Annotated in this window: 58 protein-coding genes and 2 pseudogenes (2 of these 60 cut by a window edge); 18 read left to right on the forward strand and 42 right to left on the reverse strand. The window is 35.8% G+C overall.

Going from position 1 to position 57,671, the window contains the following annotated elements; all coding sequences use genetic code 11:
* The 4 genes in view from gerPC to gerPF are tightly spaced (at most 42 nt apart) and all read left to right on the forward strand, a layout consistent with a single transcriptional unit that may run on beyond the window.
* Nucleotides 1-547: the 3' portion of a spore germination protein GerPC gene (gene gerPC, locus MRBLBA3_RS17380; protein ID WP_001070757.1), read on the forward strand. Its footprint begins 68 nt before the window's first position; 547 of the gene's 615 nt are visible here — the last part of the coding sequence; its start codon lies off the left edge, out of view; it ends in the stop codon at nucleotides 545-547.
* 6 nt (nucleotides 548-553) lie between these two features.
* On the forward strand, nucleotides 554-748 hold the full coding sequence (gerPD, locus tag MRBLBA3_RS17385; RefSeq protein ID WP_001052805.1) for a spore germination protein GerPD: 195 nt from the start codon (nucleotides 554-556) through the stop codon (nucleotides 746-748).
* Nucleotides 749-762: 14 nt separating this feature from the next.
* Entirely contained in the window at nucleotides 763-1,149 is a 387-nt protein-coding gene (locus MRBLBA3_RS17390; RefSeq protein WP_097811524.1) for a spore germination protein GerPE, read from the forward strand.
* Nucleotides 1,150-1,191: 42 nt separating this feature from the next.
* Complete coding sequence (gene gerPF, locus MRBLBA3_RS17395) at nucleotides 1,192-1,407, forward strand: spore germination protein GerPF (RefSeq protein WP_001141570.1); 216 nt, start codon at nucleotides 1,192-1,194, stop codon at nucleotides 1,405-1,407.
* Nucleotides 1,408-1,492: 85 nt separating this feature from the next.
* On the opposite strand, the gene MRBLBA3_RS17400 is transcribed toward gerPF, so the two are convergent.
* The 9 genes from MRBLBA3_RS17400 to MRBLBA3_RS17440 form a co-directional block, all read right to left on the reverse strand.
* Nucleotides 1,493-1,978 (reverse strand): hypothetical protein, encoded by a 486-nt coding sequence (locus tag MRBLBA3_RS17400; protein ID WP_097811525.1) that lies wholly within the window; start codon nucleotides 1,976-1,978, stop codon nucleotides 1,493-1,495.
* A 269-nt stretch (nucleotides 1,979-2,247) separates the two neighbouring features.
* A complete protein-coding gene (locus MRBLBA3_RS17405) occupies nucleotides 2,248-2,955 on the reverse strand; it encodes a DNA alkylation repair protein (RefSeq protein ID WP_000345252.1) in 708 nt (235 codons plus the stop codon).
* A gap of 150 nt (nucleotides 2,956-3,105) precedes the next feature.
* Nucleotides 3,106-3,384, reverse strand: a complete 279-nt coding sequence (locus tag MRBLBA3_RS17410; RefSeq protein WP_000224032.1) for an RNA polymerase alpha subunit C-terminal domain-containing protein — start codon at nucleotides 3,382-3,384, stop codon at nucleotides 3,106-3,108.
* Nucleotides 3,385-3,407: 23 nt separating this feature from the next.
* Complete coding sequence (addA, locus tag MRBLBA3_RS17415) at nucleotides 3,408-7,133, reverse strand: helicase-exonuclease AddAB subunit AddA (protein ID WP_363382561.1); 3,726 nt, start codon at nucleotides 7,131-7,133, stop codon at nucleotides 3,408-3,410.
* Nucleotides 7,130-10,645 carry a helicase-exonuclease AddAB subunit AddB gene (gene addB / locus MRBLBA3_RS17420; RefSeq protein WP_000058577.1) on the reverse strand — a complete coding sequence of 1,172 codons (3,516 nt, stop codon included), beginning with the start codon at nucleotides 10,643-10,645 and terminating at the stop codon, nucleotides 7,130-7,132. Before addB ends, addA begins: the two co-directional genes overlap by 4 nt.
* A 116-nt stretch (nucleotides 10,646-10,761) precedes the next feature.
* Nucleotides 10,762-11,325, reverse strand: a complete 564-nt coding sequence (gene lepB / locus MRBLBA3_RS17425) for a signal peptidase I (protein WP_000751912.1) — start codon at nucleotides 11,323-11,325, stop codon at nucleotides 10,762-10,764.
* 56 nt (nucleotides 11,326-11,381) lie between these two features.
* Nucleotides 11,382-11,975 carry a TVP38/TMEM64 family protein gene (locus MRBLBA3_RS17430; protein WP_000347512.1) on the reverse strand — a complete coding sequence of 198 codons (594 nt, stop codon included), beginning with the start codon at nucleotides 11,973-11,975 and terminating at the stop codon, nucleotides 11,382-11,384.
* Between the two features lie 338 nt (nucleotides 11,976-12,313).
* Nucleotides 12,314-12,910, reverse strand: coding sequence for a DUF4306 domain-containing protein (locus MRBLBA3_RS17435; RefSeq protein ID WP_044741136.1), 597 nt, complete (start codon nucleotides 12,908-12,910; stop codon nucleotides 12,314-12,316).
* A 246-nt stretch (nucleotides 12,911-13,156) separates the two neighbouring features.
* On the reverse strand, nucleotides 13,157-13,738 hold the full coding sequence (locus MRBLBA3_RS17440; protein ID WP_098318813.1) for a competence protein ComK: 582 nt from the start codon (nucleotides 13,736-13,738) through the stop codon (nucleotides 13,157-13,159).
* A 282-nt stretch (nucleotides 13,739-14,020) separates the two neighbouring features.
* Between MRBLBA3_RS17440 and MRBLBA3_RS17445 the strand changes: the two genes are divergently transcribed.
* Entirely contained in the window at nucleotides 14,021-14,206 is a 186-nt protein-coding gene (locus MRBLBA3_RS17445; RefSeq protein ID WP_000391585.1) for a hypothetical protein, read from the forward strand.
* A 26-nt stretch (nucleotides 14,207-14,232) separates the two neighbouring features.
* Here MRBLBA3_RS17445 and MRBLBA3_RS17450 read toward each other — a convergent pair whose 3' ends face one another.
* Together MRBLBA3_RS17450 and cspA are read right to left on the reverse strand one after the other, a co-directional pair.
* Nucleotides 14,233-14,508, reverse strand: coding sequence for a hypothetical protein (locus tag MRBLBA3_RS17450; protein WP_098561622.1), 276 nt, complete (start codon nucleotides 14,506-14,508; stop codon nucleotides 14,233-14,235).
* A 106-nt stretch (nucleotides 14,509-14,614) separates the two neighbouring features.
* Nucleotides 14,615-14,818: an RNA chaperone/antiterminator CspA gene (gene cspA, locus MRBLBA3_RS17455; RefSeq protein WP_000218989.1), complete on the reverse strand. Its 204-nt coding sequence runs from the start codon at nucleotides 14,816-14,818 to the stop codon at nucleotides 14,615-14,617.
* Nucleotides 14,819-15,098: 280 nt separating this feature from the next.
* On the opposite strand from cspA, the gene MRBLBA3_RS17460 reads away from it, so the two are divergent.
* Nucleotides 15,099-15,587 (forward strand): DUF6584 family protein, encoded by a 489-nt coding sequence (locus tag MRBLBA3_RS17460; protein WP_363382567.1) that lies wholly within the window; start codon nucleotides 15,099-15,101, stop codon nucleotides 15,585-15,587.
* A gap of 39 nt (nucleotides 15,588-15,626) precedes the next feature.
* Here MRBLBA3_RS17460 and aceA read toward each other — a convergent pair whose 3' ends face one another.
* The 9 genes and pseudogenes from aceA to MRBLBA3_RS17505 form a co-directional block, all read right to left on the reverse strand.
* Entirely contained in the window at nucleotides 15,627-16,904 is a 1,278-nt protein-coding gene (aceA, locus tag MRBLBA3_RS17465) for an isocitrate lyase (RefSeq protein ID WP_000787337.1), read from the reverse strand.
* Between the two features lie 25 nt (nucleotides 16,905-16,929).
* Complete coding sequence (gene aceB / locus MRBLBA3_RS17470; RefSeq protein ID WP_363382572.1) at nucleotides 16,930-18,519, reverse strand: malate synthase A; 1,590 nt, start codon at nucleotides 18,517-18,519, stop codon at nucleotides 16,930-16,932.
* A 187-nt stretch (nucleotides 18,520-18,706) separates the two neighbouring features.
* Complete coding sequence (locus MRBLBA3_RS17475) at nucleotides 18,707-19,378, reverse strand: S-layer homology domain-containing protein (protein ID WP_363382575.1); 672 nt, start codon at nucleotides 19,376-19,378, stop codon at nucleotides 18,707-18,709.
* 326 nt (nucleotides 19,379-19,704) lie between these two features.
* Nucleotides 19,705-20,355: an S-layer homology domain-containing protein gene (locus tag MRBLBA3_RS17480; RefSeq protein ID WP_363382578.1), complete on the reverse strand. Its 651-nt coding sequence runs from the start codon at nucleotides 20,353-20,355 to the stop codon at nucleotides 19,705-19,707.
* 574 nt (nucleotides 20,356-20,929) lie between these two features.
* A complete protein-coding gene (locus tag MRBLBA3_RS17485; RefSeq protein ID WP_363382581.1) occupies nucleotides 20,930-21,838 on the reverse strand; it encodes a DMT family transporter in 909 nt (302 codons plus the stop codon).
* A gap of 96 nt (nucleotides 21,839-21,934) precedes the next feature.
* Nucleotides 21,935-23,200, reverse strand: a complete 1,266-nt coding sequence (locus tag MRBLBA3_RS17490) for a M48 family metallopeptidase (RefSeq protein ID WP_001233304.1) — start codon at nucleotides 23,198-23,200, stop codon at nucleotides 21,935-21,937.
* Between the two features lie 242 nt (nucleotides 23,201-23,442).
* Complete coding sequence (locus MRBLBA3_RS17495; RefSeq protein WP_001006056.1) at nucleotides 23,443-23,742, reverse strand: hypothetical protein; 300 nt, start codon at nucleotides 23,740-23,742, stop codon at nucleotides 23,443-23,445.
* A pseudogene (locus MRBLBA3_RS17500) lies at nucleotides 23,739-23,938 on the reverse strand (hypothetical protein); the annotation flags it as partial. The pseudogene MRBLBA3_RS17500 and the gene MRBLBA3_RS17495, both read right to left, overlap by 4 nt.
* A 90-nt stretch (nucleotides 23,939-24,028) precedes the next feature.
* On the reverse strand, nucleotides 24,029-24,877 hold the full coding sequence (locus MRBLBA3_RS17505; protein ID WP_363382586.1) for a CPBP family intramembrane glutamic endopeptidase: 849 nt from the start codon (nucleotides 24,875-24,877) through the stop codon (nucleotides 24,029-24,031).
* A 143-nt stretch (nucleotides 24,878-25,020) separates the two neighbouring features.
* Here MRBLBA3_RS17505 and MRBLBA3_RS17510 point away from each other — a divergent pair, with 143 nt between their 5' ends.
* Together MRBLBA3_RS17510 and MRBLBA3_RS17515 are read left to right on the forward strand one after the other, a co-directional pair.
* Nucleotides 25,021-25,722 (forward strand): response regulator transcription factor, encoded by a 702-nt coding sequence (locus MRBLBA3_RS17510; RefSeq protein WP_000274573.1) that lies wholly within the window; start codon nucleotides 25,021-25,023, stop codon nucleotides 25,720-25,722.
* Between the two features lie 9 nt (nucleotides 25,723-25,731).
* Nucleotides 25,732-27,468, forward strand: a complete 1,737-nt coding sequence (locus MRBLBA3_RS17515; RefSeq protein WP_001010416.1) for a sensor histidine kinase — start codon at nucleotides 25,732-25,734, stop codon at nucleotides 27,466-27,468.
* A 132-nt stretch (nucleotides 27,469-27,600) separates the two neighbouring features.
* On the opposite strand, the gene MRBLBA3_RS17520 is transcribed toward MRBLBA3_RS17515, so the two are convergent.
* A complete protein-coding gene (locus tag MRBLBA3_RS17520; RefSeq protein ID WP_000446854.1) occupies nucleotides 27,601-28,503 on the reverse strand; it encodes an AraC family transcriptional regulator in 903 nt (300 codons plus the stop codon).
* Between the two features lie 136 nt (nucleotides 28,504-28,639).
* Here MRBLBA3_RS17520 and MRBLBA3_RS17525 point away from each other — a divergent pair, with 136 nt between their 5' ends.
* Nucleotides 28,640-29,125, forward strand: coding sequence for an RNA polymerase sigma factor (locus tag MRBLBA3_RS17525; protein WP_097811528.1), 486 nt, complete (start codon nucleotides 28,640-28,642; stop codon nucleotides 29,123-29,125).
* Nucleotides 29,126-29,130: 5 nt separating this feature from the next.
* Nucleotides 29,131-30,255: an anti-sigma factor gene (locus tag MRBLBA3_RS17530; protein WP_098322989.1), complete on the forward strand. Its 1,125-nt coding sequence runs from the start codon at nucleotides 29,131-29,133 to the stop codon at nucleotides 30,253-30,255.
* Nucleotides 30,256-30,297: 42 nt separating this feature from the next.
* Here MRBLBA3_RS17530 and MRBLBA3_RS17535 read toward each other — a convergent pair whose 3' ends face one another.
* Nucleotides 30,298-31,275 (reverse strand): HD domain-containing protein, encoded by a 978-nt coding sequence (locus tag MRBLBA3_RS17535; RefSeq protein WP_000587036.1) that lies wholly within the window; start codon nucleotides 31,273-31,275, stop codon nucleotides 30,298-30,300.
* A gap of 237 nt (nucleotides 31,276-31,512) precedes the next feature.
* A complete protein-coding gene (locus tag MRBLBA3_RS17540; RefSeq protein WP_363382591.1) occupies nucleotides 31,513-32,619 on the reverse strand; it encodes a metallophosphoesterase in 1,107 nt (368 codons plus the stop codon).
* A gap of 297 nt (nucleotides 32,620-32,916) precedes the next feature.
* Between MRBLBA3_RS17540 and MRBLBA3_RS17545 the strand changes: the two genes are divergently transcribed.
* The gene (locus tag MRBLBA3_RS17545) at nucleotides 32,917-33,462 is read left to right on the forward strand and encodes a TetR/AcrR family transcriptional regulator (RefSeq protein ID WP_363382594.1); all 546 of its coding nucleotides are present in this window, start codon (nucleotides 32,917-32,919) and stop codon (nucleotides 33,460-33,462) included.
* A 70-nt stretch (nucleotides 33,463-33,532) separates the two neighbouring features.
* Here the strand turns inward: MRBLBA3_RS17545 and MRBLBA3_RS17550 are convergent, their stop codons facing one another.
* The 10 genes from MRBLBA3_RS17550 to MRBLBA3_RS17595 form a co-directional block, all read right to left on the reverse strand.
* Nucleotides 33,533-34,606 carry a sulfate/molybdate ABC transporter ATP-binding protein gene (locus tag MRBLBA3_RS17550; protein ID WP_363382597.1) on the reverse strand — a complete coding sequence of 358 codons (1,074 nt, stop codon included), beginning with the start codon at nucleotides 34,604-34,606 and terminating at the stop codon, nucleotides 33,533-33,535.
* 12 nt (nucleotides 34,607-34,618) lie between these two features.
* Nucleotides 34,619-35,476, reverse strand: coding sequence for a sulfate ABC transporter permease subunit CysW (cysW, locus tag MRBLBA3_RS17555; RefSeq protein ID WP_000433837.1), 858 nt, complete (start codon nucleotides 35,474-35,476; stop codon nucleotides 34,619-34,621).
* Between the two features lie 11 nt (nucleotides 35,477-35,487).
* Nucleotides 35,488-36,315 (reverse strand): sulfate ABC transporter permease subunit CysT, encoded by an 828-nt coding sequence (gene cysT / locus MRBLBA3_RS17560; RefSeq protein WP_363382600.1) that lies wholly within the window; start codon nucleotides 36,313-36,315, stop codon nucleotides 35,488-35,490.
* 21 nt (nucleotides 36,316-36,336) lie between these two features.
* Nucleotides 36,337-37,392: a sulfate ABC transporter substrate-binding protein gene (locus tag MRBLBA3_RS17565; RefSeq protein WP_363382603.1), complete on the reverse strand. Its 1,056-nt coding sequence runs from the start codon at nucleotides 37,390-37,392 to the stop codon at nucleotides 36,337-36,339.
* Nucleotides 37,393-37,624: 232 nt separating this feature from the next.
* A complete protein-coding gene (locus tag MRBLBA3_RS17570) occupies nucleotides 37,625-38,650 on the reverse strand; it encodes an S-layer homology domain-containing protein (protein WP_363382606.1) in 1,026 nt (341 codons plus the stop codon).
* Between the two features lie 98 nt (nucleotides 38,651-38,748).
* Nucleotides 38,749-39,000: a hypothetical protein gene (locus MRBLBA3_RS17575; RefSeq protein ID WP_000435463.1), complete on the reverse strand. Its 252-nt coding sequence runs from the start codon at nucleotides 38,998-39,000 to the stop codon at nucleotides 38,749-38,751.
* A gap of 185 nt (nucleotides 39,001-39,185) precedes the next feature.
* Nucleotides 39,186-40,718, reverse strand: a complete 1,533-nt coding sequence (locus MRBLBA3_RS17580) for a fatty acid--CoA ligase family protein (protein ID WP_001055205.1) — start codon at nucleotides 40,716-40,718, stop codon at nucleotides 39,186-39,188.
* Nucleotides 40,719-40,879: 161 nt separating this feature from the next.
* Nucleotides 40,880-41,308 carry a hypothetical protein gene (locus MRBLBA3_RS17585; protein WP_001253472.1) on the reverse strand — a complete coding sequence of 143 codons (429 nt, stop codon included), beginning with the start codon at nucleotides 41,306-41,308 and terminating at the stop codon, nucleotides 40,880-40,882.
* A 173-nt stretch (nucleotides 41,309-41,481) separates the two neighbouring features.
* Nucleotides 41,482-42,471, reverse strand: a complete 990-nt coding sequence (locus MRBLBA3_RS17590) for a lipoate--protein ligase (protein ID WP_000897268.1) — start codon at nucleotides 42,469-42,471, stop codon at nucleotides 41,482-41,484.
* A gap of 9 nt (nucleotides 42,472-42,480) precedes the next feature.
* A complete protein-coding gene (locus tag MRBLBA3_RS17595; protein WP_000784660.1) occupies nucleotides 42,481-43,215 on the reverse strand; it encodes an MBL fold metallo-hydrolase in 735 nt (244 codons plus the stop codon).
* A 180-nt stretch (nucleotides 43,216-43,395) separates the two neighbouring features.
* On the opposite strand from MRBLBA3_RS17595, the gene yhfH reads away from it, so the two are divergent.
* Complete coding sequence (gene yhfH, locus MRBLBA3_RS17600; RefSeq protein WP_000567010.1) at nucleotides 43,396-43,524, forward strand: protein YhfH; 129 nt, start codon at nucleotides 43,396-43,398, stop codon at nucleotides 43,522-43,524.
* 39 nt (nucleotides 43,525-43,563) lie between these two features.
* On the opposite strand, the gene MRBLBA3_RS17605 is transcribed toward yhfH, so the two are convergent.
* Nucleotides 43,564-44,577 carry a LacI family DNA-binding transcriptional regulator gene (locus tag MRBLBA3_RS17605; RefSeq protein ID WP_363382611.1) on the reverse strand — a complete coding sequence of 338 codons (1,014 nt, stop codon included), beginning with the start codon at nucleotides 44,575-44,577 and terminating at the stop codon, nucleotides 43,564-43,566.
* A gap of 195 nt (nucleotides 44,578-44,772) precedes the next feature.
* On the opposite strand from MRBLBA3_RS17605, the gene MRBLBA3_RS17610 reads away from it, so the two are divergent.
* The 3 genes and pseudogenes from MRBLBA3_RS17610 to MRBLBA3_RS17620 all read left to right on the forward strand — a co-directional run.
* Entirely contained in the window at nucleotides 44,773-45,714 is a 942-nt protein-coding gene (locus MRBLBA3_RS17610; protein WP_363382614.1) for a helix-turn-helix transcriptional regulator, read from the forward strand.
* A 92-nt stretch (nucleotides 45,715-45,806) separates the two neighbouring features.
* Nucleotides 45,807-46,307, forward strand: coding sequence for a DinB family protein (locus MRBLBA3_RS17615; protein ID WP_000713027.1), 501 nt, complete (start codon nucleotides 45,807-45,809; stop codon nucleotides 46,305-46,307).
* Between the two features lie 63 nt (nucleotides 46,308-46,370).
* Nucleotides 46,371-46,556, forward strand: a pseudogene (locus MRBLBA3_RS17620) (PlcR-regulated protein PRP2); the annotation flags it as partial.
* Here the strand turns inward: MRBLBA3_RS17620 and MRBLBA3_RS17625 are convergent.
* Nucleotides 46,531-47,040 carry a GNAT family N-acetyltransferase gene (locus MRBLBA3_RS17625; RefSeq protein WP_000620036.1) on the reverse strand — a complete coding sequence of 170 codons (510 nt, stop codon included), beginning with the start codon at nucleotides 47,038-47,040 and terminating at the stop codon, nucleotides 46,531-46,533. The pseudogene MRBLBA3_RS17620 and the gene MRBLBA3_RS17625 overlap by 26 nt on opposite strands.
* A 135-nt stretch (nucleotides 47,041-47,175) precedes the next feature.
* Here MRBLBA3_RS17625 and MRBLBA3_RS17630 point away from each other — a divergent pair, with 135 nt between their 5' ends.
* Nucleotides 47,176-47,529, forward strand: coding sequence for a PH domain-containing protein (locus MRBLBA3_RS17630; RefSeq protein WP_001068214.1), 354 nt, complete (start codon nucleotides 47,176-47,178; stop codon nucleotides 47,527-47,529).
* A 25-nt stretch (nucleotides 47,530-47,554) separates the two neighbouring features.
* Here the strand turns inward: MRBLBA3_RS17630 and MRBLBA3_RS17635 are convergent, their stop codons facing one another.
* Nucleotides 47,555-47,860 carry a DUF2087 domain-containing protein gene (locus tag MRBLBA3_RS17635; protein WP_000140281.1) on the reverse strand — a complete coding sequence of 102 codons (306 nt, stop codon included), beginning with the start codon at nucleotides 47,858-47,860 and terminating at the stop codon, nucleotides 47,555-47,557.
* Nucleotides 47,861-47,899: 39 nt separating this feature from the next.
* Entirely contained in the window at nucleotides 47,900-48,112 is a 213-nt protein-coding gene (locus MRBLBA3_RS17640; RefSeq protein ID WP_002100233.1) for a hypothetical protein, read from the reverse strand.
* 105 nt (nucleotides 48,113-48,217) lie between these two features.
* On the opposite strand from MRBLBA3_RS17640, the gene MRBLBA3_RS17645 reads away from it, so the two are divergent.
* Entirely contained in the window at nucleotides 48,218-48,649 is a 432-nt protein-coding gene (locus MRBLBA3_RS17645) for a PH domain-containing protein (RefSeq protein ID WP_000142744.1), read from the forward strand.
* A gap of 27 nt (nucleotides 48,650-48,676) precedes the next feature.
* Here the strand turns inward: MRBLBA3_RS17645 and MRBLBA3_RS17650 are convergent, their stop codons facing one another.
* Nucleotides 48,677-51,754, reverse strand: coding sequence for a YhgE/Pip family protein (locus tag MRBLBA3_RS17650; protein WP_363382620.1), 3,078 nt, complete (start codon nucleotides 51,752-51,754; stop codon nucleotides 48,677-48,679).
* Nucleotides 51,755-51,963: 209 nt separating this feature from the next.
* A complete protein-coding gene (locus MRBLBA3_RS17655) occupies nucleotides 51,964-52,536 on the reverse strand; it encodes a TetR/AcrR family transcriptional regulator (RefSeq protein ID WP_000963368.1) in 573 nt (190 codons plus the stop codon).
* Between the two features lie 434 nt (nucleotides 52,537-52,970).
* Here MRBLBA3_RS17655 and MRBLBA3_RS17660 point away from each other — a divergent pair, with 434 nt between their 5' ends.
* Complete coding sequence (locus tag MRBLBA3_RS17660) at nucleotides 52,971-53,819, forward strand: hypothetical protein (RefSeq protein WP_000984165.1); 849 nt, start codon at nucleotides 52,971-52,973, stop codon at nucleotides 53,817-53,819.
* Nucleotides 53,820-53,917: 98 nt separating this feature from the next.
* On the opposite strand, the gene MRBLBA3_RS17665 is transcribed toward MRBLBA3_RS17660, so the two are convergent.
* The 3 genes from MRBLBA3_RS17665 to hemY all read right to left on the reverse strand — a co-directional run.
* Nucleotides 53,918-54,217 (reverse strand): hypothetical protein, encoded by a 300-nt coding sequence (locus MRBLBA3_RS17665; RefSeq protein ID WP_001148896.1) that lies wholly within the window; start codon nucleotides 54,215-54,217, stop codon nucleotides 53,918-53,920.
* Between the two features lie 627 nt (nucleotides 54,218-54,844).
* Nucleotides 54,845-57,211 (reverse strand): DUF6359 domain-containing protein, encoded by a 2,367-nt coding sequence (locus MRBLBA3_RS17670; RefSeq protein WP_363382624.1) that lies wholly within the window; start codon nucleotides 57,209-57,211, stop codon nucleotides 54,845-54,847.
* A 218-nt stretch (nucleotides 57,212-57,429) separates the two neighbouring features.
* Nucleotides 57,430-57,671 carry the end of a protoporphyrinogen oxidase gene (gene hemY, locus MRBLBA3_RS17675; RefSeq protein ID WP_001228093.1) on the reverse strand. It continues 1,180 nt past the right edge of the window, so only the last 242 of its 1,422 coding nucleotides appear in the window; the start codon falls outside the window, past its right edge; its stop codon occupies nucleotides 57,430-57,432.

The following is a 57,671-nucleotide window of genomic DNA, read 5'->3' on the forward strand; positions in this document are numbered from 1 at the left end:
TCTAAACCTTGAAGAGCAAGTTCGCCTACTACAAGAAGAGCTTAATGAGTTAAAAAGTCGTCCCTCCTCTTCTATAGGAAAAGTGGAATATAAATTCGATCAATTAAAAGTAGAAAATTTAAACGGCACTTTAAATATTGGCTTGAATCCATTTTCAACAAAAGGGCAACAAATTGAAGATTTTCAAGTGGATACAGAAACATTAAAAGTAAATCCTGAAACAGAAACAAATCCAGACTTTTATCAAGGTATCCTCCAAGAAATGCATCGCTATTTAGATGAAGAAGCATATAGTCGAATTCTCCATTTTGAACAAGAAGAGAGAACGCCGCTTGATGAGATGTATCGACAAATGATGGTGGATGACATAAAAAAACAGATGGAACATAGACTTCCATATTATTTATCACAAGTTCAATCGTATGAGGGTATTTCCACAGATCCCGATTATTTACGAGACATCATTATTCAAGCGATGAAACAAGATATTGACAAGGCGTTCCTTTCCTTTATTCAACACATACCGGGCAATTTCCGAAAGGAGTGAGTATGCATGAATTTAAATGTTGTAAACCGTGAGTTAAAAGTAGGCCAGATTAAAATGAACGGGGTTTCTTCTTCCGCATTATTTTTAATTGGAGATGCAAACCTTCTCATCCTTTCTTCTATTCTTGATACGCCATTCGAATCTGTTACAGAGGGACCATTTGTACCATTAGTAACAGATGTCCCTCCGACTCCAGGTTGAGGAGAGGAAAAATTATGCTCCGTCATACTTCAATTGTACAAAATGTTTCTATCATTTCTATGGGGGTTTCAGCTGTCTTCCAGGCCGGGGATTCTAATCAAATAGAATTAAAAAATAGAGCACTTATCGTTCATCGAGAAATCCCTTGTTATATAAAAGGTGAAGGTCGTTTTGATGCGTTTGAAATCTTTACAGATGAGTACATTACAATTCCAAAGCGAACGACAGATGTAAAACTAAATATTGTAAATGAGTGCCCTTTTATTGAAGTAAATGATGTTCACTTGCGAACCCTTTTAAATTCCGCGTGCTTCCAAATCGGCAATGTTGACTATGTTTTTAATAATTCTCGCACGCTACAAATCCGCCAATTTATTACTCATGAACCTTCCTCTAAATAATTCATATAGTAATTAAAAAGCTTAGTAAAGTAGGTGGATGGTATGCCCTCGGTTGTAGGAAATCTCGTCGTTCAAAACAGTAACGGTTCTTTCAACTTAGGAGATTTTTATAACGTGTCTCCGAAAGAAAATACGAAAGCTTATAACGGGTCTGGAGCTTCCAATGTCGGATTTGTCGTCAACACTTTTAGCGGCGTTAGTGCAACAAATACATTTGATTCGGACGTTGCAGACCAAGATCAAATTGGAACAGCGTAAAAAAGAAACAGCTTTAGCTCTATTTTGTGTAGAGCTAGGGCTGTTTCTTCTATTAAAGATAATTTTAATCCAAGCTTATATTCTTTTAATATAGCATTCTTCCTTCTTTATATGCATTTTGATATGTCTCATCATTTATCTGTGTAACATCAGTATGGAACAGTTCCTCCCTAACAGCATCGAATAACTCCTTACATATGTTAGGAAATTCACTTTCCCATCTTTCTCTTTCATCCAACTCCATCAGTGATGCAACAATAACAAGATAAATATTCGGAAATTGCCTCTCAATCTTAGGAGCGTACTTTAGAAATCCCTTTAAATACATATCAAAATGATGACAATCATACTCCTGAGTGCCTGTATAAAATGGAAACCCACTTTCATCTTCCCACTCTAGGAGAATTCCCCAAAATGCTAACAATGAACCTGATCGATATCTCAATTTACTATCATTAAAGTGTTTATAATAAGGGTATAACAATCTATCGCACCAATCTAAATCGATTATACCACCCATATCTTTTATTTCATTACGTAATAAATCTAATTTCTCTTTAATGGGATCCATTCACATTCCCCTTCAATTGTTTATTTCCACACAGATATATACCTCTTATGATATTTACTCTCTTTATAAAATGAAAATAAATTTATTATATTTTAAAAGCTCAAACAAGCACAACCCCGTTCTAAATTTAGGACGGGGTTAAATTTATAGCAATAAAGTCATTTGAATATCTAAGTTTTATTCAAAAAATAGCGTCCTTTTCTAGAATAAAGGAATGGATGTATTTATACAAAAGTTGAATATTTTACAGAATTTCAGAATCCTAATTTTTAGCATCTTACATATTTACGTTTGAATCCGAGTCTTCCTCTATCAAGTTCTTTATGAATACTTTCGTAAGCATTTAGAAAGCTGCTTTTCTTGTTGTCCCGTTTTAGCTCCACTATGCCTACTTGCTTTGCCGTTTCAACTGCCTTTTCATGTAGCGGCACATATGAAATCCCCACGGTGTTTAGAAAATTATTCATAGCGGATTTCGTTCGTTCTGGCGCATCGTGAATTGTATTTTTCACAACTTCTAACATATTGGCAATCTTATTTTCGGAGAATTCATGGTCTTTTCGATTCCCTAAAAGCCAGCAGTAGCAACTCCAACCCGCTGACATTCTTAGTTCGTCACCACTTGCAATCCATTTATCAGCCACGTCTTGTGCAAACTCTGACTCTGATAAAGTTACTGCCACCACATAATCGGATAGCATATAAAAGTACGCCCCATCCATCCAACGATCAAAATCCGATTCGTTCATAGTTTTTGGATTTGCAATAATGCCCGCAAAGTACATCGCATCATAGTTACCTGTAGCATAAAGCTCTTCAGCTAAACTTTGATTGATTTTTATTTTCTTCGCGATTGGTTTCATAGCACCTGTAGCTACGCCAAAAAGTGGCTCCTTTGCACCATTGGATATGTATATTTTTTTAGTCCGTTCCTTGCCGAGAGTTTCAAGCTCTTGCATTACTGTTTCGAAATCCATAGTATTGCACTTCCTTTCTTACTATTATAATCAATTCACTTACATTCTTTATCAAGTTCTCTACACTTCATAAATTCATCTGTTAAAGCGTTTTGTCCATCGATTTAAGATTTTCAAAATGAGATTTCGTTATATGAGTTTAGTTTTTCTTTATTTAAATGATAATCCCTTATCCGCTAAAGCCGCTCTCAATTTAGGTAAAGATGCTGGCCCTATACCGTGCAGTTTCAAAATTTCTTTTTCACTATACTTTGAAAGTTCTGCTTCAGTCGTTATTCCATGGTGCTCTAACGCTCGCCTTGCTGGTGCTGAAAGAAGAGAAAGAAAGCCTTCATTTGGCTTTCTCTCTTTCTCACAGGTTGGGCAAGTTGGACAATCGCTACTTTTGTAGTACTCGTGTCCTTGATCACAGGTTCTTAACGTCGCCATAATCCATAACCCCTCTCTAAGCTCTATTCCTCAATATTTACAACATGATTCCCATCAAAGAAGTATAAACACTTCTCTTTCACAGGATGTTTTAAGCTTTTCTCTAGTGCTTTTGCATATAGTGAAAGCTGTACTTTGTATCGGTCTTCTAAAGTTGGTTTCGCTTGATCAAATCCGCCTGGAAACTTTCCTTCAATCGTATCTGTTTTAAAGTCGATTAAAGTAATTCCGTCTTCCTCTTCGATCATACAGTCGATAACCCCTTGGACAAGTATTGTTTCGTCACTCTTACCTTGCCAATCTTGATACGCTTCTTCTGCTGAAAGCATCATCGTAAATGGTACTTCGCGCTCAACACTTTTTGCTGCTAATACCCTTTTACCTAAGTCACTGTCAAAGAATGAAATTACCTTTTCAATCGCTATTTCTTCAGCTTGTTCAAATGTTAATAGTTCTTTATTTACCATTCTTGCAATTTGTTCTTGAAGAACTTCAATCGTAATTGGTTTCTTCAAATCTACATGTTGCATAACGGCATGGACTGCTGTCCCTCGCTCTGCGTACGTTAATCCTTTTTTCTCCATAAAGCGCGGACGTGTTTTAATTGGTGCACGAAGTTTTTTAATAAAGGCATTATCGCTACCTTCTTCAGATTGATAATTTCTCTTTATTTCTGTAACAGATTGTTTCGCACGGTGCGATGTTGCGTCCTCATACCCGTATTCCCACATTAATCTATCGTACACTTCTTCTTTCCGTTCACTTTCTAACGGAACAGCCTTTTTCTCACGAAGCGCTTCTAACAATTCTTGCTTCTCTTCTTGAACTGGTTCTGGTGCAAGCAAATCTTTTCCGTCAACAACTTCTACTTTCCAGCTAGTGTCATACTCATAAATGTCGACTGGAATATTCCCTTGTCCTAATTCAAGAAGCATTTCACTATCACGATGTCTATATAATGAAGGTGCAATCCAGTCCAAATAGCAAGACACTCCGGCACGTATATGGTCTGGTAATAACCATTCACCATGCTCTCTTGCATCGAGCCATTTTTCCATTTCCTTATTTGCATCTTTAACTGTTCCGATTAAAATTAACTTCTCTTTTGCACGCGTTAACGCTACGTATAGTACGCGCATTTCTTCCGCAATTAATTCCATCTTCATTTTACGCTTAATCGCTAGTTGCGATAATGTCGTATATTTAATTCGTTTACGAGGATCGATAAATTGTGAACCGAAACCGAAATCTTTATGAAGTAAGAAGCGTTTCATTAAATCTTGTGTATTAAAACGACGACCAAGTCCAGCTACAAATACGACTGGGAACTCTAGCCCTTTACTTTTATGAATCGTCATAATGCGAACTACGTCTTCTTGTTCACCGAGAGCTCTCGCCGTTCCCATATCATCTCCGCGTTCTAAAATACGCTCAATAAAGCGTAAGAAGCGGAATAGTCCTCTAAACGATGTTGCTTCATATTGTCTCGCGCGGTCATATAGTACGCGTAAGTTTGCCTGCCTTTGCTTTCCAGCTGGTAAACCGCCGACAAAGTCGTAATAGCCTGTCTCACCGTACACTTTCCAAATTAAATCGGAAAGGGATTGTTGACGCGCAAATTCACGCCACCCTTGCAGTAAGTTATAAAACCACTCTAATTTATCATGCAGTTCTTGTTCTTCTTCAAGTGGTGCTCCTTTTAAGAATGAACTCATCACTTCATAAAATGAACCTTTCTTTCCATGAGCACGAAGCGCCGCAAGTTCTTCGTCGTTTAATCCAACGATCGGTGAACGAAGTACAGCTGCAAGCGGAATATCCTGCATCGGATTATCGATAACACGGAATACGTTCATCATAATATTTACTTCTGTCGCTTCAAAGTAACCAGTCGCAAGGTCAGCATATACTGGAATTCCTTGCAATTTTAACTCTTCCATAATTTGCGGCGCCCACGGCATGGAGCGAAGTAAAATAACGAAATCACGGTATTGTACTTGGCGCATACTATCAGTTTTACGATCATACACTTCATAACCTGAATCGACCATTGCTTTAATACGCTGCGCCATAAGACGAGCTTCAAGCTGCGCTTTTTCTACTTCGGCACCTTCTTCTCCGTCTTGCACTTCTTCTTCCGTTTGCTGAATACATAATAGCTCTGCCGCTACATCTTCACCTTCTGGATAGCTAGCACCTAGCTTTAATTCAGCGTCAGCATCATAATCGATTTCTCCGACTTCTTCGCCCATAATTTGTTTGAAGATAAAGTTCGTACCTGCTAGCACTTCATGACGGCTACGGAAGTTTTTCGCTAAATCAATCTTCATTCCGCCGCCCGATCCTTCTTGTGTGAAACGTTTATATTTTCCTAAGAATAAACCAGGCTCTGCTAGTCGGAAACGATAGATTGACTGTTTTACGTCACCAACCATGAACAAGTTTCCTTCACTCTCAGAATCTTTCGTTACGAATTTAATAATTGATTCCTGCACGAAGTTCGTATCTTGATATTCATCAACTAGTACTTCAGCAAATTTATTACGATATTGCAGCGCTACTGCTGACGGCTTCATTTCACCGTCTTCAATTTGCTCACTTAAAATTTGCAAACAGAAATGCTCTAAATCTGTGAAATCGACCATTCCTTTATCTCGTTTAATCGCTTGGAAACGCTCTGTAAATACTTTTACAAGCTTCACGAGTTTTTCTAATACAGGATGCATATCTTGAAAATCTCGCAAGAAACTTTCAGGTCTGCGGCTAAATAGCTCTTCTTGTAATTTCTTCACTTCATCTTTCGCTTTATTACGAAGAGAATCTACTTGTTTTACAACATCTTCGTTGTAATCACTTTTCTTAATACGCTTTAGCGTTTGCCACGATACATTTTGCATTGCTTCATAAACGCTTGTCCACGATCGACAAGCTGCTGAGGATAACGTTCCAAGTAAAGCTAAATCTGCTTGTAAAGTTTCAACGCGAGGCGCTGGACCATCAGGAAGCATTGCGAGTTCAGTCGCTTTACGAATATGCTTTTCCGCTGTTTCAAGCTGGAATTTCACATCTTCTAATAAGTAAGAAGCGTACACTAAATCTTCAATCGTCTTTCCTTCAACGTCGTATGCTTCTACTAATTTATCAAGCCATTTCTCCGGATTTGGATGCGCTCTTGATTCTGTATGAAGCGCTAAAATCATTCGTTGTAAGTCATCGTCACTACGGTCACTCGTATAACGATCAACTAATTCAAAGAAAATACTATTATCTTCGATTCCATACTCTTCTTCTAATATGTCATCTAGCACTTCTTCTTTTAATAACTCATTTTCTGTTTGGTTTGCAATACGAAAACGAGGATCGACATCAAGCATATAATAATATCCTCTAATAACTTGTAAACAAAATGAATGAATGGTAGAAATGGAAGCTTTATTTAATAAGCTAAGCTGTTTTCTTATATGCTGTGAACCTGGCCCATCAATTAATACTTTTTCTAACGCTTCTCCAATTCGATTTTTCATTTCTTGCGCCGCTGCATTCGTAAATGTTACAACGAGCAGGCGGTCGACATCGACTGGATTTTCCTCACTTATAATCTTTTTAATAATACGTTCAACTAGTACTGCTGTTTTCCCAGATCCAGCTGCTGCTGCGACTAAAATATCACGTCCGTTCGCTACAACCGCTTTCCACTGGTCATCTGTCCATTGACTACCTTCTGGTTTTTCAGGCCAATTTTCTATCATTCTCCGCCAACCTCCTCTCTAATTTTCTCCATTGCTTCGCTATCTTTCATATCTTTTAACGTACGGAATTGATTATCTTCAAGTGATTCATCAAACTGACAAACAGATTTAAAGTTACAGAACGTACAAGCCGCTTTATTCCCCTTTTTGTAAGGAGCAATATCGATAACACCTTCTGTAATGTCTTTTCCGATATTTTCAAACGAGTGGTGTACATATTTTTGAAGTACGTTAAATTCTTGTTCACTTGCAATGCTAGAACGCGCACTAAAACTACCATCTTTTTTCAAACCAGCAGAAATAATATCAGAGCTTCCTGTTGAAAGTTTATTATCCATTAAACGAACAACATCAGCATCTCCTAGTACGAGCCCTTTCATTTTAAATTTCTTTAAAATTTCTTTCTCAATTTCTTCTTCAGATGCATCGCCTTTCATCTCAACAATCGGGTTATGAATATGGAAATACAATACTCCCGCCGGTGATGCAGTGCCACCCTTTTTCATCCACGTATGTGCATTTGAAGTAACAACATCTAAATACGTTAACATTTGAAGTGCGAGTCCGTAATACACTTCTGTTAAATCTAACGCTTTCGAACTTGATTTATAGTCAATAATACGAAGGAACGTACCACTCTCATCTTCCGCCTTATCAACACGGTCAATACGGCCAACTACTTCCATCTTCACACCATTTGGCAACGCAAATTCCATTGGCGGAAGCGATCCAGTCCCGCCCATACCGAACGGTACTTCTAAATCAACTGGTACAAAACCGCTAGACTTCGCATGTTCACGAAGAATAAGTGATGTCCGGAAAATGATTTGTTGTAGTTTTTGTTTTAAATAGAAATGACGGTTTGAACTTAATAAAATTTGTCTTTGTAATAATGGTGCAATTTCTTCTATTACTAAAGTAGAAAGATGCTCACACTCTTTTATTGATAAATCTGCCCAAGTACGGTTTTCACGTAATAACCTGTCTGCAATTCTTTTCAGCGCTGCATGGAATAGTTCACCGATATCTGGCGCATCAAGTTTGAAAATATCACGCTCTCTTAGCGATAAACCGTGCTGCGCGAAATGAGCGTACGCACAACGGTTAAATAATTCCATACGAGAAACGCTCCCCTTAATTGTATCTCCATATAAATCCCTACTTACAGCTGTACTTAATTTCTGTGCACGATTTCGGTAGAATAAACTTGATAACACGCGGCTACTTTTTTGCTTCCATTCATCGGAAGTAACGTAGAAGTTATATACATCCCACCAAAAGTCTAAATTACCTTCAAATCCGTATCGCTTCCATGTTTGCAGTTGCTGCATGACATAAGACAACGTTACTTCTGGCGTTGCTACATATGAGATTTGTTCCGAACGCGATAAGTCATTTACATCGTTCGTAATAAACGATTCTTTCACATCAGGGAACATTCTTTTTATTTTCTTAATAAAACTAGAAGCAAGTAACGTCTTTCCTTCTTCATCCGCAAGCGGACAGGAAATGTATAACTTCTCAGATGCTCTCGTCACCATTTGATACATAACGAACTGTTCTTCTAGTAAAGTTTGTCTCGTCGTTGGTGCTAATTCGATACCTGCAGCGGTGAGAACATTTCTTTCCTCATCAGAAAGCATACCTTCATCCATAGGCGCTGCTGGAATCACACCTTCGTTTACTCCAATAATGAACGTCGCTTTAATATCTGATAATCTAGAATGATCAATATTAGCAACTAACACTTGATCTAGTGACGGCGGAATGTTCGCAAATTGAAGTGCCTCAAGACCTGTCGACATAACCTCCGTGAACATAGATAGTGACATTTTCTCCTCACCAAGCATCTCAACGAACGTATCAAGAAGATTCATCACTTCTTCCCATACTTGCTCATGGTCTGTCGCAAATAAGAAATCTCCATTTTCTTCTGCACGAACACGTAATTCTTCTAGTTTTTTCGGAACGTCAAGCTCCTCTAAAAATAAATATACCGCTTCGCACATTTGTATAACTGTTCCAGCACGCTTCAGTCTTTTTTGCATACGAATAACTGGCGTTCTTACAACGTCGCGAAGTCGATTTATTTTCTCTTCCATTTCACGCTCACTGTCTGTTATCATTTCGCTCGCATCATCAAGAGAACGATAACGACGATACATCCACGGATCTTCAGAAGTCCATCTCTTCCCTTGTACACCGTACGCTAAACAGTAGTTTTCGAACTCATCCATCTCTTCGCGCATCGCTTCTTTTCTTACATCTAATGGATATAAAAGCTCTGTTTTCACGCAGCGGAATACTGCATCATAACGCCAATTCCCGCTAATAATCTCGAGTGCAGAACGAATACATTCTACTAGCGGATGATGTGACATTGGGCGTTTTTCATCGATGAAATGCGGGATATTATAATCCGTAAATAACGTTCGCATTACGTCGTAATAACTTTCTCCGTTACGAAGAAGGACTGCGACATCTCGGTAACGATAGTCTTCATCCGCCACAAGTCTTCTAATTTCACGAGCTACGCCTTCTACTTCAGCTCGTAAATTAGCTGCTGTACTAATCGTTACACTTGCTTCTCCGTGAAACTTTTCATTTGGACGTGCTTCGTAGTGTGTTTCTAAATGTGCTAATGCTTGCGAATGAAAACGCGGCTGTTCCATCAGCGGAATTGTTTTTTCAATTTCTATTTTCTCTTCACGCGCTACTTGTTTGATTCGTTCATACGTTAACGTCGTTTCATAAAATAAATCTAGTTCATTCACTGGCTGCGCTAACGTTTTTTCATCTATCGTTAATGTTATTGTTACTCTAGTTCCTAATTTCATTAACCCTCTAACAATTTCTAGCTCTTGAGGGGAAAATGAATGGAATCCATCTATATAAATTTCCGCGCCTTTTACATACTCAGAGTCTGAAAGCTTCTCAATTAATAATTGTAAGTAGTCTTCTGAATCTAAATATTTTCCGATTAAAGCACGTTCGAAATCATCATATAATAACTGTAAATCATACACTTTATTCGCTAGCAGCTTTTGCTCTGCACTACTACTATGCGCATCTAATTGTTGCCACATTTCATATACGTTAGATGGCGTCACATTATAACGTTTAAACTCCGCAATCATACTACCAAGATGTTCAAAGAAACCGTTTTGCTCCGCTGCTTTTTGAAACACCGATAATCCATCTTTACGAGATTCTACAATTTTACGAAGTAACATATGTACACCGGCTTCATCAATATGAAGACGACTCGCTCCGCCAACTTCTTGCAGCACCTTCCACGCTAACCGTGAAAAACTAAAAACTTGTGCCCGAATAGAACCTCTAACATCCTCACTACCAATTAACGCCTGCTGCGTTTGGAATGTCATCTGTTCTGGCACAAGATATAATATTGTTTTCCCTCTTGGGCGCTGCTTTAACTCTTCTTGCACTTCGTGTAAACAAAGTGTACTTTTTCCACTTCCAGCTCTACCAATCACAAATCGAAGTGACATGTAACCCCACCTTTCACTTACATAACGAACGTTAGTTTGCTACCATAATTGTATTATAGGACACGAAAAAAGACAAACTGAGCTGTTTGTCTTTTCCTATACTTCACTTTATTATATCAACCTTTTGAAAAATTCGTTTGCACCTCTCGAATCGGCCAATATCGTAAATCAACTTTACCGACAACCGTATCAGCTTTCACAAAGCCGAAGTGCCTACTATCCCAGCTACCGAGGCGGTTGTCACCAACTACAAAAATAGAACCAGGTGGTACAAACTTTTCTTTCGTTAATTCTTCTAATTTAAAATCACCTGTTAATTGCCGTCCATTTATCTCTTTCTTATACGCCTCTAAATAAGGTTCCTCCACGAATTGTCCGTTTATATATAGTTTATCATGCTTATATTCGATATGATCCCCAGGTAAACCGATAATTCGCTTTACATAGTCCTCTTTTTTATTCGCATGAAAAACGACGACATCAAATCGATTCAAGTCCCCTACTTGATAACTCACCTTATTCACAACGAGCATATTGCCATCTTGCAATGTCGGCATCATTGACTTCCCCTCTACAACGTACGTTGAAAAGAAAAACGTTCGAAAAAATATAGCTAATAGTACACCAATTAAAATTGTTCTTATCCACTCTAGCCCTTCTTTTTTCAAAGTTTTCTTCATTCGCTTCTCCCCTCACCCTTTAATAATGAAGCTTATCTTTACAAAGAAGACTTTTCCTAATGTAGTTCTAACTTTACTTCAATTTTTTTACCGACATACCATAAAATAAAAATACCAATACCAACAATAACCGATTTTATCGGCTTATGAATAAACGACATTAAATCATGACCGATATACGTTAAAATAAAGATCATAACAAGCTTTCCGAATGCTAACGCTAGTCCAAATTGTTTTACGCTAATACGAGACAAACCAGCTACAACGTTTATAAGCGCAGATGGTGTGAACGGAAAACAAAATATAACAAAGATTGGCGCGAATCCTTTTCTTTCAATCCATCCCATCGCTTTTCGCACTCTCTCATGCTTATTTACAAAAGAAAAGAAACGACTTCTTCCAAAGCTACGAATGATGAAAAATACAAGCATTGCACCAATTACTGATCCAAGCCACGAATAAAGAAAACCGAACCAAAAACCAAATGCAACAGCATTCGCCAGTACAAACACAATGAGAGGCAATGCTGGAATAAGCGCCTCTATCATCGGTAAACCAATACCAAGAAGCGGCCCGAACGCTTTATAACTTTCAACAATGTGATCCATATTTTCTGGTGAAAAATATTCTTTGATTGTCTGAAAATCCATTCTACACTTTACCCCTTTACTCTAATTACTACCTCTACTGTATCATTGCTTATATGAAAGAGGAAATGGTAGATATGACATAGGGAGATGTAATTATTAAGTTTCCATATCTTCCTCTAGAATTCCTTCATTATTATGCTATGATAATCTTTCAATATTCGACAAGACATGAGAATAGTTTAGACACCACGCACAGATTATAACTTAACGGTTACATATTATAAAAAAGAAGAAACTACAGAAAGTGTCAATCTGTAGTTTCAAAAAAATCCCCTTACTACCTGTATGGAAATGAGTAATGACAAATAATTGTTGTACCTTCAAATAATTATCCTTTTCTAATGACTAGTTCTTACAAGAAACCTTTTTAGTAAGCGCATACTATCAATCACGATAAGTATTAATAAATATAAGAAAGATAGTATTAATACTGTACTCGGAATAGGTAACATTCGAAATTTGTATAAAAACTTATCAATCGTATATATATCTTGCTCATCAGTTATCGTGCTAGGAGTGAATATAAGGTAATCCTTCCAATTATCTATCCAAGTTAAACTAACCGCGGAAAATTGCATTATTCCAAACCACAAGTAAATAAAAATTGGTATAAGAATCATATATTGCAAACTATGTAATATCTTTCTTTTCTTCTTACATTCAATAATTTGAAAGACAATAAGTGTCAGTACGTACACAATCGATAGCAGAAATACTATGGTGACAACTGGCTGAATTGAAAAAGCAAATAGCAATTTATCAATTTCACTAATTTGACTATATTCTGTTGCATTTTGAGGCGTAAAAATAAAATGTTGTTTATCAGCACCTATCATTAACTGACTACCAACGAAACCAGTAAACATAAAGGTAAGAAATAATATAGGCAAAACAAGGATATATTGCGCCCAAAATAACATAGTCCTTTTCAACATACCATCTCCTTCTTTATACAATAAGGTAAGAAATATCATGTATACCGCAAATGTTAAATGATGCATATTAACATCGCGATAAATATATGTAGTAAAATTACCCTTATATTGTAATTTTACACTCCCTTAAGCTATTAAAGAACAAAAAATCCGTAAATTTTTCTCGTTTTATTTATGAACCTTACAGCGTAACGATATATATATAATGAAATCAAAAAAAGGATGAGTCCCCCCATCCTTTTCCTCTCAAACTTCACCTTCCCTTACAAAATACACTTTCTCATAGGCTGGCGTTAATTTAGATTCATCCCTTTTATCAATCTCTTTAAAACAAGGGCTTCCTTGTTTTTTCTTACGGTCTTCATACTCTGTTCGTAATTTTGCTGTACGATTTTGCTGATTTTCAAAGCTGCTTTTGGATATTTCTAATTTCACAGCGAAACCATTTATAAATCTAATAATAAGATTTCCATCTTTTAATTCTTTATTATTTTCAATATGAAAATGAGACAACCACGCACACTCTTTTCGAGAATAAGAATACGTAGGGAAAAAATAAAGTTGATCTGTCGGGCTAATTGCGATAGGAGCTTTATGTGTAATACCAGTTAACTCCTTCGTTCCTTCTTTTCTTCCAAAAAAACTAGAACCATGTTTCCGGCAACTTCTCTCTATAATATCGAGAGGTTTTTGAAATACGAAAAAAGAATCCTCCATTTCAACAATTCGCGTAACCACTTGCTTTTCTCCTAGAACAACAGGAAGTAAGGCCATCGTTTTTTTACTTACAACATAATTTTCGACATAACGTTCTACTTTACTTTCCATATTCTACTATCTCCCTTTTCTATTTATAGTAGCAGCTGCATGTATAATTTTAGCACCTATGAAAAGGAAATGCTTTACAGATTTCCCTTTTTTACAATACTTTATCATTTATCAAATATTTATTAAATTTAAAAGTAACTATATGATAATAAAATAATTCAAACCTGTACAAAAAATATTTATACTATCTATAAATATTTATAATTGCTTCCTCTTTTCACATCATTACAACAATTAACTTTGCTATAATTAAAATATAAATCAAATATACGGAGGTCTCTCATGGAAGAAAAGCAAGATCATCCAACAATTCAAATGAAAAACAGTAGCATTGTTATCGTAAAAAATTCAGCTAGTATTATATTCGCTTTATTTTTCATTCTACTGTTCTTTGCAAAGCCTTTTCGTAAATCAATATGCCCAGAATGCAAGAAACGAGCAAAGAAAAAAGTTGGAAAAGAAGAGTAAAAGGCCTTCCTTTTTTGGAAAGCCTTTTACTCTTCTTCATCTTCAAAAAAACCGACTATTTTTTCTTCTTCATATTCATACTTTCTTCCGAGATTTTCTGTATCTCTTTCAATTTGTAATGTGATTATATATCGTTCTTCACCTAAAACATGAGAATGAGATTTTTTCAGATCAATTAACGTCACTTTATCATTTTCATAAGTTTTCGCGTACGCCTTTATCTCTTCAATTGTATTTTTTAAGTCCTCTTCATTACCTCTACGAACATCGAGTATTACTTCATTTATATACTTTTCCATCATATATATCCCCGCCTTCTCCCCCCAATATAATCGTTATGTTTGTATATTTCAACAACAAAAAAAAGGATGGCATAAGCCATCCTTTTTTCTATAATAAACTATAAAATTATAGTTTGATTACGTTTTTAGCTTGAGGTCCACGGTTGCCTTCTTCGATTTCGAAGCTAACTTTTTGACCTTCTTCTAAAGATTTGAAACCTTCAGTTTCGATTGCAGAGAAATGTACGAATACATCGTTTTCGCCTGGAACTTCGATGAAACCGAAGCCTTTTTCGTTGTTAAACCATTTTACTTGTCCTGTAACTGTCATAATTATTTCCTCCTAAGAAAATACATTTTATTATTTAGTCTTCATGTATAAAAAAAGAATCCACACATTATCAAATACGAAACATAAACTAGTTCTCACATACTTTTTCTCGTTCGTTTTCGGCACTTGATAATATATGGATTGCTTAATTTAATTATTCAACTGGTATTATCATAGCATACTTAAAATAGAATGTACAATCCTTTTTAAAAATAAAATTTCTAAATTTTATTATTTCTTATAAAATATAACTACACCTATTTTAATAAAGGAGGATTACATGGTAGAAATAATCCCTGAAAAAACATTAAAGAAAATTGAAAAAGATATTGAAAATAACAACCTCGGAAAAGCAAGAGATAGAGTACACGGATTAATCGCTACTTATCCGAATGAGTTAGAACTTAGAAAAAAACTCGGTGATATTTACTTTACATTACAATACCCCGAAATGGCTGGACGATATTGGTATCTTGAAAAAGAGAAAACAGATGTTATGCACGCGGCATGTCGACAGTTTGAAAAATCGATGGGAAATGATCCTTATCATATTGTACGTGCTTTAAAATTCAAAGGAGATCATGACATTATTACAGGACTACATACGGAACATCCATTACAGAAAAAAGTGGTAGAAGAACTCATTGATGATGATGATGAAGAAACATGGAAAGACAAGCTATTTGTATGGGGCTGTCTAGCATTATTCGCATTCCTTCTTTTTACTGCTACTATTGGTATATTCACTATAGTGAATTGGATATTATAAATAAAAGTAGGTGCCTATTATAGACACCTACTTTTATCTTTATTTCGTAAACTGTTCTTCTTCCGTAGATCCTTTTAGTGCAGTCGTTGATGAAGTACCGCCTGTAATAACTTGTGCTACTTCATCAAAATATCCTGTTCCTACTTCGCGTTGATGGCGCGTTGCAGAGTAACCATCTTTTTCTGCTGCGAACTCTGCTTGCTGTAATTCAGAGTACGCTGCCATGCCGCGTTCTTTATAACCACGCGCTAATTCAAACATACCGTAGTTTAATGAATGGAATCCAGCAAGCGTTACGAACTGGAATTTATAACCGTACGATGCAATTTCTTGTTGGAAGCTTGCAATTGTTTTTTCATCTAATTTTTGTTTCCAGTTAAATGAAGGAGAACAGTTGTAAGCCAGTAGCTTCCCTGGATATTTCTTATGAATTGCATCCGCAAAACGTTTTGCATCTTCTAAGTTTGGTTCAGATGTTTCACACCAAACGAGGTCTGCGTACGGTGCATATGCTAAACCACGTGCAATCGCTTGATCAAGTCCTGCTTTCGTACGATAAAACCCTTCTGGCGTTCTTTCCCCTGTAATAAACTCTTGATCAACCGGATCGATATCACTCGTAATTAAATCTGCAGCATCTGCATCTGTTCTTGCAACAATAATTGTCGGTACTCCCATTACATCCGCAGCAAGACGTGCCGAAATTAAATTACGCACCGCTGTTTGCGTCGGTAATAATACTTTTCCGCCTAAATGCCCGCATTTTTTCTCTGAAGATAATTGGTCTTCGAAGTGCACGCCAGATGCACCAGCTTCAATCATCCCTTTCATTAGTTCAAATACGTTTAACTGTCCACCAAAACCAGCTTCAGCATCCGCCACAATTGGTACAAAATAATCCGTATCACCATTTCCTTCCATATGCTGAATTTGATCAGCACGTTGAAGCGTTTGGTTAATTCGCTTTACAACAGCTGGTACACTGTTCGCTGGGTATAAGCTTTGATCAGGATACATATGTCCAGAAAGATTCGCATCTGCCGCTACTTGCCAACCACTTAAATAAATTGCTTTTAATCCAGCCTTCACTTGTTGCATCGCTTGGTTTCCTGTTAATGCGCCAAGTGCATTAATATAATCTTCTGTATGAAGTGATTTCCAAAGCTTCTCTGCACCGCAGCGCGCTAACGTATGTTCAATATCAATCGATCCGCGCAGACGAATTACATCTTCAGCTGAATATGGACGTGTGATCCCTTTCCAGCGTGTATCTAACTCCCAGCTTTCTTGCAATGTATCAATTCTTTCGTTTTTCATATGTTCCATCCCCTTTTCTTGTTTTTTATAAAATTTCATAACCCGGTAATGTTAAAAACGGCATGAACTCGTTATTGCGAACAAGGTTTGTAAACAGTTTTGTAGCTTCTGCAAATCTCCCTTTCTTAAACGCTTCCTTACCAATCTCTCTTTCTATTTTTGCTAGTTCTTCTTCTTTCAATTCTTCCATCAATTTAAAAGTGATATCACGGCCATCACTTAGCTTTCCACCCTCATGACGAATCCACTGCCATACTTGTGCTCTTGATATTTCTGCTGTTGCTGCATCTTCCATTAAGTTATAAATTGGTGCTGCTCCCCGCCCACTTAACCAAGATGCAATATATTGAATACCGACGTTAATATTCGTGCGAAGACCACTTTCTGTAATCGTTCCCATCGGTACTTCTAATAAATCCTTTTCTGTTACACGTATTTCTTCACGCTTTCTAAAAATTTGATTTGGCGTTTTCATTATGTGATTAAATACTTCCATTGCAACCGGTACAAGTCCCGGGTGGGCAACCCAAGTCCCGTCATGTCCATCTAAAGCTTCGCGCTCCTTATCAGCACGCACTTTCTCAAAAGCCGCCTCATTTGCTTCTGGATCATTCTTAATTGGAATTTGCGCTGCCATCCCTCCGATTGCTGGCGCATTACGGCGGTGGCAAGTTTGAATAACTTTCAAAGAATACGCGCGCATAAACGGCGCTGTCATCGTGACTTGCGCTCTATCTGGAAGTAAAAATTCATTATGATTTCGGAAACTCTTTAAGAAACTAAATATATAATCCCATCGCCCGCAGTTTAAACCAGCAGAATGATCTCTTAGTTCATACAAAATTTCATCCATTTCAAATGAAGCGTGAATCGTTTCTATTAACACAGTCGCTTTAATCGTTCCGTTCGGAATACCGATATACTTTTGAGCGAATACGAAAACGTCATTCCATAATCTTGCCTCTAAGTAACTTTCCATTTTCGGTAAGTAAAAGTATGGGCCACTTCCTTTTGCTAAAAGCGTCTTCGCATTATGGAAAAAGTACAATCCAAAATCCACCAAACTGCCAGACATGTTCTTGCCGTCAACTTGCATATGCTTTTCTTCTAAATGCCATCCTCTCGGACGCACAATTAAGACAGCCGTTTTACTATTTAAACGATATTCTTTTCCGTTCTCATTTTTATGTGAGATCGTTCCCCTAGTAGCATCTCGTAAGTTAATTTGACCTTCAACAGCATTTCTCCAAGTTGGTGCATTCGAATCTTCAAAGTCTGCCATAAAAAGATGTGCTCCTGAATTTAAAGCGTTAATAACCATCTTTCTATCTACTGGTCCAGTAATCTCTACGCGACGATCCTCTAAATCTTTTGGCAATTTGGCAATTGTCCAATCCGCTTCACGTATACGCTTTGTTTCTTCTAAGAACTTCGGAAACTCTCCTGCATCAATTCTCTTTTGTTTCTCCACACGTGTTTGTAAAAGCTCTATACGGCGCTCATTGAAATTTCCATGTAGTTCCTTTAAAAAGCTAAGCGCCTCAGGTGTCAATATTTCGTTGTACGCTGGTAACATTTCTCCAGGCAATGTTACCCGTGAAGTTTGCGTCGACATATTAGCATCCCCTTTTTAAACTGTTTTATAACAGATTAGATTTTATGTTTTATATTATATAACAAATCTTCAGAAAAGGAAGTTTTTTTTGAAAATTTAATGATTTTTTTTACAAAACTGTGTTTATCCATTATGATTTCAACAAAAAAAGAGTCAGTGTTATATAACACTGACTCTTTTTTATTATTTATTCAAAAATTGTCTTAAATAAGAACTGCGCATATTGTTCACGTGTTACTTTCATGTTTGGAGCAAAGTTTCCAGTTCCATCTCCTACAGAAATACCATTTGAACCTACTGCATTAATCGCATTGTATGCCCAATGTCCTTTCGGTACATCTTTAAATCCTTGTGTTCCTTTTACTTCTAACTCATATGCTACTGTAAGCACTTGAGCCATTTCTGCACGTGTTAGTGTATCTTTCGGTCTAAAGTTTCCAGTTCCATCACCGTTAAAGATACCTACCTCTGTTAATACTAAAATTTCTTCTAAGAACATTGTTGATTTTTCATTAATATCTTTGTATGGATTCTCAAGGATATCGCCTTCCTCGAATACTTCACTGAAATCGATAGTACGATAAATCAAAGCAGCTACTTGTTCACGAGTTATGTTATGTCCAAAACCGAACACGCCATTTCCATAACCAAGCATAATTTCTTCTTGTGCTAAAGTTTGAATTGCTTCGTAAGACCAATGTCCTGCTGGTACATCTTTAAAGATAGCCTGACTTGCTTGTTGTGGCTTAGGCTTAGGCTTAGCAGCTACTTCAGCATTCGCTGTAGCGCCTTCAGCACTAAATGCAACTCCACCCATAATTGTTAAAGCTGTTGCTACTTTTAAAATCTTTTTCTTCACTGTATTCTCTCCCTAAAAAAAACATATTTTTTCTAATATAAAGAATTAACGGAAAAGTAACAATACACTTATCCATATAAGTTTTGTCTAATTTGTGAACTATATTTCATATACTTATCTTTATACTTAATGAAAAATGAAGTTACTAAACCATACTTTTTAAACATAAAAAGTAACTAAAAATATCCTATTTTTTCCATTCTATACTATTAATCCCACCGTTAACAGCAGAATAAATATACAAATAAACAATTTAAAATAAGAAAAAAGCGCGTTATCTTCGCGCTTTTTTTCAAAAAAATATACTATATCAATATAATTTATTGTTACTCATTTTTTAAATGAAAGTTAATAATAGCTTTATATAAAAATGTTGCATATTGCTCACGTGTTACAATTTTATTCGGTTCAAACTTTCCATTTCCTGTTCCTACTATGACATCATTAGATTGCAAGGCACTAATTGCATTTTTCGCCCAGTAATTATTTGGTACATCTTTAAATGTATGCTGTTGCTTCACTTCAAAGGAATATGTCTGTGTAAGAACTTGCGCTACTTCTGCACGTGTTATTGTTTCTCTAGGTCTAAAGTTCCCCTTCTCATCACCTTTAAAAATACCGCGTTCTGTTAATGCTAAAATTTCATTTGGAAACATTGTTGATCTTTCAGAAATATCATTATACGGATTTTTTAACGGTCCTTCATGTTTTATATTAAGTGCGCGATATAGTACTGCCGCCACTTGTTCACGTGTTACGTTATCACCTACACCAAACTTTCCATTTCCATAACCTAGCATAATTTTATTATATGCCGCATCTAGAATATAATCATATGCCCAATGGTTTACTGGGACATCGTCAAATACAATCATTTCAGGATATTCTTCTGCTTTTATGTTAGGAACATTTGCACTTACCAATAATCCACCCATAATAGTCGCTGCCGCCATTACACGGAACATTTTTTTCTTCATTGTCCTCGCTCCTTCATTTCCACTTTATTAAAAGTGGAACATAATAGACTAAATTCTTTCCCCATATTACATATGCTGTATTTGCAAGCTCTATGTAATATATTGCATTTTTAATATCTATTATTTTGAAGATTACTAGGAGAGCCAATTCGCTCTCAATTCCAATTGGTATTCTGAATTGCATGCAAATCATTTGAAGATATATTCTCATCTTTGCGCTCTAGTTTCTCTGTTTGATTTTCAAAAAGGATAAACAAAAGCTTTTGCAAAGATGTTATATATAAAATATTCTACTATCTACTAATCAAGTCCTTCACTTATAAAAATTTCACTTTCTAGACAAAAAAAGCGCAAATATCATATTTGCGCTTTTTCCAGCTTCATTGATTAATCGTTTAAATAGAATCTAAAAATTGCATTATGTAAAAACTTTACCTTTCAGACAAAAAGCACAAGTATAATCTACTTGTACTTTTTTTATACTCTTATTTATTCCCATTTCCCTGGTGAATTATCAATCAATTTATATTGTACAAAAAATAAGGGAATTATCAATAGAATGCAGACTGATTATTTAAAATTCAGAATACAAATTTTCTTTTATCGCTATTTTTTCATCCTTCGTTTTCCGAAAAGTAAATGCCATTCCTACAAATATAAGGATAATCCCCACTACTTGCATACTAGTCGGTCTAAATCCGGTAAAGACTGTATCTAATAGTATTGCAACCGCAGGATCTAAAAACACTAATACCGAAATTAATCTCGTCGATAAATCTCTTAAACTGTCAAAAAATAAGTAATATACAAATCCCGTATGTATAAGTCCTGTCGCTGTGATCATCATCCAGTTCATCTCTGTTAATCCTTGAAACTTCCCGAAGTCTACGAATGGTAGCAATAAAAATATACCTAAAAACGTTTGTAAAAATGTCATCGCATATGCACTCGTATGCTTAATTCCTTTTCCGAGCAACGTTGTAAATGCATAAAATACAGCTGCAAGAAGTGCCCACACCATTCCAGATGACATTAATTTCTCAAGCGACACATTGCCATCTACTCCAGCTATTAAAACTGTACCGATGAAACATATGACAATGGACAGAACCGCAAATGCTGTTAACCTCTCTCTAAATACAATACTACCAATCATTAATACGATGATCGGTGCAAGATGATACACAGAAATCGCAATTGTAATCGACATGACTTCAAACGCTTTAAATAAAAATACCCAGTTAAAAACGAGAAATACACCACAAGCTAATATTTGTATGGTCTCTTTTTTGTTCCATTTCTCACTTTTGTACTGCCCCGTTACGAACCAACATAATGCTAAAAATATAGTCGCACAAATACAACGAACGAATACTAATTCAAAAGACGGTAAACCTGTCTGAACAGAAAAAAATCCAATCGATCCAAAAATAGACATCGAAAGAATCATTTTTATAGCCGGCATTGATTTTGAATGAAACAAACTATTAACCTCCTAAACATTTAACTGAACATTCCATATATTATACACTATAATTTTCCAAAATTCGAATACTCCACAATAAAAAGAAGCAGTATACTACTGCTTCTTCTGTTTTTCATATTGTTCAAACGTATGAATTCTTTCGAAAATTGGTGGATGGGTATATAAGAAAAACTTCACTAACGCAGGTGGATTTACTTGGCTTAAGCTCGTTTTTGATAAATATTGAAAAGTTTTTACGCCAGATTCCCCATCTTTTGTCATATCTAAAGCGTATTGATCTGCCGCTCGTTCTTCTATACGAGAAACGTAGTTTGTTGCTGGTTGTGACGCAAACGATAATACAGAGGAAATTAAGAAAAATAAAGGTAAAATTGAAAAACATGCCATTTTGGAAATTTGCAGCGTATCTCCCCATTTTCGAATACACATATTTAAAATACGACTAATTAAATACATACCTATAAACGATATGAAAATATAACTCGCAACGCCCCAATATATATGTTTCATTACGTAATGTCCCATTTCATGGGCCATAATAAATAAAATCTCTTTATCTTTTAATTGCTGAAGTGTTGTATCCCACATTACAATACGAAGGTTTTTTCCAATTCCTGTTACATATGCATTTAACGCATTTGTTTTTTCCGACATATTTACTTCATATACATGTTCAGATGGAATATCAGCTTTATCTGCGATTGCTAAGATTTTCGTTTCTAATTCCTTATTTTTCAGCGTTGAAAAATCATTATAAAGTGGATCAATTACAACAGGTTGCACGAACGTTAAAAAAATTGTAAACGGTACAGAGAGCGCCCATCCTGCTAGCCACCATCTCTTCGGGAATTTACGGATGAGCCATAAAAGAACTGTAACAATGAGTAACATAGTCGCATAATTCACCCAAAAATCGATAACGTGATCTTTTATCCAGCTTTGTGTACTTTGCGTGGAAATACCGTAATCAACCGACACTTTACGCCCAATCCATTGCATCGGTAATGCAAGAACTGTTGTCAGTAATGATAAATAAAAGAAATAAATCGCAACTTGTAAGACATTTATTTTGGTCGTTTCCTTCGACCATTTCTCAAACTTTTTTGAAATACCGAGCACAAGTACAAACAATAAAATAATCCATTCAAGAGGCGTCGCTAAAAAGTACAGTAAGTTTTTCACGCGCGAATAATCTTGACTTAGCGTAAGCTCCCTCGCATTCATAAAAGTCTCTGGATCTGCCCTCGTTCCTTTATACATGTCCGGAATGAGTTCATGATTCCATCCAAATAAATACCAATATATAAGTAACGCAAACCCAACGTACAAAAAAAGCGACCATCCAATAACTTTCCTCACGCTATTCCCTCCTCTATGCTGCCTGTCTATTATTATTGTAAGTTCGTACTTTCAAAATTAGAACAAGCTAATCGTGAGAATTGTTCTAGCTCGTTCCATTTACATAAAAAAACTCTTCTATTACAAGAAGAGTTTCACCTGTTTTTAAATATTTTCTTCGGCTCATAATCTGGTATAGGAAATGTACTTACAAACCAGCGCCTTTTACATATCGTATATATTCATAGTCCTTAAAATCCTTCTTAAGGAAGTACATCTATTAACAAACTAAAATCTTGCAAAGAAAATGAACTATATTTCATAATACCTTGTACAGTTAAAAGTAAAATAAGACCCATCACACACATATAATTAATACTTTCTTCATGCTTTTTCTCAGCAACTACTCCGCCCGTAATGCATAAAATCCCTAATAAATGGAGCGCTAAATACATAAAAAAGTAAGCTTCCTCCCAGCGAAGAACAACATTTACTGTCGTAATCAATACTAAACTCAGTACAATCAAATAAAAAAACTTATTTGACGATATTGTTTCATTCATATAATTTTATACATCCCTTTCAAATTTCGAATTAATGATGATTTAGTTTTCATAAAATAAAAGTCCCCACTACTTTCTCAAACATTTTATGAGCCCTAACATAATTTTCTTCGTTCTTTACATACTGTCTGAAGATACGCCTCATCATTTCTTCCACAATAAAGCTAACTATTATTAATGTCCCTAACACGATAAGATGAAATCATTATTGATGGAGAAGTACTTACGTCTAATAGAGGTGGAATCTATCATTTCCTTCAATATTTTCTCAAACATCTTCTCTACCTTACTTATCCCCCACTATGCTCGAAAAGCTCTTTTCCTTCTCCTCATATATAACAGGCACTTCTTTACTCCAATATTTGCGATTCACAAATAAAAAGATGAGTACTAAGTTTAATCCTGCTATAAAAATAATTAATCCTGGAAAGAATGTCGTATAGTTCGAAAAATCGGCAAAACTCATTATCTTTTCTCTGCTTACTAAAAAAGAAGCACTAAGCACAAACACATTGTTTAACATATGAATGGCAATTGGCATGAGTAAGCTTTTCGTACGAATATATACAATTGATAGTACGATGCTAAACACAACTGCACCAAGGAAATCAACATGTAAGCACGCAAATAAAAGTGCTACAACGACCATTGCTATACTAGTACCCCATTTCGCTGCAAAACGCTGTAGTAAAAATCCTCGAAAAACAAATTCTCCGACAATAGGCGCGATAAATACGACCATAATAAATTGATATACATATCCCCCGGTACTATCTATAATCGGTTCATGCAAGGCATTCATAATAAAATCTGGTGTAATCCATGCAAAGCTGTACATATACAAAATAAGATAGCCGTAACTAAAAATACATAGCATAATTGCGATATACAAAACTTGCACTAGGTTAAATGTTTCGTTTCGATTAATAAATAATGAAAATGAAACACGATGCTTTCTATATCCGTAAAACAGCCATATTATTGGAAGGATATAAAATATAAGAATATTTATTAAAGATGAATTCTGTATATGAAATGTATTTTCTAGCGCTTCATTACTACTTCGTGCTACTAAAATTAATAATGCAAATACAATTAAAAAATATCTAGCTCGCATCGTTTGAAACGGATTCACATTCATCTCCTCCCCATGTTACTTTTATCATATCATTTGAATCTTAATTTTTTGTGAAAGAAAACCTTAAAATTTCCTTAAAAATTCCATAAGTTACAAAAAGATGATATGATATTCGAGGAAATTAGGAGGGATTCATATATATGTATCACGCAAATATTTTACTTGTTGATGATGAAACAGCAATTTTACAATTACTAACCACCATTCTTAAAAAAGAAGGTTTTTCTCATATTACAACTGCAACATCTGCGGAACTAGCCTTATCTCTCACCGAGCAAAACAATTACGATTTAATCATTTTAGATGTAATGCTTCCTGGACAGTCCGGTTTTGACATTTGTCCAATCATTCGCCAAAAAACGGATTGCCCCATCTTCTTTCTAACAGCGAAAACTTCTGATTTAGATAAAGTATCTGGATTTTCATACGGTGCGGATGATTACATTACGAAGCCATTTAATCCGCTAGAAGTAGTGGCTCGTATGAAAGCCCAACTTCGAAGACATATGCAGCAAAGCGTACAAGAACAAAAAACGCACTCCATTTCATTTGGAAGATTTGAAATTGATCAACATTCTGCGGAACTAACAGTAGATGGAAACGTTGTCGAATGTTCCGCTCAGCTCTTTCAACTACTACTCTTCTTTTGTGAGAATCCGAACTACGTATTTTCGAAAGAAGAAATATATGAAAAAGTTTGGGGAGCTCCTGCCTATAATGGAGATGATAATACTGTTATGGTTCACATTCGAAAGCTACGTGAAAAAATTGAACAAGATCCAAGTAAACCAGAATACATAAAAACAGTTCGTGGACTTGGCTATAAGTTCATTACAAAGTAGGTTAACGATATGAATTTTAATAAACGACTTATAATCCAGTTTATTTTACAACACGTTTTTGTCTTAGTTACGTTACTTATCGCAGTAATCGCTTCTTTTTCTTATTTAATTTTTCTTCTTAATAGTACTTTATATGAACCTAATATTTCTGATTATGATACCTTTACAATCTCGGAATATATTTCTTCTGAAGACAATAACATTACTTTAAAATCTAAGGTAAAAGATTTAATAAAAGAAAAGAGTGATTGGCTTCAAATTGTAGATGAAGATGGAAAGGTCCTTTACAACTTTAATACGCCTAACGATGTTCCTACCTCTTACACAAAGACATCCTTACTTACGTATTTACAGAATAGCAGCAACAGTATTTATAAATTTAACTATTGGGAAATTAAATTAGAAGAGAAACCAGTGATTGTTATTTACGGTGCCAAACTAAAAAGTAATGCTTTACTAAAAACGATACAACAAGGGCATCCTTCTTTATCATTAAATGAATTTGCACTAACTGAACAAGAAAAACAATTAATTTCTAAAGAAAAAGCAACACTGCAAGTATTTAATAACAATGGCGAAGAAGTTTTTTCCTATCCAACTGGGAAGAAAAAAACATTTTCGGCTATAAAAACGGCTCTTAATGAAAAAGAACCGTGGAATTATAAAGAAAATACATCTAGTTTTTACGATTCAAATAGCGGTCAGCTCGTCGTTGTATCCGCCCCAAACGCTCATTATTATCCAGATGATGAATTAGATGATATATTTACCAAAAAACTTCTAATCGGATGCAGCTTAATCCTCCTTATTGTGTTTGTTTATTTAGTCATTCTTTCAATTTGGTATGGAAATAAGTTTGGAAAGCCTTTATTACACACGATGCGCTGGCTTAAAAACATAGCCGGAGGAAAATATGAAGAACCTGTTAGTAAAAAAGGCAAACCTGTTCGATTCCGGCGCTCCGGTAAAGAAAAATGGTCGTTCCGTATATTTAAAGATGTTACAAACTCACTAGAGCACCTTTCTATTACTTTGAAAAAGAACGATGCAATGAGAAAAGTACTGCAACAAACACGTGAAGAGTGGATTAGCGGCCTGACGCATGATCTAAAAACACCGCTTAGCTCTATATACGGCTATGCACTATTACTAGAATCGAAGCAATATAATTGGACTGATCAAGACATTCAACAATTTGGCCATGTAATGAAAGAAAAATCTCAATATATGACTACATTAATTGACGACTTAAGCTTAACATATCAATTAAAAAATGATACTCTGCCTGCGCAACACGTAAATGTTGAAATTAATCAGTTCGTCCAAAAAGTATTATTACAATTTATTAATAACCCGACACTACAAAATCAAAACATTGAATTTGTGCCAAGTTCAAGCAAAATCCAATATTTTATTGAAGAAAAATGGTTCCAACGTATTATCGAAAACCTACTCGCAAACGCTGTAAAACATAATAATGAAACAACAAACGTAATCGTAAAACTTTCGCAAAATGCAAATTCATTTACACTATCTATTTCAGATGATGGAAAAGGTATGGACGATAAAACGAAAGAACTTCTATTCGAGCGGTACTACAGAGGAACGAATACAGAAGAAAGCAACATCGGAACTGGACTTGGCCTCGCCATTACAAAACAGCTCGTTCATGCCCATAACGGAACGATCTCCATTGATAGTGAACTTGGAAAAGGAACGACGATTATACTTGTGTTTCCAGTGTAGCATGCTAGTAAATGAAATTATATCGTACACAACTCTCATTATATCGACTTAACTACAAAATACGACAGTAGTAGCAACCTATTAATAAAAGAAGACCGTCCAAAAATACCTTTTGGACGGTCTTTCTTTCTATTATTTCTTCTTCACCGGTATCCAAAGTTCAATTTGAGCGAACTCACTTTTATCTGCATGGGAACGTTCATCGTATAGCTCAAACTCATTAACGCCGCAATGTTCGTATCCTGAATGCGGGAACCACTCTGAGAATACAGCATTCCACGTTTGATGAATAGACGATACCATTTCTTCATGAGGAACTTTCGGCGTTGTAAATACTGCATATGTCGCGGCTGGGAATGTACGCTTTGCAACTTCATTTGGTACATTTTCAAAGTCTGTAACTTCCATTCCGATAATATAAGTGAAGTCCCCTGTTTCTAAATTAAAGTCAGTACATAATCCTAGCTCTACCCATTGGCTCGTATCTTTACGATTTGGAATCGTCGTCCCAAGATCTTTTTGTAAATATTCTTGCCAAAATGCTGGAATGTCTTGATGGTTTTTCCCTTCTTTACTTGTCGTCTTCAGTTCATAACCTGCCATTAAAAATTCTGGTTTATTTACAATACGATATTCCATTTGTATGCCCCCTAAATACGGATTTAATTTTCTTTGTTTTACATTCACTCTGTAATACATCGGTGTTTCTATTTCTTGTTTTCGATATTCACTCGGTGTCATTTGAAATAATTTTTTAAAGGCTCTCGTGAACGTTTCGTGAGATTGAAAGCCATGCTCAAATGCGATATCAATAACTTTTTCATCCGTATGAGAAAGTTGATAAGCTGCCCGGGCTAACCTCCTCTTTCGAACATACTCCATTACTGTATCGCCTACTAACGCCTGGAATACACGATGAAAATGCGACTCAGAAAAACCTGCAACACGTGCTAAATTACGCAGCGTTTGTTTTTCCATTACATCTTCCTCAATATAATCAATCGACCTTTGAATTTGTGTTTCATAGCTTTCCATCTCTGTTCACCCGCCTTATATGTATTATGATAAAAGAGAATCCTATCCAATTCTTGACGTTTTTTACTATAATTCCATAAAAATTGTAACTTTTTTATATGTATTTCGTTGTTATGTATGAAGGGAGGGAAATGTAGTGAAACGCAAACAATCATTAGAAGACATTTACTCAGAGCACATGCATGATTTATTTCGCTATCTTCTCTCCCTAACCGGAGACTCTCACTATGCAGAAGATCTCATGCAAGAAACCTTTTACCGAATGCTCGTCCATATTGACTATTATAAAGGAGAAGAAATTAGGCCGTGGTTATTTACAATTGCCTACAACGCCTTTATTGATTGGTACCGAAAAGAAAAAAAGTATAAAACAACGCAAATTAAAGAATTCCACTTACCAAACGTGCCAAGTACAGAACACTCTTATTTCGTAAAACATGAGATTGCTAGTTGGTTACAAAGTATATCCTCTCTTCCGCTCGAAAGACGAAATGTGTTGCTACTACGAGATTACTACGGATTCTCCTATAAGGAAATAGCAGAAATGACTAACCTCTCGTTAGCAAAAGTAAAAATTGAATTACACCGAGGACGAAAAGAAACGAAAAGCATAAAGGAGTGATACAGATGGGTTGTGCAGAGTTTAAAAAACTGTGGACGAAATACGAAAAAGGAACGCTCACACATGACGAACAAGAACAGTTAGAAAGTCATATTGAGACTTGCGAAGAGTGTGAAGTGCACTTGGATGAATTGCTTGCGAAGAGTGAACCAGTAAAGAGAAGGTTGCCTCCAAAAGATCTTAAAGTTCCGTTTTGGAGGATTAAGTGGAAACATCGATTACAAACGGTTGGTTTTATACTAGCAATTTGTATCGTTATATATATGATTGGCGGAGCATTATCTGCCTTTTATTTTCAAGCTGATAATGATAAACGACTAAAAGAAATACGAGATGTTCCTTCTCTTGCACTTGAAGCAACGATCCCGAATAGCCGCGTCATGGGGGGCGGAACAAGTGTAGAAGCTTTCTTTCGAACAAACAGCCAATTTGATTTAGTAAAAACGATTGGTAAAAAAGAAATGCCACTCGGTACAATAGAAACAAGCAGCTTCTTATCTTCTTTAAATATCACACATCAATCTTGGCTGAATATGCACTATCAACCGAATATCCACTTTGTTCATCCAAAAATAAAACAAGGTGATTATTTGAAAGATGCATCTAAAAAGGTTTGGGATACACTTGCAAAGGTACATGAGGGAACCGTTGCAGAAGTATCAATATCTTTTGACAAACCTTACACTTTACAAGAATTAGAACCACTTTTATATGGCGTATTTGAAGCTCAAGAACTCCCTCCAACTCCTGTATGGTACGCATTAGATACGGGACAAGAAAGAATAAACGAAGAAGATTTCATCCTATCTGGGGGCGAATTTATAGGATTTCCAGAACATATAGGATTCCTTGATGATGAAACAGAAAATCTGAAAACGCAAGAGGATAAAGTTATTGAAATGATGCGTATTCTTTCTACGCATGAAAAAACTGTAAATAAAGTTGCTATGCTTCCTGAGAATCAGCTGAACTTAGATAAACGTTATAAATATGTAAAGGATAACGGCGTAAAAGTATACGGCATTGTCATTACTGGGCCGTCGAAAGAGTTATTAAAATTACAAAACTCCCCGCACGTACGTTATGCGACTCTTGGAGATATTGAGGTTTGGAATTGGTTTGATCATTAATGAAAAAAAGGTAGAGCATCCCTATTGGATGCTCTACCTTTTTTACTCAGAAATCACTTTCACATACATCCCTCTTACTGCTTTTTCATAAGCGATATCGCTCATCTGTCTTATGTTTTCTGACACAATAGACGATTGAACAACTTCCCCTTCATGAAGTAACGGAGGATCAATAAGACGCACTTTATTTTTCTGATATAGATCATAATCATTTCTATCTTCTTCTACTTTTACATTCGGATGAACTTTGCTTAATAACGCACGTACTTCTGTATCTTTACATAGCTGCAATTTCGTAATAAGCTCATAATCTTCAAGGAGAAAGTCATCTGCATGAATAACCTTTTTATGAAGAGCTAATTTTAACGTTTTAGCTAACATATCGTTTCCGTAAATATTCATTGGCTTCATAAAGAAATCGATTACCTCTTTGTAATACGTTTCTGTAAACCATTCTGCTATTTCGATATTTTGAATGACCATTTTCCCATCTACTTCGATTACATCCTCTAAAAAACTATGAACTTCTTCTAAAGAAATATATCCATATGTAAACATATCCCGTAATGTGTAATCCACTCGGTCTGCACATAATTCTGGCGCAGACCTTTCAAGTAATGTCCACTTCGAATCATCTAACAAAATATCTTCATAGTTATAACCATGTTTTGAAAGAATCGCCGGGATTTCCGAGTTTTTCACGACAGAACTAAATATTTCTTCATGATAACTTTCATTTTCGTTATCAAAAACATAATCAATCACATGAGAAAAAGCAGTATGCGATACGTCATGCAGTAAACCAGCAATCTGTTCTTCTACTGAACCACCAAGTTTTTTAATTAACAACATCGCACCAACTGAATGATCAAAACGCGTTACATTCCATTTCTCATTCATTAAGTAACTTGCTCCAGCTTGATGAACCCCTTTCAACCTTTGCACAGGTTTACTTAAAATTAATTCTTCTAACACTTTATCTACTTTAAACTCACCGTATATGACATCTGATATGATCACTTAAAATCCCCCTTTTCAAGCAGAGTCTTCTTATAGTATCTCTTTTTCCAAAGAGAGTAAATACGAACATTTCGTTCTTTTATATCTATATTTAAAAATATATTGATTATACTTTTTTTATGTATATTATAAATGTCTGTTATTTGTTTTAATTCATTTGTTTTTATTGAGCGCTCCTTATATGGAGCCTTTTTCATTTTAAAAAATAGAGAGCACTCAGCTCTCTATTTCACCATCCTATTCAAATGTAACTTCAACCTGCACAATCTCAGATCTACTTCCCAGTCTAAGCGGTGGTCCCCAGAATCCAAATCCAGAAGAAACAATTGCATGGAATGCACCTTTTTGTGCGTATCCCCAGTCTAGTTCGTACATTCTTCTCGTCACAATATGGTTCGGCGCCATTTGTCCGCGATGTGTGTGACCGGATAATAATAAATCAACGCCGGCGTCCGCTGCTTGTTTTAATTCAAATGGTTGGTGATCCATTGCGATAACAGGAAGCGATTTATCTACCGTACTCATTAGATTTTCAAAACTCTGACGATCACGCTCTGTTTTATCTCTTCTTCCAACGAGATAAAAATCATCTTCAATTGTAATCACTTCATCTAAAAGAATACGAATATCAATCTTATCCATCTCTTGTAAAAATTCAGGAACCGCTCGTCCGTAATATTCATGATTTCCTAACACACCATATACGCCTAATGGAGCCTTCATTTGTTTCATAATTGGTCCCATATTTTTTTGAATGAACACACCTGGATGATCATCGATAATATCTCCTGGCAATAAAATAATATCCGGCTCCATCTCATTTACATGACGAACGAGTCTCTTTAAATGAGCAACTCCAGACAGTTTACCGAAATGCATATCAGAGGCCATCGCAATGCGTAAACTTTTACGCCCTTCTACTTTTTTCGGTATGTGCACTTCGTACTTTCTTACTACTGGACTATATGCGTTGAATACTCCATACGCAAAAATAAAGATGAACGCAAGTAACACGGCCGATCCTGTCCAAACAATTGCCGTCTCTTTCTCCATTGAAAACTGTAGAAGGAAAACTGTAATATCAGCTAACGGTAATAACATAAGTGCGTATTGTATGACCGCAAACCAAATTGAACCGACCGTTCGTAAAAATGGTAAGAACTTAAACACTTGTACGAGAATATACGCATATGAAATGAAGCCAACTACGAAAGCATAATATCCCCAAGATTCCCAGCCGAACACCGTACTGAGCCAAACCCATCCGTTCCAGCCGATGTAAAACATAAGTAGTGTGTATACAAGTAACATAGTAAATATATTGAAATAACGAAGATTCTTCACAACCAGCCTCCTTATTGATTTCTTCTATTATAACTTGTTATGTGCCTAGAACGTAAATAGTAAGCAAATCAAAGTTATTTTCTTCTTACTTGTAATCTTCCCGCATTCTCGTACACTTCTCTTTATAACGGCTATATTTAAACCACCTTTATTTTTTAATTTTACACATGTGAGAGTTAATACTCACATGTATATTTATAATAAAGTGAGCATGAATCCGTTTCAATGACCACATTTAATTATTCGAGTATTAATACACACATTACAAGATTTGTGTATTAAAGAACGGAGGAACATATGGAGAAAATCGATAGAAGAATTATAAAATCACAAACCGCCATTCAATCTGCATTTATAGAAATGTTAATTGAAGATGGCTTTGACGAAATTACAGTAAAAAACATTACAGAAAAAGCAAATATCGGGAGAAAAACTTTCTACCTACACTATCTAGATAAGTACAATTTATTAGATAAAATTGTCGATGATCATTTAGAACAATTAAGAGAAATATGCGATATAAAACAAACAAAAGGTTATATAGAAGGAACCATCATATGGTTTGAATACTTCAAAGAACATAAACCATTTTTCGCGGCGTTATTTAGAAGTAACAGCACATTATTATTTCAGAAAAAGTTACTAACTTTTATCATGGGTGAACTAGAGAAAAAACTAAATACGAATACGTCAGTGAATAAAAACATTGATAAGCATATCGTTTTAAAATTTTTAGGAACAGCTGTACTGGGGATTTTGGAATCTTACGTGTTAGAAGAAATTGATAGTGATATTGAATATGTTGCGACGCAGGTTGGGGAATTGATGAGGCGGAATATATAAAAATCAGACATTCATGCAAACAAAGAAAAGCCGCGCCTACAAATACTCATATAGGTGCAGCTTTTCACTATTAAATCACAAAATCCTCCGGAATAAACACTTTCACTTCTCTCGGATGTACGTATACAAACTCACCTGCTTGAATGCCTAGCTGCCTAAACTGTTCTTTACTAATTTCTGCTTCTAGATACTCATCTGTTCCGTCGCGCTTCAATTCTACATATACGACAGGGCCAACTGCGTGAGAGTATGATACTTTCGCTGGAATTGCATCTACACTTTGTTTCGTACGAGAGATTGATAGATGATGTGGCCTTACGTATCCCACTCCGTCTACGTTTGAAACGTGCTTATGCTCTGGTGCTTCTAGTTCCACTGATCCTACATTTAGCTTACCTTTATGAACGCGGCCGTGAAATAAATTCACGTTTCCTAAAAAGTCGTATACGAACGGGCTTGCCGGTTTTTCATATACTTCTTCCGGTGTTCCCATTTGTTCAATACGTCCTTCATTCATTACAACGATGCGGTCCGCAACGTCTAACGCTTCTTCTTGGTCATGCGTTACGAATACGCTCGTAATTTGAAATTCGTCATGTAGTTTCCGGAGCCATCTTCGCAATTCTTTCCGTACTTTTGCATCAAGTGCACCAAACGGTTCATCTAGCAATAAAATTTTCGGTTCGACTGCAAGTGCCCGGGCTAGCGCGATACGTTGACGTTGTCCACCAGATAATTGCGCTGGATAACGTTTTGCGAAACCATCCATTTTTACTAGCTTCAATAGTTCTGTTACTTTTTCTTCTATTACTTCTGCTGAGGGCCTTATACTTTTCTTTCTTACTTTTAAACCGAAAGCGACATTTTCAAATACATTCATATGTTTAAAAAGTGCATAGTGCTGAAAAACAAAACCGACTTGCCTGTTTTTCACGTGAATATTTGTTAAATCTTCTCCATCAAATGAAATAGTGCCTCCATCCGCTTCTTCTAATCCTGCAATAATTCGTAATAACGTCGTTTTCCCAGAACCTGATGGGCCTAATAAAGCGACCAGTTCACCTTTTGGAATATCCAAATGAATGTCTGTCAGCGCTTGAAATGTACCGTATTGTTTTGATACATTTTGAATTTGAATACTCACCGCACTCACCCCTTATTGTCTTTTTTCCATTCTCCATTCAATCCAGTTTTTTATAACGAGCGTAAAAACTGCGATGAGTGACATTAAAGTCGCCACAGCGAACGCTGCTGAAAATTGATATTCATTGTACAAAATTTCAATATGAAGCGGCATCGTATTTGTAACGCCGCGCACGTGACCAGACACAACGGAAACTGCCCCGAACTCACCAATAGCCCGGGCGTTACATAAAATCATGCCGTATAAAAGGCCCCATTTTATATTAGGTAATGTAACTCGCCAAAACATTTTCCAGCCGCTTGCGCCAAGTGATAGAGCTGCTTCTTCTTCACTTTTCCCTTGCGCCTGCATAACCGGGATTAATTCACGCGCAACGAACGGAAACGTAACAAAGATTGTCGCAATGATAATACCAGGGACAGAGAAGATGAGTTTTATCCCATGTTCCATTAACCATCCGCCAAAGGCTGCACGAGGTGTAAAAAGTAAAACAAATACTAATCCCGCAATGACTGGTGATACAGCAAACGGCAGTTCAATAAGAGATAATAATAGTTGCTTTCCTTTAAACTGAAACTTTGTAATAAGCCAAGCCGCTGCTATTCCGAATATCGTATTCAGCGGCACAACGATTAAAGCAACGAGAAGTGTTAACCTGATTGCCAAAAATGCTTCTTGATCTGTTACTGCGGCAATATATACATCAATTCCTCGTTCGAATGCTTTCATAAAAATTGTCACGAGCGGCAGTAATAGAAAGAGAGATAAAAATAAAACTGTTATCGTAATGAATAGAATGGGTACAAACTTAGATTCTTTTTTAACTGATACGCTTTTTACTATTTTCTTTTCTAATAATGTTGGTTCCATTTTCTCCCCTCCTATTCGCTTTTCAGTTCATGCCTTCTACTCCAAGTTTGAATCATATTAATAAGTAGTAGGAAAAGGAGAGAAATAATAAGCATCACAGCCGCTACAGCTGTTGCTCCTGCATAATCATATTGTTCTAGTTTCGTCATAATCATAAGCGGTGCAATTTCTGTTTTCATTGGCATATTACCTGCAATGAACACGACAGATCCATATTCCCCTAACGCCCGAGCAAAGGCGAGTGAAAAACCAGCAAGTAGAGCAGGGAATATTTCTGGCAAAATGATTTTCACAAATATTTGAAAGCGTGACGCCCCTAAACTAGAAGCTGCTTCTTCTACTTCTTTATCAATACTTTGCAGCACTGGTTGCACCATCCGAACGACAAAGGGCAAGCCAATAAACGTAAGCGCCACAATAATGCCGAGCGGAGTAAAAGCTACTTTTATATGAAACACACTAAATATTTTTCCAATAAAGCCATTTTCCGCATAAAGCGTCGTAAGTGTAATACCAGCTACTGCAGTCGGAAGAGCGAATGGTAAATCGATTAGTCCGTCTAATAACCGCTTCCCTGGAAATGTGTAGCGGACGAGTACCCAGGCAATTAATAAACCGAAAATGGCATTTACGATTGCCGCTACAAGTGAAGTTGTGAGACTTATTTGATAGGAATGCAACACGCGCTCACTCGTTATAACTTGTGCGAACTTCTTCCAGCCTAGCTGCGAAGTTTGAATAAATACGATAGAAAGTGGTATAAGTACGAATAAACTCATATATAGCATTGTAAATCCAAGAGATAATCCAAACCCTGGTAAAACACGCTTCTTCCTCATATAACGTCACCTCATCCCCCCTTATTTTTTATACATTTGATCGAATACGCCGCCATCATTAAAATGCTTTTCTTGTGCTTTTTTCCAGCCTCCAAATAGTTCATCAACTGTAAATAATTGAACTTTCGGAAATTGTGATGCATACTTCTCTGCTACTTTTTCATTACGAGGGCGATAAAAGTTTTTCGCCGCAATTTCTTGCCCTTTTTCTGAATACAAATATTCAAGATATCCTTCTGCTACTTTTTTCGTTCCTTTTTTATCAACGACTTTGTCTACAACTGCTACTGGTGGCTCAGCAAGTATACTAATCGAAGGTGTTACAATTTCAAATTTATCTTTTCCAAGTTCTTTTTGTGATAATAACGCTTCATTTTCCCAAGCGATTAACACATCACCAATTCCTTTTTCAACGAAAGTCGTCGTTGCCCCACGTGCCCCTGAATCTAGTACTTCTACATTTTTATAAATTTGGCCGACAAACTCTTTCGCTTTGTCTTCACTATTGTCATACTTCTTCAGCGCATATCCCCACGCACCTAAATAGTTCCAACGTGCTCCTCCAGATGTTTTTGGATTCGGTGTAATGACAGACACACCTTTTTTCGTTAAATCATCCCAATCTTTAATTCCTTTCGGGTTTCCTTTCCTCACAAGAAATACAATTGTTGATGTGTACGGAGTTGAATTATCCGCAAATCGTTTCTGCCAGTCTTCTGCTAACTGTTTCTTCTTGCTAATCGCATCAATATCATAGGCGAGTGCTAACGTAACAACATCGGCTTCTAAACCATCAATAACAGAACGCGCCTGGCTTCCAGATCCTCCGTGTGATTGCTTTACATTCACTGTTTGCCCATTCTTCTCTTTCCAATACTTCGCAAATTCTTTATTGAAGTCTTGATATAATTCCCTCGTTGGATCATACGAAACATTTAAAAGCTCAACTGTTTTTTTATCTTCACTTCCTTCAGAATTACTAGTGGATGTTGCCGAACCACATCCTGATAAAAGCACAACTGCTGATAATACAATACCTGTACTTTTCATAAACGCTGTCTTACCCCACTTTTTCATTGTTAAGCCCCCTTAGTTTATATAATAGAAAAAGGCACACAATATATTCACAAAAGTGAACATTGTGCGCCTTCAGTTTATCTGATGAGCTTCTATTGTATTCTGTTTGATTTCTTTTCATTTTAATTCCGTAATTCATATGTGTCAACTTGGAATTTAGAATTATTATATAAGAAACTTCATACAAGTTAAAAATCAGCGGGAATGGAATCCCACTGATTTTAGTTTCGATTTATTTCTTTAACTTATCTGTCTTCGCAATAAATTGAGCTGCTTCTGCGCGGCTTACCGATTTATCTGGAGCCCAGCCATTATCTGTTCCAACTGAAATATTTTCTTGGATTAAAATGTTCGCATACTTCGTACCCCAATGATCTTTTAAATCAGCAAATTCTTTTGGTAGTTTAATATTTTCATTTCTTTCTAATTTATATGCATTCACAAGCATAGAAGCCATTGATGCACGGTTAATTAGCCCGCTCGGATTAAAGTTACCCTTATCATCACCTTTTACAATGCCAGCTTTTTCAACTGCTGCGATGTAAGGTGTAGCCCAATGATTTTGAGCATCGCGGAATGATGGCTTCGCATCTTTATTAATTTCTAATCCTAAAACAGTAGCTAATATTTTTGCTGCTGAACCACGATCGATATTTTCAGCTGGTGCAAATGTACCATCTGGCTTACCGTGTACTGCCTCTTTGTCTACTAAATATTGCACTGACTCTTGTGCCCAAGTCGGTACATCTGAGAACTTAGATTTCTTTTCAATTGCACTCGCATCGATTTCAAACTGCACTTGATATTTATGATCATATTTAATTGCTGGAATTAATATATGCATTTGCATATTATATTTTTTCGAGAATTCACCGATTTCAAATTGAACAACTTTCGTACCATTATTCGCTTTATCTTCAGAAATTACTTTTACATCATGGAATGTCCCTAATTGATTCTGATCTTCTACTCTAAGATACTGGAAATAGCTACTATCTTGCACTGTTAACGTCACAATTTTTTTATCGCCTTGTATTGTTACTTTTGCATTTTTTAAATATGTTGAAGCAACCGATGTTTCATTCGTTTGATCTTTATACGTTTTTAAAATAACGTCATATGTACCATCTGCAAGTTTACTATTTGCTTTCATTTCTACTGCCGCTTCTGCTTTCGCAATCGGTGCCATAATACCACTGAATGGAACTGCTAAAGTTGCTACTATAACGAACGCATTAACATATTTTTTCTTAATCATTATCAATACGACATCTCCTTTTATATGAATATACCCAACATAACTATCATATTGATAATGATTATCAATGTCAAATAAAAAAATTAAACGAATACTACCTATTTATTACACAAATATGCTTTCCGATCATTTTTAAACAATAAATAATGAGCAGTATGCACTTTTCTCTCTAAATAGTCTAATGAATACGTACCCGATGGATCCACTAAATCCCCAATCGCCCCCGAGAGGTGATCAATTACCTTTTGCAATGTTTCTAAGTTCTTCTTTTCACTCTCCATATTCATTTCATCCATAATGTCACAAATAAGATATTGCACTTTCCGTAAGCGTAATTCCTTCTGCTCCACGTATATCTCCTCCTTATTAGTCATATTACGGTTTAAATATATGGGCTTATAGCTTAACCAATTCTAAAAAATAACGCGAAACTTTAATCAGTAGGAATTTTGTCCATCCAAACTAATCCAGCTTTTTTGGGACAAAAAGATATCCATCTCTATACATGTAGTCATAGTGATGGATATCTTTATTTTTATACTTGCAATGCCTTCTCTCTCAAAGCTCTTCGTAACAACTTACCAGTTGTATTCTTAGGCAATTCTGTTAAAAACTCAATGCTCTTTGGCACTTTATATTTCGCTAAATGCAGCGTGCAGTAATGCGTAAGCTCCTCTTCTGTTACGTTCGTTTGCTTCAGAACGACGTAAGCTCGCACTGCTTCTCCTAAGTTTTCATCCGGTACACCAATTACGACAACTTCAGCCACAGATTCGTGAGTATATAATACTTCTTCTACTTCACGAGGGTATACGTTATAACCACCAACTAAAACAATATCTTTTTTGCGATCGACGATATAGAAGTAACCTTCTTCATCCATTTTCGCTAAGTCACCTGTATATAGCCAGCCGTCTTTAAGTGTCGCAGCTGTATCTTCTGGCGCATTATAGTAACCCTTCATAACGTTAGGTCCGCGAACAATTAACTCCCCAACTGCACCGACAGGTACTTCTTCCCCAAGTTCATTCACAATTTTATTTTCTACATGCCAAATATTTGTACCAATCGAACCTGGTTTACGAGGGCGATCTAACGGATTAAAACAAGTAACTGGTGATGCTTCTGATAAGCCGTATCCTTCTGAAACAATCACATCAAAACGTTTTTCAAAGTTTTGCAGAAGGGCAACAGGCATTGACGCACCACCTGAAATACAGAGACGAAGCGTCTTTACATCTTCTGCGCTTGCTTCTTCAAATAAATATAAGTAATTGTACATCGTCGGCACACCTGCAAAAATCGTTGGTTCATACGTACGACAAATACGGAATACTTCTTTCGGACTAAACCTCGGTACCATTAAAATCGTTGCCCCGTTCACAATCGGCGCATTTACTGCAACTGTTAAACAGAACACATGGAACATCGGCAATGCCGCAACGACGCGATCATCCGCAGTATATTGTAAATATGACGCAACATCGCTTGCGTTACTATATAAGTTTTTATGTGTTAACATAGCGCCTTTTGGCTTTCCAGTTGTACCTGAAGTGTATAAAATAACAGCTACATCTTCTTCATCTAGTTCAGGACCTTCGTAAGTTATATCTCCAGTTCCTATAAAACTAGTAAACGTTTTCATTTTTTCCGTTTCTGTATGAGTAAAATCTGATGAGGTTTCGCATATGATGATGTTTTCAAGTGAAGGAAGTCTTGTTGTAAGAGATTGTATAACAGGTAGAAGGACGTCGAGTACAATGATTGTTTTTACATCTCCATTTTGTAAAATATAATGTATTTCGTCTGCTGTATAAATTGGATTAATCGGAATGACAGTTGCTCCGGCTTTCATCGTTCCGTATAAACCGACTAAAAAATGTGGTGAATTTCCAACAGCTAATGCAACATTGTCCCCTTTTCCAATGCCCATTTTTGCTAAATTGCTAGAAAACCTAGTGACCACTTTGTTTAATTGGTCATACGAGACCGACTGATCCATAAATATGTATGCCGGTTTATCCCCCTTATTTTTTGCCGTTTCAGCCAAAGATTGAACGAGATTCACACAAATCCCACCTTTATAAAATTTAGAATATTTAAAAATTCTAAATTAATTATATTAAAAGAAAATTAAAGTAGCAAGTGATATTCCATTAACTGCATATACAAGGATCACCTCCTGTTGATTCACTTTGGAAAGATAAGGAAATTCTATTCACCTACACATTATGAAACTAAGGCTAAAATCATTTCAGGATAATATGCACTTATCTTTTCACTAATTTTTTCTAGTTCCTCTTTATTCAAGCTCGTATGCTCCCCATACAAGTTGATTGCATCCGCTCCATTTTCATTAAAAAACAATGTAACATATAATGTCGGTAACCCTTTATTGTCCTCATCTATCGACAAGACAAGATCCGGTGTTTTATTCACAGCGCTAAACGTTTCATTTCTTTTCCATTTCTTATTTTGAAACATAGTTTGTATATCATCTATCTTTCGTTTGTTATCCTTATGCGTAAAATATATGACATTATCCTTCCCTGGCTTTCCAATCGATAAAAGTGTACGACTTGAGGACGTTTCATCGTTACAGGCTGTCATTCCGATGACGAAGCTGAGCAGTAATGCAACGTACATTAGCCTTCTCATTTCAATCCGCCTCCTTTTGAATATATATATTCCTTTATAAGAGGCAAATGTCCTGTGATTTTATGGTATATGAAATTATATCGGTGATTTTTCAAATATATCAACTTACCGACAAAACCAGTGACAATCTACGCAAAAAAAGAGGCTGCCCGTTACGGTAGCCTCCCTTATTTTTAGAAGAATAAATGTAAGAAATCTTCTGTTGTAATATTACCGAAGTAGCGTTTAATATCTACGCCTTCTAAAGCTGCAGTGAATGCATCTTTATCAAATTGTACGCCTGTTAGACGCTCTTCAATGTCATGCACGTCTAATGATCCGAAGAAATCACCGTAAATTTTACATTCTGTTACTGTTCCTTTTTTCACTTCAAGACGAACGTCAACTTGTCCAACTGGGAAGCGGTGTGAATGTTGTAAGTTGAACTTCGGAGATTTTCCGTAGTTCCAGTCCCAATTTTGGTAACGTTCTTCAGAAAGTTTATGGATCTCTTTCCAATCATTTTCTGTTAATTCATACGTTGGAATTTCTGTTTCCCCTTCGAAAATTGTTTCTAGAAGAAGTTGTCTAAACTCTTCTGTCGTCATTTTTTCGTTTAAGAATTCTGTAATGTTCGCAACGCGGCTACGGATTGATTTAATGCCTTTTGATTGAATCTTATCCATTTTTACTTTTAACGCTGATACGACGTGATCGATTTCAGAGTCAAATAGTAACGTACCATGACTGAACATACGACCTTTCGTTGAGAACTGCGCGTTACCTGAAATTTTTCTACCTTCAGCTAAAATGTCGTTACGACCACTTAGTTCTGCATTTACACCTAATTTACCAAGCGCTTTCGTTACAGGCTCTGTGAATTTTTTGAAGTTGCTGAAACTGTCTCCATCATCTTTCGTAATAAAGCTGAAGTTTAAGTTTCCTAAATCGTGATATACTGCGCCCCCGCCTGATAGACGACGAACGACATGAATCCCTTTTTCTTTTACGTAATCTGCATTAATTTCTTCTACTGTGTTTTGGTTTTTACCAATGATAATAGAAGGTTCGTTAATGTAGAACAGTAAATATGTTTCGTTAATATCTAAATTCTTCACACAATATTCTTCAATTGCTAAGTTTATTCTAGGGTCTGTAATCCCTTTATTATCAATAAATAACATCGTATCACCTCATGAGTTCCAAATGTAGCCACTATGCGCTAGCGTAATATGGCCACTGAAAATTTGTTTTGCTTCTGTTACTAAATCAGATGAGTTTCCTGTATGCGGTAAGTGCGTTAATAAAAGTTCTTTTACATTCGCATCTTTCGCAATACTTGCCACTTCTGTACTATTCATATGCCCTGCTTTTGCAGCCTCTTGATGTGCATACATATTACACTCACAAATGAAAAGATCAGCATCTTTTGTGAATGGAATAAATTCAGGAATATAACTGGAATCAGCGCTATATACTACAGCGTCATCACCCGCTGTAATGCGCATCGCAAAACATGTAACAGGATGAACAGTTTTTAAGAATGAAATCGAAAACGGTCCAATTTGAAGTGTTTCTTCTGGATTGTAAGCGATTCCTTTCGTATGCGGTTCATGCGTTAAAGAACGGAATCCATTCTCGTCAAACGTATGACCGTATATTGGTAATTCCGGTAGTTGTCCCTTTGTCGCACTTGTAATTAATCTCGCATATTGCAATACCCCAATGTCTGCAACATGATCGTGATGATAGTGCGACAGTACAACTGCATCTATATCAGATGGTGTTATATATTTTTGAAGCTGTGCTAGTACACCACTGCCACAGTCTACAAGTAAACGAAAACCATCGTGTTCAAACAAATACCCCGACGTTGCTTCTCCCGCTTCTGGAAAGCCGCCCCAAAAGCCGACAACAGTCATTTTCATATGTATCCATCCTTTCTAAAACCGAGTAGGAATGCATGTTTTACGTACATCCTACATTGTTAACTATAATCCATTTCCTAAACTTTTTCATTAATTTTCAATTTTGTTATAAAACAGTTGTTGACTTTTGTTTTTTGTACTAATACAATGATAGTAAGAAATGGAAATGGAGGGATTGACATGATCGATCAACCAATGGAGTTTTTCAGAAATTTACCGACGAAAACTTGTGCACACTGTGGGAAAGAAATTGATGAGCAGCACGAAGCGTACCATAACAAATGTGACGATTGCGTTCACGAAGAATAGTAGTTTGTGAGCATAAAAAAACCTAGCAGACATAGTCTACTAGGCTAATAACATCGTATCTTTCATCGTTGAACCTTTCACCAAGAGCTCCAGTTCAAACTCATACAATTCTTTTTGTCGATAATTTTTCGTATGGATTTTATCCATCATTAAGTCGACAACTTTTCGAGCCATCTCATCGATGGGCTGTTCAATTGTCGTAATACCTGGTTCTGTAATTTGTGATAAAATTTGATTATCAAAACCGATAACAGCGAGATCCTCTGGGATACTCCAATTATGGTGTTTCGCCTCTGAGATAATTCCAGCTGCAACCTCGTCGCCTCCTGCCAAAATCGCGGTAGGATTTTTTTTGTCCTTTAATACTTCATGGAATATTCGTTTTCCATCGCCCCAAGAGAAAGCGTTTTCAAGAAAATCGATCGCTTCCACTTCTCTACTCTTTTCAGTAATAGCGCGTAAAAAGCCCATTTTTCGCTGTTGGCTAACCACTTTTGTTTCGTTACCACGGCAAAAAATAAGATTACGATAGCCTTGTTCTAACACATGCTTGGCAGCTATGTATGCACCTTGCGCATGATCAAACTTCACTGTCGGAACATTTGCTTCCTCAATATATTCATTACATAACACGATTGGACCATGTTGTAAGTATGGCTCTACATCTTCCCACGGATTTTCTAGTGAACATAGAATAATCCCATCTACTTGTTTCGTAGATAATAACTGTAAATACTCCATCTCTTTTTCCGGTAAATATCTTGTTTGACAAATAATCAGTTTATATTTATGTTCAGAAGCAGCAATCTCGATTGCTTCAATAAATCTACTGAAGAAAGGATTTGTAATCCTTGGAACTAGCACCGCAATTGTTTCCGTTTTTTGTTTACGAAGCCTTCTCGCCGCAGAATTAGGAACGAAGCCTAAATGCTTCATCGCTAATTGAACCCTTTTTTTCTTCTCATCTGAAACATATGGATGATTATTAATCACCCTAGAAACCGTTGTCCTTGATAACCCCGCTAATTTCGCCACGTCCTCGATAGTCGACACGAAATTTTCCCCCTTTGCATGAAAACGTTTTCTTATCCTGATTATATAGTATATTATTGGAAACTGCAATATAGGTTCTTATGATTTTACTATATTAATATTATACATAGGGAAAAGTCTGTTAATGGGAGGAGATTACACACTACTTTTAGAATTTCACAATAAGAATATTTATAAAATAAAGGATGATATTTCATGAATCGTACGGATCGTTTATTAGCTATATTAATTGAGTTACAAAGAAAACAAACCGTTACAGCACAAAGCTTAGCTGAAAAATTTGAGACAAGTATACGCACTATTTATCGAGATATGGATGCACTTAGTGAATCTGGCGTCCCACTTTTCGCCATGCCTGGCCAAGGTTATTCATTAATGGATGGCTATTTCTTACCACCCATTCAGCTTACGTCTGAAGAGGCTGTTACTCTTTTATTAGGCGGTGATTATATCGAGAAAACTTTCACTTCTTCTTTCTCTGTACATGCAAAATCGGCAAAAGAGAAACTTGAGGTTGTCCTCCCTACTGATCAACAAAAGAAAGCCCGAGAGTTACGAGGGACTTTCCGTTTCCTTTCTCCTATATTTTCACACAAACAATCTGAACAAGAAAAACTTGAAAAACAACTTATCCTGTTGCAAGAATCTATCCCAAAAAAACAGGCTATCTCTTTTTCTTATCGTAAACCAAGAGAAACTACAAAAATAAAACGGACCGTTTTTCCTTACGGCTTAGTCAATATTTCAGGAATTTGGTACATCGTTGCTCATTGTTTACTTCGAAAACAAATACGTAATTTCCGCTTAGATCGAATGGAGGAATTACAACAAGAACAAGAATTCTTTACGAAACCTGAAGACTTTTCTTTGCAAAACTATCAACCTGAAAGCAACCGTACTGTGATGATTCATTTATTATTCCCAGCCCATATTGCACATAAAATTATTGAATCACGATACTTCTTTATAGATTCATACGAGCATAGAGACAATGGTTTTCACGTCTTTTTGAAATCAAGAAACATAGACGAAGTATTTCAATGGGTATTAAGCTGGGGAAGCCAAGTGCAAGTACTTGAACCAAACGTTCTATCTGAGAAAATCCGTGATGAAGCAAAGAAAATGTTAAAACTTTAATTGTTGCATTTCACTACTGACATAATGTTGTCAGCATTACCTCTTTATAGTAGGTAGTAACAAATACATTTTCATAAAAAGGAGTTAGTGATATGAAGAAATTTGAAGAGTTAGCAACGTATTACTTAGAGGAATTAGAAAAGTACTCTCTTGAACAATTTAGGACAAAACCTTCTGCTGAAGAATGGTCTCTCGGTCAAATGTATAATCATTTACTTTCGGCTACGTATATGCAATTAGATGCAATCGAGAAGTGTAAAACTGAAACACCATTTGTATCTAACAACAAAACGGATATGGGTGAAAAAGTATATATACTGGGAGCTTTCCCTGACATACAAATAAAGGTACCTGAGCACCCTGGATACACACCTGAAAATCCAACTAACAAAGAAGAAATACAAGAGCGTTTTCTGGAATTAATTACAATCGTGAAAAACGCTGAGCCAACGCTAACTTCTATTCCTAATGATTGTAAAGTAGAGCACCCTGGACTTGGTTACTTAAATGCGGCAGAATGGTTCCAGCTCATTTCTATGCATTTTGCACATCATCTGCGTCAGAAAGAAAGATTGGAACTTAAGACTTGCTAAGTGTAAACACTTCTACTAAAAAAAGACTCCCAATATGCAATATTGGGAGTCTTTTCAAAAGGAATGTATACAATGAATCCTATTTTAACAGTTGCAAAACAACTATTACATAAAGGCGAAGTTATTGTATCTACTTTAAGATGGCCACTTACTGACTATATTATTACGAATAAAGTCCCGTATCCAGGCATGTTACTTGCTACTAAAAGAAGATTTCTCTTTTCTAGCCAATATAAAAACCCATCAATACGTCGTCTCCATATGATCCATCTTCATATTTAATTTGCTTTCTTTGTCTTCCTTCCTCTACAAATCCCATACGTTTATACACCTTAATCGCCCGATTATTAATAGAAACTACGCCTAAGCAAATTTTCTCTAAACCTTTCTGCCCTTTAGCCCAACTAATAAGAAATTCAATTAGTTTCGTACCAATTCCTTGATTACAATACGCCTCCCTAATCCCCATTCCCATTGTGCCTGCATGTCGTAACCGTTCTAGTTCATATCGATTGAAAAGTAAAAAGCCAACCACCTTACTATCTACTTCATAAACTATATAAAGATTACCTTTTTCATTGCTTTTCCGTATCTTTTCTCTTTCTGCATCAATATCATTTGGTAATTTATTTGGAGATACTATAAAAAACTTTGTAGTAGTTTCCGATAATATAATTTCTTTTCTAATATCCATAATTGATTCCGCATCAACCTCTTTTGCTAATCGTATCACCGAATCACCTCTTACCTTTTTCTTAAAAAAATAATACTAAGAACCTCTAAAATGCCCAATATGTAACATTGCATATTGGGCATCTTTTCACTTTTGATACAATATCTTTACATCTACATAAAAGGAATGTATACAATGAATCCAATTTTAACAGCTGCAAAACAACTACTACATAAAGAAGAAAAGATTTTATCTACTTTAAAATGTTCACTTACTGACTATATAAATACGTATAAAGTCCCATATCCAGGCATGCTACTTGCTACTAGTAGAAGGCTTCTCTTTTATGGACAATCTAAAAATACATTCATTGCCGAATTTAATTATGAAAAAATTCAATCTATAGAAACAAAGAGAAGAATCTTTGATAAAAAAATAATATTTTACTATGAAGATGAATATATAACGTTTGGATACATTACAAGTTCAAATATTGAAGAGTTCATAGACTTACTACAAAGAAATTGCAAGACTAGTACAGGCTCATAATCAGTGGGGATCCCCCGCTGATTCATTATTTTAACTCCTCCCACTTCGTCCAAACTTCTCTCCCATTTATATGGTACATATTATCCTCTCGATCCATAAACCCGTGCACAATAAACTCACGTCTAATCGTACAAAAATCATCGTGATATTGTTTTATAAATGTATTAATTTCTTTTTCCGTATATTGATTTTCAGCGTTTAACTTGCTAATCAAATGTTCCAATAACACTAACTTTTTCTTCTTTTGACCTGGAATCGATTTTAGGCGGTCCTCTTTATCGAAAAAGTTACGAATCTTCGTATCCCTAAATTTCATTTCACTTTCAGTCATTTTGTTGTCCTCCATCGGTTTTTATGCAATGAAACTTTATTATTTGTCCTTACTATTCTTCTTCATTCTTTCACTTACAACATCCATAAGGTAATACCCGCTAATTAGCACATAGTAAACTAAAAGTATTCCTAGTGCATCTTTCATATTTGTATATTTTTCTTTATGAAACAAGATAGGTGAAAGGGCGTAAACAAGAAAGATGATTAGCGGATTTACGATAAAATAATAAGTAAGATTTCCTTTCATCATATCAACTCCCATGTAATATACTTCTATTCAAATTGTTGCAATTCCTGTTCTTTCATTTAGCCTAAACATGAGATATGGTAAAATTAAGGAGAAGGAGGGCTACAAATGACATTCCACTCTAAAATTGATAAATTTTTCTTATTTATTATCTTTTTTGCTATTTTCACCATAGGTGCTTCAACACTGCTTCCTCTCTTCTTTGATGATGAAGCTACTACTACAGACTTATACATTCTACTATCTATTTTCTTTGTATCTTCTGGCTTCCTATTATGGAGTTCCTTTTCTATTACATATACATTCTATGAAAACCACTTATTTGTTAAAGGTGGTCCATTTCGAAGTAAGATTCCGTACGTTCATATAACGAAAATCTCAAAAACAGATAACATTTTAATCGGATATCGTATTCTCTCTTCGAAAGATTGCTATGAAATCTTTTATACATCAGGAGCTTGGGGAAGTGTAAAAATCTCACCAAAAGATCCTGAAAAATTCATATCCGAACTACAAAAAAAATGCCCTGCACTAAAATAAAAAAAGCACCAAAAAGGTGCTTTTTCCCTACGCTTCAACCGATTGATTCTCAGCAATATTTTTAAACTGTCGTTTGTGCATCCACGTTAATGAAGCAATTGTTCCAAGTGATAATACAACGATAAAGATCATTAATATTCCTATATTTTGCCACATGAAGTTAAAATCACCGCTCGATACAACTGCTTTAAATCCTGATACAGAGTATGTCATCGGTAGCCAAGCATTAAATGGTTGTAAAAACTTCGGAATTAATTCTAACGGGAATGTTCCAGCGCTTGTTGTAAGCTGCATAATTAATGTTATGATGGCGATAAAACGCCCTGCATCACCGAAAGCTGTTACTAAACATTGAATTAATGCGATGAATGCTAAACTTGTAACGATGCTAAAGAGTATGAAGTATGGAATGCTTTGTACTTCTACACCTAATCCGAATAGTAATATGACATCTGCTACTATTGCTTGAATGATACCGACTGATAGTAAAACGCCGAACTTACTAATAAACCAACTAAATCCTGATTTCGGAACACCAACTGTATCGCGTAATGGGTATACGATAGATAATAGTAATGCCCCAACGAATAAACCGAGTGATAAGAAGTACGGCGTAAACCCTGTTCCGTAGTTTGGAACTTCCGCCATTTTCTCTACCTTTACTTTTACAGGACTTGCAAACATATCATATGTTTTATCCGTTCCTTTTACTTCCCCTGTTTTTTCTGCCCCTTCACCAAGTTTCTCAGCAAGTTCACCTGAACCATCGTTTACTTTCACAAGTCCATCTGTCACTTTTCCGGATCCATCTGTTAGTTTATTTACTCCATCGATTAGTTGGGTTGAGCCAGTTGACATTTTATTTAGACCACCATTTAGAGTACCTAAGCCAGTTGTTACTTGCCCTGATCCATCTGCTAATTGATTTACTCCACCTGACATTTGATTTGCTCCTACAGATAATGTTCCTAAACCGCCTGTTACTTGGTTTGAACCGTCTTCTAATTTGGTTACTACTACAGATACTGTGCCTAAACCACCTGTCACTTTTCCAGATCCATCTGCTAATTTGGATACTCCTCCAGATACTGTGCCTAAACCGCCTGTTACTTGGCTTGAGCCGTCTGCTAATTGATTTATTCCACCTGCCATTTGGTTTGCTCTTTCAGATAATGTGCCTAAACCGCCTGTTACTTGACCCGATCCATCTGCTAATTGATTTATTCCACCTGCCATTTGATTTGCTTCTGCAGATAATTGACCTAATCCAACTGTCACTTTTCCAGAGCCGCTTTGTAATTGCGTTACTCCATCAATTAATTGAACTGATCTATCTTTTAATTTATCGGCACCTATTTTTGCATTATCTAATCCCTCACCAAATCCATGAAACTTACTAACAAATTCATTTTGTGCGTTCGTTAGTTTCTCAATACCACCTGCTAGAGTTTTCACCCCTTCTGGATTTGGTAATTTGTTTTGCAATCCATTTGTTGTTTGATTGATTTCACCTTTTAATTGTTTTACTTCTTCATTTAATTTATTTGTTCCACTTGCTACTCCGGTAGCTTTTTGTTGGACTCTCGCTGTACTTTTTACAGCACTTGTTATGAATGGTTGTAACTGCTCTTGATATTCTTTTGGTAAACTTTCAATTTGCTTTTGTAAATTCGCTACCTCTTGCGCTGCATTTTTTGCATCTCCTGCTGTTGATTGCGTAAGCTCATTTAACTGATTTATATTTTCTTCAGCTCCATCTATTTTCTGATTTACTGTATTCAATATAGAAGGAACTTTCGACTGCATTTCCTCTAAGCCTGCAGCAGCATTTTGTACGTTACTATTTAAATCCTGCAATCCCTTTTGAATCTCTTGAGACCCTTTTTCTAATTCACTTTGTCTTCCAACAATTTGTTCCATACCATTTGATAGTTCAGTTGTTCCTGTTTTTAATTCACCGGATTTACTTACTAATTTGTTCAAGCCATCGGTCACTTTCTCAGATCCATCATGCAATTCGCCAATTCCTTTTTGCATTTCACCCGTTTTGCTATTTAGCGTATTTAAACCGCCTGTTACTTTGCCTGACCCATCTACTAATTTTCCTATACCTGTTTGCATCTCACCTGTTTTACTATTCAACGTATTTAAACCGTCCGTTACTTTCCCGGAGCCGTCTACTAATTTCCCGATACCTGCATTGCTATTTAGTGCATGTAAACCATCTGTTACTTTGCCTGATCCATCTTGCAATTTCCCTATACCTGCATTGCTATTTAATACATGTAAACCATCTGTTACTTTGCCTGATCCATCTTGTAATTTCCCTATACCTGTCTGCATCTCACCTGTTTTGCTATTTAATGTATTTAAACCTGCTGTTACTTTTCCTGATCCATCTAGTAATTTATTAGATCCATCTGCTAATGTCTGAACTCCATCTTTCATTTCACCAGATTTTCCTTGAAGGGTATGGAGGCCATCCGTCACTTTACTTGAGCCATCATGCAACTCACTAGCTCCATCATGTAACTTATTTGCTCCGTCCGCTCCATCTGCTAATCCTTTTGAGACATCTTTAATGGAATCAAACATTTTTTCTGCATATGTTTTCGTTAACGTGCTTGATACTTCACTTTTAATTTTTTCAATGGCTGTTCCGCCAATTTGTGAAGATAAGAAGTTCAAACTTTCATTTGGAATATATTCTAAGTTCAATGGTTTCGGATCGTCTTTTAATAACGTTGTAGCGTTACTTGAGAAGTCATCTGGAATACGGACTAACATGTAATACTTTCTGCCTTCCATTCCCTCTTTCGCTTCTTTTTCACTTACAAATTCCCATTTAAAACTTTTATTATCTTTTAAATTATCAACGAGCCCTTTCCCGACCTCAATTGGTTTCCCATCAAGTTCTGCACCTTTATCTAAATTGACTACCGCAACTGGTAAGTCATCTAGCTGTTCATACGGATCCCAAAAAGCCCATAAAAACATACCCGCATATAAAATCGGTACAAATAAAACCGCAATGATTGGGATTAATATTTTTTTACTTTTTATAATCTCTGCAAATTCTTTACTAAGCAACTTATGCCATTTCATAATTTATCCCCCTTTTCAAAAATGACCAAAATGTATTTTTGGTCATTTTTACCCAAATAAAAAGGCTATATCTGTTCATACATATGCCTTATCCCCGAATTTATACTATGCACATTTTCATTTACATGATTATACTATTTAACCACCCTCCTTGTATATTTGACTATTTTGTTCAATTAGTCATTTTTTATAATATTAAAAGGATTATCTTAATTTGACAATCCTTTTAGTAAATACAGTTCGAATAACTCCGATATTTTTTCTTTTTCTAACGGTTCATGATTTTTTTCCCAATCAAAAATAAGCGATACGTATAGGCGAAGCATAATAAACGCTGTAATTTCTGGATCACATTTGCTAATTTCACCTTTTTCAATTGCAATCTCTAAATAAGATTGAATGACAGAAACGATTTCCACATCTACTTGTTGCATCACTTCTTGTACTTCTTTCGTTCCCATATCGCGCTCTTCTTGAATTAATTTAATCATGAGCTGATGTTCTTTTCTAAATTCTAATATGCTATATAATGCTCTATGTACATTTTCAAAAAATGAAATATCTGAACGAATTGCATTTTCTGCAACTTGCTTCATTTCTGTAATTAAATTAGAAATAATTTCGCCAAATAGTTCTTCTTTATTTTTGAAAAAAGTATAAATTGTTCCTTTTCCTACATTCGCTAACTTCGCAACTTGATCCATCGTCGTCGCCTTATAACCGAACGCTGAAAAAGACTTTGTTGCAGCTTCAATAATAGAACGTTTTCGATCTATCGCCACATCGTCACCTCCAAAAATGACCAATTGGATAATATAGTCAATCAGTACATCTTTGATATTACCACACGCTTACATTCTATACAAGTTCTCTTTTTTATTATTTCCAGTATAAAAAAATTCCAGTCAATGTATATCATACTGTTCATAGTTTATCAGAAGAAAAGGAGAAAGGAAAAGATGTTCTTCAGATATAATTTTTATGAATACCTTTTTCTTATTTCAGCGTAGAAAGCGTAATTTTATCTAAACTAGAATTCCATATGCCCTCTCTTTTCCTTTCACTCTAACAATCTTCTTCTACAGTTAAACCTTACTTAGCGACAACAAAATTCCTCTTTTTCTAATAACCACATAAAAAAACAAGAAAATCCTTACAATTAATAGTAAGATAGACAGTAGACAGATTTATAAAAATAGTGGAGGCTTTTTCAGTCATGATGCGTGCACTTCGTTTAAATATAAAGCAAGCTTTTTGTAACCGGGTTTCTTTAATTATTATGTTTAGTGGATTAGTTCTTATTTCTATTTATCATTATTATTATGTAATTCGTTATTTAGGAGACGCAACGAACGGGACTATGGCAACTGCTTTTAAATGGATCGGGTTTCGTGATAATGAAATGGATGTGTATTTATTATTACTGCCTGTTATTGCAAGTTTACCATTTAGTACAAGTTACAATTCCGATAAATCCGATGGTTTCAAATCTTTTATAAGTAAGGAAATTTCCCTATTCTCGTATTCCTTTACAAAATATATCGTTACATTTTTCTGCGGTGGATTTCTTTATACTTTACCGTTCATTCTTTCTTTATTACTTTGCAAATTAACCATTCCAAATGGAGATCCCACCGTTGGTACTAGCATGATAAACGGCAACGGAATGTTCGCAGATTTATATTTCTCTTCTCCCATCACTTATATTTCTCTATATATTGGGATTAATTTTTTATTCGCTGGTTTAATGGCCCTATTAGGTTTAGCAGCGTCCACATGGTCACAAAAGGATTACATGGCACTTCTATTTCCATTTGCAGTTACTTCCATTCCTTTCGTCCTACTAAATACAATATTCCCTACAATAGGCGGAGCACCTATTCACTTATATGATCCGAAACAACCATTACACGGGATGTCACCGTACATTTTACAATGTACATTTTTCTTCCTTGTCAGCTTATTCATGTACATAAAGGGATTACAACGGGACAAAAAAAGATATATGAGAAGACTTCAAAAACGAGATCGATGTAGAAAAGCTTTTCAAGTAATTTCAGACTAAGTAATTAAAACGAATAAGAGCGTAATTCCCTACGTGAGATGGGAATTACGCTCTTATTCGTTTACATGTATCAAATGCATACTTTCACTACTCTTCTTTTACGGCGTACCAGCCAATCCCCACAAAATAACAACCGCCGCAAAATAAATTGCTTTAATAGCTACCACTAAACATAATGAAATAATTGCATATTTACTTAATTCTCTTCTCGCACCTATTAAAGTAAAAATAACCGCCAAACTAAACGTTACATAGGAAGTTGCTGTATTTATTAAGTAATACATACTATCTAGATTCTGTGTAAGCCCTGTTATATCGGCTACAAACTGAAGCATGACGATTGTACTAAAAAAAACCGCAAGCTGATTCATTAATTTTCCATTTATTCGTGCTTGCATCGTTGACCTCCTCAAAAAAACTAAATATTCAATTAATTTTATCATGAATTTTATAAAAAGGGGATCTATATATAATCTCGAGTGATTCATTATATTCTCTTTTTAAATAAAATAATCCCTGCTAAAGCCATAGAAAATAAACAATTTAAACGCAGTTAAAAATTGACAATATTGTAAAAGTATTATTTCTCAATTATCATTTGCATATGGATAAACATAAATAGTCCACATTACCTTGGAAAGGGGCGTTTTGATCATGCAACCTAAAATTCATACTTGGAAAAGTTATACGTTTTTAACCTTTAGCCTATTCAGTACTATTTTAATGTTTTCACTTGTTCCTGTCTTAGATCGATTTGGTCCCAATACAGTTACTCCTATGACGTACGCAATATTATGCGGAACCATTTTATCTATAATAATGGCCATCATTTCATTTATTAGTCCTTCTGAAAAGAAAGTATTACCTATTATAGCTTTAGTGGTCACTCTTTTGAATATTTTACTTATTAGCTCTGTTCTCTTATTTGGCTACCTATTTACTAAATAAGCATATAACATTAGCAATTGAGGCATTTCATTATGCAGACTAAAAAGAACGCTTAGATACCTAAGCGTTCTCCTACTTTAAGAAGCCTTCTTCAAATCAATTTGAGCAAGTACTGGATCATGGTCACTTACACGCCCATGTTCTTTCATAATGTTTGAGTTTAAGTGTACTGGGTCTACAATTGTGTGCGGTGCGATGTTATTTGTTACTAAAATATGATCTAACACTTGTGCGTTACCTTCATGAATGTACGTGTAGCGATTCTCTTTCGGCACTGTGTTTAACATATCTTTTAATATCGTTCCTTGCAGTGCTTCTAGTGGTTTAGAGAACTCGAAATCGTTCATATCACCTAATACAACAACTGGTGCATTCGTATTCTTTTTCTGAATACCTTGTACAAATTGATTCACTTCTTGTGCTAATTGAACTCGTTTTTCTTCACTCTTTAATACGAGCGGCTGCACTTTTCCAAATGGTGTTGCATCTCCTAGTTTTGAGTTTAAGTGATTTGCGATGACAACAACGTTTTGTCCTTGGAATGTAAATTCTGCAGCTAACGGTTTACGTGTACTTTCAAATAAAGGATTTTCGTCTCCAATACGAACTACATTTTTATCTAGTAACTTCGGTACTGTCGCTAATTTCACACGAGATGGGTTATAAAAGAAACCGACGCGAATATTCGCTCCAGGTGCCCCGCCGTCTTGATTGTTGTTCGGCGCAATTTCTACATACTCATACTTCGGTCCACGAATTTCTAATACAGCATCAATGATACGTTTTGCACTTAAAGATGCATCTGTTGTACCGTCATTGATTGCTCCATTATTATCTTGCATTTCCTCTACACCGATAATATCTGGCATTTTTAAATTATATTTAATAGAATAAGCTAACGCTTTTACTTTTTCATCTGTTGTTTCTTTTTTGTTCGCTGAGAAGTTTTCAATGTTATATGTAGCAACTGTTAACTTATCAAGACGCGGCTGAATATTTGCCCCTACTTGCTTAAATCCGCCGTCCACTACAGATGGTAATTCCGTTACTGGCGAAATGCGGAACGAACCGTAGTCATACCCTACTACTCCTGTTATATCTCCCGTGAACGTATCGCCTACTTTCGCGACATAATCACGAGGTACTTTTACAGAAAGGCGCTCTGGATTTAATTGCTCTTTATCTAATAAAGGCGTACCATACTTCGTTACTACTTTATCTCCGCCATTTTTTACTGTTACATATAAATTACCGTTTTTCTGCGGAGCGATAATTTTTGGCGTTGGCATCGTAACGCGCATACCTTCTACACTTTCATAAAAATCGATTGCATCTTCATTTGGATCAAATAAACCGAATGCATCATTATCGATAATTTGATCAGGGATTTTCACACCGTTTTCTCCTAATACAATCGGCGCTGGTAAAGGTTGATCTTTTGCGATTACAGCAACGCGACTCGCCTTAATTTCCGTCGTCGTTAAGTCTGTTTCAAATCGCTCTGCATATCCAGGTCCAACATATTCTTCTACTTCTCCATCAACTTGGACAAGATCCCCTACTGCTACATTCGCATCTTTTTTGTATACGTAAATACCTTCAGAAGTAGCTGGATCTTCGTCTGGCTGATTATCTTCTACATAAAAACCATTTTTATCGAGCGCTGTTACAACACCCTCTACATTTCGTACTTTTTTTCCATTGTAAGGAGAAATATGTGATTTCCCTTGAATATCATGGATACGAACTTGTTCATTTGTGACGATTATAAATGAAAATGTTGAAACCGCTGAAGGAGTAAGCCCTTCTTTTTCTGCGATTGCTTTCACTACACTATTTTCATTCACTATAATTTGTCCGTTATAACGAACACTTTTGTTTGTAGGATTAGAACCATCTAACGTATAGTAGATTGTTGCTCCTTCTGTGCTCGTTGTTAATGTTACCGCTGTTCCTTTAGCAACTTCCCCGCCACCAGGCGAAGCTACTACATCGCTAACATGGTTTTGTTCTTCCCCTTGAAACTTATGAGCTGTTACCGATTTTAAACCGGGGCTACCAAAATATAATTCAAGCGTCCCTGTTAGCTGAACTTTCTTTCCGATATTTTCAGGATGATCTTTCACATTTACTGCCGATCTCACATCGCCTTTTGGCAACTGAACAGGCATGATTTTGTCTGGATCCGTTTCGTTTGGCGAATCAGCAATTGCCACGTTTGTATCATCAAACTTAGCCGGATCTTTCGTGTATTTAGAAGGACTCTGCGTATACCCAACGATATATCCTTCCACTATCCCCTTCATTTTCCCTTGCTGCTTAAATACTTGAATTGCTTTCTCTACTGACATAGAAGTAGTTTCTTCCGCCTGCGCTAAAGTTCCAGTAAATGAAAGCAATAGCAATAATGATAAAAAGATACTTAACAATTTCTTCACAGCCATTTTCCTCTCCCTAATTCATATTTTCTCAGCATTTCTATCATATCAAATGATTCGTTATATAGAACTATATTTCGACAAGTTTTACACAAAATTTATTTAATTTACAAGTTTTCAAACTATAACACAAAATAACTTATATAGGTTTATTAACTAACAGGTATCTTATTCAATAAACAAACCGCCTTCAATCTAATTGAAGGCGGTTTGTTTGGAATATTTTAATTTGCGACTAATTCAGTCTCGATTACTTTCTCTAAATGAGTTAGCACACACTTTGCAGCTCTCTCACCTTGTTCAATGCAATCTGGAAGACCAGCACCAGCGTAAGAACTACCTGCCAAGTACACACCTGGCAACTCGCTTTCCATAAATGTTGTGAGCTTCTTCATTCGGTCTTTATGACCTACTGTATATTGAGGCATCGCTTCTTTCCAGCGGCTTACAATTGTAAACTCTGGAT

The sequence above is a fragment of the Bacillus sp. LBA3-1-1.1 genome (assembly GCF_040676495.1).
Taxonomy (GTDB): Bacteria; Bacillota; Bacilli; order Bacillales; family Bacillaceae_G; genus Bacillus_A; species Bacillus_A nitratireducens.

Coding starts and splice junctions, on each gene's coding strand:
- MRBLBA3_RS17405 (WP_000345252.1), bottom strand. CDS start 2,955: ATGGATTTCGAAACAGTAATGCAAGAGCTTGAAACTCTCGGCAAGGAA.
- yhfH (WP_000567010.1), top strand. CDS start 43,396: ATGATCGATCAACCAATGGAGTTTTTCAGAAATTTACCGACGAAAACT.
- MRBLBA3_RS17660 (WP_000984165.1), top strand. CDS start 52,971: ATGATGCGTGCACTTCGTTTAAATATAAAGCAAGCTTTTTGTAACCGG.
- MRBLBA3_RS17650 (WP_363382620.1), bottom strand. CDS start 51,754: ATGAAATGGCATAAGTTGCTTAGTAAAGAATTTGCAGAGATTATAAAA.
- lepB (WP_000751912.1), bottom strand. CDS start 11,325: ATGAAGAAAACTTTGAAAAAAGAAGGGCTAGAGTGGATAAGAACAATT.
- MRBLBA3_RS17410 (WP_000224032.1), bottom strand. CDS start 3,384: ATGGCGACGTTAAGAACCTGTGATCAAGGACACGAGTACTACAAAAGT.
- MRBLBA3_RS17450 (WP_098561622.1), bottom strand. CDS start 14,508: ATGATGGAAAAGTATATAAATGAAGTAATACTCGATGTTCGTAGAGGT.
- MRBLBA3_RS17460 (WP_363382567.1), top strand. CDS start 15,099: ATGGTAGAAATAATCCCTGAAAAAACATTAAAGAAAATTGAAAAAGAT.
- MRBLBA3_RS17665 (WP_001148896.1), bottom strand. CDS start 54,217: ATGCAAGCACGAATAAATGGAAAATTAATGAATCAGCTTGCGGTTTTT.
- MRBLBA3_RS17635 (WP_000140281.1), bottom strand. CDS start 47,860: ATGACTGAAAGTGAAATGAAATTTAGGGATACGAAGATTCGTAACTTT.
- gerPD (WP_001052805.1), top strand. CDS start 554: ATGAATTTAAATGTTGTAAACCGTGAGTTAAAAGTAGGCCAGATTAAA.
- MRBLBA3_RS17590 (WP_000897268.1), bottom strand. CDS start 42,471: ATGTTATTTATTGATAATAAAGGGATTACAGACCCTAGAATAAACTTA.
- addA (WP_363382561.1), bottom strand. CDS start 7,133: ATGATAGAAAATTGGCCTGAAAAACCAGAAGGTAGTCAATGGACAGAT.
- MRBLBA3_RS17495 (WP_001006056.1), bottom strand. CDS start 23,742: ATGAATGAAACAATATCGTCAAATAAGTTTTTTTATTTGATTGTACTG.
- MRBLBA3_RS17515 (WP_001010416.1), top strand. CDS start 25,732: ATGAATTTTAATAAACGACTTATAATCCAGTTTATTTTACAACACGTT.
- MRBLBA3_RS17570 (WP_363382606.1), bottom strand. CDS start 38,650: ATGATTAAGAAAAAATATGTTAATGCGTTCGTTATAGTAGCAACTTTA.
- MRBLBA3_RS17645 (WP_000142744.1), top strand. CDS start 48,218: ATGACATTCCACTCTAAAATTGATAAATTTTTCTTATTTATTATCTTT.
- MRBLBA3_RS17530 (WP_098322989.1), top strand. CDS start 29,131: ATGGGTTGTGCAGAGTTTAAAAAACTGTGGACGAAATACGAAAAAGGA.
- MRBLBA3_RS17445 (WP_000391585.1), top strand. CDS start 14,021: ATGGAAGAAAAGCAAGATCATCCAACAATTCAAATGAAAAACAGTAGC.
- addB (WP_000058577.1), bottom strand. CDS start 10,645: ATGTCACTTCGATTTGTGATTGGTAGAGCTGGAAGTGGAAAAAGTACA.
- MRBLBA3_RS17615 (WP_000713027.1), top strand. CDS start 45,807: ATGAAGAAATTTGAAGAGTTAGCAACGTATTACTTAGAGGAATTAGAA.
- aceA (WP_000787337.1), bottom strand. CDS start 16,904: ATGAAAAACGAAAGAATTGATACATTGCAAGAAAGCTGGGAGTTAGAT.
- MRBLBA3_RS17480 (WP_363382578.1), bottom strand. CDS start 20,355: ATGAAGAAAAAAATGTTCCGTGTAATGGCGGCAGCGACTATTATGGGT.
- aceB (WP_363382572.1), bottom strand. CDS start 18,519: ATGTCGACGCAAACTTCACGGGTAACATTGCCTGGAGAAATGTTACCA.
- MRBLBA3_RS17440 (WP_098318813.1), bottom strand. CDS start 13,738: ATGGAAAGTAAAGTAGAACGTTATGTCGAAAATTATGTTGTAAGTAAA.
- MRBLBA3_RS17510 (WP_000274573.1), top strand. CDS start 25,021: ATGTATCACGCAAATATTTTACTTGTTGATGATGAAACAGCAATTTTA.
- MRBLBA3_RS17545 (WP_363382594.1), top strand. CDS start 32,917: ATGGAGAAAATCGATAGAAGAATTATAAAATCACAAACCGCCATTCAA.
- MRBLBA3_RS17520 (WP_000446854.1), bottom strand. CDS start 28,503: ATGGAAAGCTATGAAACACAAATTCAAAGGTCGATTGATTATATTGAG.
- MRBLBA3_RS17435 (WP_044741136.1), bottom strand. CDS start 12,910: ATGTTGAAAAGGACTATGTTATTTTGGGCGCAATATATCCTTGTTTTG.
- cysT (WP_363382600.1), bottom strand. CDS start 36,315: ATGAGGAAGAAGCGTGTTTTACCAGGGTTTGGATTATCTCTTGGATTT.
- MRBLBA3_RS17630 (WP_001068214.1), top strand. CDS start 47,176: ATGAATCCAATTTTAACAGCTGCAAAACAACTACTACATAAAGAAGAA.
- cspA (WP_000218989.1), bottom strand. CDS start 14,818: ATGACAGTTACAGGACAAGTAAAATGGTTTAACAACGAAAAAGGCTTC.
- MRBLBA3_RS17670 (WP_363382624.1), bottom strand. CDS start 57,211: ATGGCTGTGAAGAAATTGTTAAGTATCTTTTTATCATTATTGCTATTG.
- cysW (WP_000433837.1), bottom strand. CDS start 35,476: ATGGAACCAACATTATTAGAAAAGAAAATAGTAAAAAGCGTATCAGTT.
- MRBLBA3_RS17390 (WP_097811524.1), top strand. CDS start 763: ATGCTCCGTCATACTTCAATTGTACAAAATGTTTCTATCATTTCTATG.
- gerPF (WP_001141570.1), top strand. CDS start 1,192: ATGCCCTCGGTTGTAGGAAATCTCGTCGTTCAAAACAGTAACGGTTCT.
- MRBLBA3_RS17400 (WP_097811525.1), bottom strand. CDS start 1,978: ATGGATCCCATTAAAGAGAAATTAGATTTATTACGTAATGAAATAAAA.
- MRBLBA3_RS17565 (WP_363382603.1), bottom strand. CDS start 37,392: ATGAAAAAGTGGGGTAAGACAGCGTTTATGAAAAGTACAGGTATTGTA.
- MRBLBA3_RS17640 (WP_002100233.1), bottom strand. CDS start 48,112: ATGATGAAAGGAAATCTTACTTATTATTTTATCGTAAATCCGCTAATC.
- MRBLBA3_RS17430 (WP_000347512.1), bottom strand. CDS start 11,975: ATGGATTTTCAGACAATCAAAGAATATTTTTCACCAGAAAATATGGAT.
- MRBLBA3_RS17610 (WP_363382614.1), top strand. CDS start 44,773: ATGAATCGTACGGATCGTTTATTAGCTATATTAATTGAGTTACAAAGA.
- MRBLBA3_RS17585 (WP_001253472.1), bottom strand. CDS start 41,308: ATGAGAAGGCTAATGTACGTTGCATTACTGCTCAGCTTCGTCATCGGA.
- MRBLBA3_RS17595 (WP_000784660.1), bottom strand. CDS start 43,215: ATGAAAATGACTGTTGTCGGCTTTTGGGGCGGCTTTCCAGAAGCGGGA.